Here is a 56798-nt window from a genome sequence, read left to right on the forward strand (position 1 = left end):
ACCGAAGCTGCGAAAGCCGCTTACGAAGAAGCCCTCGCAAATGCCAAGGAACTGTCTGGTCTGGTAAGCAAGTCCCAGGAAGAAGCTCTTGCTCTTCTGCAGACCCGCTTTACCGAATCTCTCGACGAGTTCAAGTCGGCGATCGAAAAGACCGCCACTGCGAAATAATCTAGCTGATAACTTCCCGTTATCAACTTACCGGCAGAGCCTTCTGGCTCTGCCGTTTTTATTTGTGCTTTTGCCCAAACTCCTGATCTGCCCAAACGCGTCGATAAGCCCTTAACGGCAAACTGTGATCCCGCTAATCTGGCTCAAATTCATCGGAGAAAGATTTATGAGCGAGATCAGTTTTGACGACTTCCTGAAAGTGGATATCCGTGTCGGGACCGTCGTCGATGCCCAGGAATTCCCCGAAGCCCGCCGCCCGGCCTTAAAGCTCTGGGTGGATTTCGGACCGGAAATCGGTACCCGGAAGACATCGGCTCAGATCACCAAATATTACACGCCCGAAAGCTTGATCGGGCGTCAGGTTGCCGGTGTGGTCAACTTCCCCCAAAAACAGGTCGGCCCTTTCATGTCCGAATTCCTCTGCCTCGGCTTCCCCGATGGCGAGGACGACAAAGGCATTGTCCTGATCGCGCCGGAGCGCAACGTTCCCAATGGCGGGCGTCTGTTCTAGTACACCGTCCTCACAGCAAACCCGGCACAAACTGAAAGGGCGCGGCCATCATCTGGCCACGCCCTTTTTTAATTCCGATTTATGTCAAATTACTTTTCGACGAACGCTTTCTCGATCACGAAATGACCGGGTTCGTTCATGTTGCCTTCCTTGCCGCCCCACTCGATCAGCATCTGGCGGGTTTCGGCAATCATTTCCGGGTTGCCACAAAGCATGAAACGATCATTTTCAAGGGTCGGTTTTTCAAGGCCAAGGTCATCATAAAGCTTGCCCGACTTCATCAGCTCGGTGATGCGACCCTGGTTTTTAAACTCTTCGCGGGTGACTGTCGGATAATACAGAAGCTTGTTCTGGACATCTTCGCCAAAGAATTCGTTGTTGGGCAGCTCACTGTGGATGAACTCCTGATAAGCCAGTTCACGAACTTCGCGGCAGCCATGAACAAGAATGACCTTGTCATAACGCTCGTAGGTTTCGTAATCGCGAATGACGCTCATGAACGGTGCCAGACCGGTACCGGTTGACAGCAGCCAAAGGTTTTTGCCCGGCAGCAGGTTATCATGGATCAGGGTTCCGGTCGGCTTGCGCCCGACCAGAATCTTGTCGCCAACCTTGATATGTTGCAAACGCGATGTCAGCGGACCGTTCGGCACCTTGATCGAGAAGAATTCAAGTTCTTCGTCGTAATTGGCACTCACCATCGAATAGGCGCGCAAAAGCGGCTTGCCTTCGACTTCGAGTCCGATCATGGCAAACTGACCGTTGATGAACCGGAAACCCGGATCACGGGTGGTTTTGAAGGTGAAGAGAGTGTCAGTCCAGTGATGGACGTAAGTGACTGTTTCTTCGTTTAAATTGCTGGCCATAACGCTGCATCAATCCGTTTCGTCTAGAGCTTTCTACTGGACCGTGGCGGGAACGACGGACACACTTTCCCGGCACTGTATCCATGCCAAGTTGACGCGATTTAACATCAATCAAACGTATATCGCAAGAAAACATTCACTCGTTGTGTGTTTTTATGTAGAACTACAAATAACCATAAAAATTAAGTGTAGAATATTGTCTGACAATAGTGCACGATAATCGCATCAGGCATATATCGCAACCGCGAAGTCCCTCTTAGATAGGACAAGATGTGCCCTGCAGCAATGATCCATCGCAATCCGGTGATAAATGACAGAAACCGACGCTTCCGCCAACGAGGCTCTAACCGTTCAGCACGTCTCCGATGCCATCACCAATGCAATTCGTGAAGGTCGCCTCGTACCTGGTCAACGCCTGACCGAAATCGACTTCGCAAAACGCCTTGGCGTCAGTCGTCCATCCGTTCGGGAAGCTTTTCGACAACTGACCGCGGATGGACTTTTGCACAGTCAGCCCTATCGCGGGGTTAGTGTCCGTCACATGACGCGGCGCGAAGTGGACGATCTGTTTATCGTGCGCGGCGCGCTTGAAGGTCTCGCCGTGCGGCTTGCAACCCCGATCCTGCAGGGCGACACGCTGCAATTACGATCCATTCAGGCCGAACTCGACAGTGCCGAGGCCCGCAATGACCTTGCGGCCATGTCGCGCCACAACCTTGCCTTCCATATGCTGTTTGCCGATGTCACCGGAAATGCGCTTCTGTCTGAACAACTCCGCCGCATTTCCAACAGCGTCTATTGGCTGCAATTCCGCGTTCTGGTCGCGGATGACAAGGTCCTGCAAACCAATCCCCAGCATCGCGACATTGTTGATGCCGTCCTTGCCGGTGACGCCGCAAAGGCCGAAGCCACCATGATCGATCATGTCGACCACTCGCGCCAACTGGTGCAATCGCTACCCGACACCCATTTTGCCGAAAGGCCGGAAGACTAACGGCCTTCCCAGCCCCCACCGATCACTCTTCAGACGGGCGAGCGGATACAACATCGCCGTCCACGCATCCGCTTATCCGAACCGGATTAATTACCTGCTCCCGGACAGGGAATGGAAGACAAAGCACATGAGACTTGCATCGCTGAACTCTCCCCATTAAGATTGTCTGACAATTTAAACAAACAAACATCAGAGAGCACCATGACAACCCGCCCCACGCCGATCGCCGATTTTTTACCGATCCCGTTGCCGGATTATCAGGAACGCCCGATTGAAGAGATGCGCCGCGGGGCCCTGGCGTTTTATGATGACATCCGCACGCGCCACACCGTGCGAGATTTTTCGGACCGGCCAGTGCCACGTGACATCATCGAAACCTGTATTCGTGCGGCGGGTACAGCCCCCAATGGGGCCAATCATCAGCCGTGGCATTTTTCCGTCATTGGCGATCCGGCAATGAAAAAGAAAATTCGCACCGCCGCTGAGGAAGAAGAACGCGCCTTTTATGCCGGTCGTGCCGGTGAAGAATGGATCGAGGCCCTACGCCCGCTGGGCACCGATGACAGCAAACCGTTTCTCGAAATCGCCCCATGGCTGATTTGCATTTTCGGCGAACGCAAAAGTGCGTCGGCCGACGGGAAGTTTCGCAAAAACTATTACGTGCCGGAATCCGTTTCCATCGCCGCCGGCTTTCTGATCGCCGCCCTGCATCGCGCAGGGCTTGCAACATTAACGCACACACCGAACCCGATGAGCTTCCTGACCGAGATATGCCATCGCCCGGACCACAACAAACCCTATATTCTTCTGGTCACTGGATATCCGGCAGCGAATGCGACGATCCCCAAACATGCGACCGAGAAAAAGGACCTCTCGGAAATCGCGACCTTCTTCTGAGGTTTGGCAGCTTTCCAAACAAAAGCCCCGCAATATGTGCGGGGCTTTTTCATTTGGCAGAACCAGATATTTAATGCCCGATCGGCAGAACAAGACGCACGCGAAGTCCGCCGCCCGGCGCATCTTCAAGAAAGACATCGCCGCCATGACCACGCGCGGAATCGCGCGCGATTGTCATGCCAAGGCCGACACCACCGGTCGCCTGATTGCGGGATTCCTCAAGACGATAGAATGGTTTGAAGACGTCTTCGCGTTTGTCGACCGGAATGCCCGGACCATCGTCGTCAAACACGATTTCATAATCCTGCCCGCGACGTCCGGCACGCACCGACAGATTATTGGCATAACGACCAGCATTGGACATGATATTGGCGAGGCAGCGCCGCACGGATTGCGGACGCAGATCCATTTCCAGACTATCGGCAATATGCAGATCAATCTGCTGGCCATCCCGAAGGGATTCGCCAACCTGATCGGTAATCAGCTTGCCGATATCGGTCGGCACGGCCTTTTCGCCCTCTTCACCGCGTGCAAAGGCAAGATAGGCATCGACCATGCGTTCCATGTCGACAACATCCTGCTTAAGCGCGTCAACACCGGGCAGCGACCCCTGCATCGCCAGTTCCAGCTTCATGCGCGTCAGCGGCGTGCGCAAGTCATGCGACACCCCTGCCAGCAAGGCGGTCCGTTGCGATAAATGGCGTGCAATACGGTCGCGCATCGAAATGAAGGACGATGCTGCCAATCGCACCTCGGCCGCCCCTTCGGGCTTAAAGGTATCGACTTCAACCCCCCGGCCAAACTGGTCGGCAGCCTTGGCAAGACGGCGGATCGGACGAACCTGGTTGCGCATGAACATCACGGCAACGCCGTACAGGATCAGTGCCGAACCGGCGATCCACATAAAGAAGATATAAGTGGTCGAGGAATAAAGACGCTTGCGCGGTGCAACCACCGACAGGACCCCGTCCTTCAACTGCACCCGGATTTCCAGTTTGCGGTCATCGACATCAAGATCGAAGAAGAACGGACGCTGCAAACGTTCATTCAGGGCGTTGAACAATTCCTGGGAGACAAGGCCAAAGGGCGGCTGGGTGATTTGCCGTTCAAGGATTTCATCTGGTTCGAACAGGATATCAAGTTGCAAGCGCGTGCGCGCCGAATGTTGCAACCATTCGAAATGATCCGCATCCGGGTATTCGCCAAGATAATCAATAACGAAAGCAATATCACCGGCAAGGCCCCGGCTCAGCTGGCGCGCAACCGTGTCCCAATGCCGCTCAAAGAAAATCAGCACGGTGACGATCTGCAACAGCAGCATCGGCGTCATCAGGATCAACAGCGACCGCCCCAGAAGACCTGACGGCATCAGCGATTTGATCCATCCTGTTTTTCCGCTGCCCAATACCCTTATCCTTATCCGTGTTCGTCGCGCCGACGGCTCGACGCTCTGTCTTTAATCCACATACAGCACATAGCCCCGTCCGCGTACAGTCTGCAAGTATCTTGGTTGTTTTGGGTCTTCCTCAAACTTGCGACGAAGGCGCGTCACCTGCACATCAATACTGCGCGATGCCCCCGGATCAACGGCGTTGCCCCCCATCATCTCATGAAGGTCTTCGCGGGTTGTCGCTTCGCCGCGCCGACGAACAAGGGCCGCGAGAAGCGCCTGCTCCGCACTTGTCAGATAGATATGTTCCGATCCGCGCTGCAAGGTCATCCGGCTGACATCAAAGGTAAAGCCACCAAACTGCGCCGTGGTCGATGCCTCACCACGCATCTCGTCGGTGACCGATACCGGCGCTTCGGCATAACGCCGTAAAATGGCTTCGATCCGTAGCACAAGCTCACGCGGCTCAAACGGCTTGGCAAGGTAGTCATCGGCCCCCGCCTCAAGCCCGGAAATGCGGTCTTCGGTTTCCGAAAGTGCCGTCAGCAGAAGGATTGGCACCTTGGACCCTTCGTCCCGTAGACTGCGCGCAAGATCAACCCCTTTTTCACCGGGCATCAGAACATCCAGCACCAGAAGGTCAAACTGCAACCCGGCAAGGCTCGACCTTGCTTCGGCGGCATTTCGCGCCGCCGAGACGACAAAACCGTTTTCGCCAAGATAGCGGGTCAACAGATCACGCAGACGATCATCATCATCGACCACAAGAATATGCGGCTGATCCTGATTTGTCATACGCGGCTCTCCTGAAAGCTGAACATTTGAAACGCTTTATCCTATGCGAGTTAGGCAAAAAAAAGTTTCAAAATTGTATCTGTCCAAAAGACAGCGGATCAGGCCATCATCCTGATCCGCTTGATGTCGCACGACTGAAATCAAGACCCGCTTTACACTAGCTGGCCCGGCGGCGCATACCGGGCGGGCTGTCGTCGGTGAAACGGGCACGGTCCGGTTCTTCGAGCATGCCCAGCATCACCTTGCGGAACCCTTCAACCGCCTCGGCCCCGGCTTCGCGATAGGCGGCCGCGATCAGACCGCGCTGGTTTTCGGTCAGTTCACGTTCGAGCGCATCACCCTTTTCCGTCAAGGTCAAAAGCCGCTGGCGGCGATCCTGCACACCGGTTTTCTGATCAATAAATCCTTCGCGCACGAGCTGGCCCAAAACACGCGACAGGGACTGCTTGGTGATTTTTAGAATCGACAGAAGCTCGCTCACCGTAATGCCGGGGTTGCGGCTGACGAAATAAATGACCCGGTGATGGGCGCGACCGAAATTATATTGCTCAAGAATCTGATCTGCCACTGCCGTGAAATCGCGATAGGCATAGAACAGCAGTTCAATACCTTGCCTAAGCTCTTCTTCCCGCAGAAAAAGCGGGTTTACCTTGCGTGTTGAGATATCAGCCATGCTTTTCCGTTATGTCAGTTATATTGACATATTAATCGATGAATGTTACTCCGGCCAGACAATTAAGGACATAAAGTTACGTCCAAGTGCCCTTTTGAATTGGAATCTGGCAAATGATCACTCCGACCTTCGACAACCGTGATGGTTTTATCTGGTATAATGGTGAACTTAAACCCTGGCGTGAAAGCACTCTCCATGTGTTGAGCCACGCAGTCCATTATGGCAGTGCCGTCTTCGAAGGGGAACGGGCTTATAACGGTAAAGTGTTCAAACTTGCCGAACATGGTCAGCGTCTGATCAAATCGGGCGAGCTTCTTGATATGAAAGTGCCTTATAGCGCGGCCGAACTTGATGATGCGGTCATTGAAACGCTTGCGGCCAACAATATCACCGATGGCTATATCCGCCGCATTGCATGGCGCGGTAGTGAAATGATGGGTGTTTCGGCCCAGACCACGCGCATCAATGTCGCGATTGCCACTTGGGAATGGCCAAGCTATTTCAAACCGGAAGAACGTCTGAAAGGCATCCGTCTCGCACTTTCGAAATGGGCCCGCCCGGCCCCGAATACCGCGCCGACTTCGGCCAAGGCAGCCGGTCTTTACATGATCTGCACCCTGTCGAAACATGAAGCGGAACGTAACGGTTTTGCCGATGCGCTGATGCTTGATTACCGTGGCCAGATTGCCGAGGCGACCGGGGCGAACGTGTTCTTTGTCAAGGATGGCAAAATCCATACGCCGACCCCGGATTGCTTCCTGGATGGCATCACGCGCCGTACCGTGATCGGGCTTGCCAAAGCCCGCGGTTTCGAGGTGATCGAGCGCGCGATCATGCCGGAAGAAATGGCCGAATTCGAGGAATGCTTCCTGACCGGAACGGCTGCAGAGGTCACCCCGGTGGCCTCCATCGCCGATTACACCTTTACCCCGGCGCATGTTTGCAAGACGCTGATGGAAGACTATATGGCTCTGGTACGCGGTGAAAAAAACGCGGTTGCCGCTGAGTAATAAAATTCAATAATCGACCAGATTATTCACTTTTAATGAAAAATAGCCCGGCACCCGTTTGCCGGGCTATTTTTTGATTTCAGGACAAAACGCATCATGACGGCACGATTTTCACAAAAGTCTGATGATATACAAAACACCGATCATACCCTGCTCTATCAGACCCATTCCCCGTTTGCGCGCAAGGCATTGGTCTTTGCGCTCGAATGCGGATTGGGCGACCGGATTGAGGTAATCCATCAGGAAACCAGCCCGACCAATCGCAATGACCGTGTTTTTGCAGCCAACCCGCTCGGCAAGGTGCCGGTTCTGATCCTACCTGATGGCATGGCTTTGTTTGATTCGGATGTAATCTGCGAGTATCTCGACAGCCTGCATACCGGCCGGAAACTGATCCCCGCTAAGGGAGCGGAACGCTGGAAAGCCCTGCGTTTGCAAGCATTGGCGCAGGGTATGTGCGATGCCGGCGTGCTGTATCGCTGGGAAACCAATCGCCGCCCTGAAAATCTGCGTTACCCGCCGTTGGCAGAAGGGCAGAAAACCAAGCTGGTCGAAGCCTTCGATTATCTCGAAAGCGAACTTGATCCCAAAGAGCCGATCAATGGCGGTCATATTTCGCTGGCGACCGGGCTTGACTGGATCGCATTTCGCGAACTGGCCGATTTCAGAACCGGCCGCCCAAGATTGAGCCAATGGTATGAGGATTTCTGTGACCGGCCATCAATGACGCAAACCGGCTTTAGCGGCCAGACTCACGACTAGCCCGAAACCTGAAATCCGACACAGATATGCAAAGGCCGCCCGGATACCAGGCGGCCTTTGCTATTCCTCATACAATTTATTTACGGCCAGTTGGCTTCCGGCGGCAGCGACATCAGGATCGCCTCGGTATTGCCACCGGTCATCAGGCCAAAGCGCGTGCCGCGATCATGGAGCAGGTTAAATTCGACATAACGCCCGCGCTTGATCAATTGGGCGCGACGTTCGTCGTCGGTCCATGGCTTGTTGTAATGGCGTTTGACCAGTTCGGGATAGATATCGCGAAAGGCACGACCGACATCCTGCGTGAAGGCAAAATCCGCATCCCAGTCGGCATCCAGATAATCATAGAAAATGCCGCCAACCCCGCGCGGCTCGTTCCGGTGTGGCAGGAAGAAATATTCATCGCACCATTTTTTGAACCGGTCGTAATAATCATCGCCATGCGCGTCACAGGCGGCCTTTAAGGCACCGTGAAAATCGGCCGTGTCGGCATCCTTGGGGAAAACCGGGGTGAGGTCGGCCCCACCGCCAAACCATGCCTTGGTGGTCACGATATGGCGGGTATTCATGTGAACAGCCGGGACATGGGGCGAACAGGGATGGGCCACCAGTGAAATGCCTGCGGCCCAGAAATTCGGGTTTTCGGCAGCACCGGGGATTTCAGCGCGGAATTTTTCAGAAAACTCGCCATACACGGTCGAGATATTGACCCCGACCTTTTCAAACACGCGGCCCTTCATGACCGACATTTCACCGCCGCCCTGCCCTTCGCCGCGTTCCCAGCTTTTGCGTTCAAACCGCCCGGCAGGTTGATCGGCAAGTGGTCCGGTATAGCTATCTTCGAGCGCCTCGAAACTGGCACAGATTTCATCGCGCAACTGGCGGAACCAGTTTCGCGCTGTTTCCTTGTGCTCTTCGATCTTTTGGGCGATCAGATCGTTATCAGTACTGGTCATCAGGCCTTCTCCGGAAAGCTGCTGGTTTGTCGAAGGGCCTCACCCAATGTCATGGCGGTTGCCATAGCAACGTTAAGTGACCGCATTCCGGGTTTTAACGGAATAACGACGCGGGCATCGACATAATCATGCACCTGATCGGGCACACCACTGCTTTCGGAGCCCAGCATCAGAATATCATCCGGTCGATAGTCAAAATCGCAATAGGGCACCGCCCCCTTGGTCGTCAGCAATACCAGACGCCCCGGAACGGTTCCATCACTACGCGCCTGCACAAAGCCGCGCCAATCGGCATGGCGTGTATAATCCGCCGCCCCCAGATAATCCATCCCCGCACGCTTGAGTGCCGCCGAGGTCAGAAGAAAACCACAGGGCTCGATAATATCAACGGGAACGCCAAGACATGCCGCCATGCGCAGGATTGTACCGGTGTTCTGGGGAATGTCGGGTTCGAATAGACAGATTCTCATAACGCCCTATAGACTCGTAATATTTTCGACCTGAAATCCGGGCGCAAAACCTTACAAAATTACGCCGATATATCGCCATTAGACTTATTTGGAATAAGGCGAGACAAGGATATAACCACTTGGTTGTGAATACGCCAGCCTGTTAGAAAACGCTACGTTCGCTTCCATTGTGCAGCGCAAAACCAAATAGGCAAATCGAATGCGAACAATTTGCAACTCCAAGTTCCCCTTAACAAACCTCTTTTTTGTTAGTATACGAACCCGGTTTCAGGCCTGAAGGCTTTGGGGCAAAAGCATTGTTTGATTTCCGTCAATGGAAATTAAAGGTGTTTGCCCTAAGTGTGCAGTTGGGCATTCCGCATGCCTGTTTTGGGGGCAGAAAGAGGAATACATTATGTCGCAAACGGTGCAATCATCCGGGGATCATAACCCGGACGAGAACCGCAGGGATTTCCTGACCCTGGCGACCACGGCAGTCGGTGTTGTTGGCACCGGCATGGCGCTGTGGCCGTTCGTGGACAGCATGAACCCGTCCAAGGACGTTCTTGCGCTGGCCTCGGTCGAAGTTAACCTGTCAAATATTCCGGTCGGTCAGGCCATCAAGGTCATGTGGCGCGGTAAACCCGTATTCATCCGCCACCGTACCGAGCGTGAAATCAACGAGGCCGAAGAGGTCGCACTGAACGAGCTGGTCGATCCGCAGGCCGATGACGCGCGCGTCGAGAAAAAGGAATGGCTGATCGTTGTCGGTGTCTGTACCCATCTGGGCTGCATTCCGATGGGCACCGCCACAGGCGAGGCCCGCGGTGATTATGACGGCTGGTACTGTCCTTGCCACGGCTCGCACTATGATACGTCTGGCCGTATTCGCCGGGGTCCTGCGCCGAAGAACCTAGAGGTGCCGACCTACACCTTCCTCACCGACACATCCGTCCGGATCGGCTAAGGAGCTGTATGATGAGTGCACCCGTCTGGAATAACAAAGTGGTGAAATGGGTCGATGATCGTCTTCCGATCATTTCCATGCTGCACCATTCCGCATATGAATATCCGACCCCGAAGAACCTGTCCTATATGTGGAACTTTGGTTCTTTGGCCGGTTTTGTTCTGGTGACGATGATCCTCTCCGGGATTTTCCTGGTGATGAATTATACGCCGCATACGAGTATGGCGTTTGAATCAGTCGAACGCATCATGCGCGATGTGAATTATGGCTGGCTGATCCGCTATATCCACATGAACGGCGCGTCGATGTTCTTCATTGCCGTGTTTATCCATATTTTCCGCGGCCTGTATTACGGGTCTTACAAAGCTCCGCGCGAAATGCTGTGGTGGATCGGTATCCTGATCCTTCTGGCGATGATGGCAACCGCCTTCATGGGCTATGTCCTGCCGTGGGGCCAGATGTCCTTCTGGGGGGCGACGGTTATTACCAACCTGTTCTCGGCCTTCCCGATCATCGGTGATCCGCTGGTGACCTGGCTGTGGGGCGGTTTCTCGGTCGATAACCCGACGCTAAACCGGTTCTTCTCGCTGCATTATCTGATGCCATTCGTCATTCTGGGCCTTGTCGTCCTGCATGTCTGGGCATTGCATTCCGTGCGGTCGAACAACCCGACCGGGGTTGAAATCAAAACCCCGCAGGACAGCATACCGTTCCATCCGTACTATACGATCAAGGACCTGTTCGGTCTGGGCGTGTTCCTGATCTTCTTTAGTGCGTTTGTGTTCTTTGCCCCGGATTTCCTTGGCCATCCGGATAACTACATCCCGGCCAATCCGCTGGTAACCCCGCCGCATATCGTACCGGAATGGTACTTCCTGCCGTTCTACGCGATCCTGCGGTCAATCGATTTCACGATCTTTGGCATTCCGGCAAAGCTGCTGGGCGTGCTGGCAATGTTTGCGTCGATCGTGATCCTGTTCGTTATTCCGTGGCTTGACACCTCGAAGGTTCGCAGCTCGAAATTCCGTCCGGTTTACAAATGGTTCTTCTGGCTATTTGTCATCGACACTTTCGTGCTCGGCTATTGCGGTGCAAAGGCACCCGATGATTACTTCATGGGGATCGAGGGCCTTAAGGTCATCGTCATGGGCCAGCTTTCAACGCTGTACTACTTTGTGCATTTCCTTGTGGTTATGCCGCTTGTGGGCAAACTGGAACGACCCAAACCGCTTCCGGCGAGTATCAGCGAATCCGTTCTCAAGGAGGGGGCAAATGCGTAAATTTGCACTTACCGCCATGGCAGCCGCATTTGCCCTGACTGCCCTTGCCGGCACGGGCGCAAAAGCCGCCGGTGACGCGCCGGTTCCGCCGTCGCAGGACTGGAGCTGGGACGGGTTGTTTGGCACTTATGACCGTGCCCAGTTGCAGCGTGGCTTCCAGGTTTACAAAAACGTCTGCGCAGGCTGTCACAGCCTTCGCTTCATTGCGTTCCGTAACCTTCAGGGCATCGGCTTCAATGAAGACCAGATCAAGGCAATTGCAGCGGACTATGAAATAGAAGACGGCCCGAACGATGATGGTGACATGTTCACCCGTCCGGGCAAGCCGTCCGATTATTTCCCGTCGCCCTTTGCCAATGAAAAGGCTGCGGCTGCTTCAAACGGCGGGGCAATTCCGCCGGATCTGTCGCTGATGAACAAAGCCCGCGTAGCAGGCCCGGATTATGTTTTCGGTCTGCTGACCGGTTACGAGGAAGAAGCCCCCGAAGGCTTCGACCTTTCGGAAGGGAAGCATTACAACCACTACTTCCCGGGTCATCAGATTTCAATGGCACCGCCGCTTTATGACGAGGCAGTTGAATATACCGATGGCACGCCAATGACGATGGAACAGCATGCGCGTGATGTTGTTGCGTTCCTGAACTGGACAGCACAGCCGGAACTTGAAGCCCGCAAATCCATGGGCCTGAAAGTTATCCTGTTCCTGATCGTTCTGACCGCGATGCTGTATGCGGTGAAACGCAAAATCTGGCGTGATGTCGAACATTAATCGTTCGAGTATCTGCTAAGACGTTAAAAGCCGCCGGTTCCCCCGGCGGCTTTTTTGCGTAGAGACAGCAGACCTAATACGCGAAATATTCCGTGACCAGCCGGTCGATTTCGCCGCTTTGCTTCATATCAAGCAATACACGGTCAAGGTCATTGGCGAACTTATCGCGATAGGGCCATTTGCCATCGGGATCCGGGCCGAATGCGACATAACCGAATTCGCGCGCAATGATCGCGACCTCGTTGAATTTGCGCGCAATGTCCGGGTCCGTGCGCAATTCACGCAGGCCCGCCAGGATGGCCATCCGTTCATTGACATAACAATCCACCCGCCCGGCCATCAGAAAGCGCAGATTGCTTTCGGTGGTGTTGCCTTCTTCAAGTTCGATATCGCCCTTCTCGACCATATCGAAAAAGGGGGTTCCGGCCATACGATAGCCGGCATTATTGGCAAATCTGGCACCTTTGAAATCGCGCGGGAAATGGTCGAGCCGATGGCTTCGGACATAGTCGTCATTGCAGATCGCAACCACCGTTTCCTGAAGGATCGGCACGGAATAACGTTCAATCCAGTCCCGGCTTTCACGATAATAGGGCGGGAAATATCCGAATATCTGCCCGGATTGCAACAAATCCATGCCCCGTTTGAACGGCATGGCGGCAAAGCTTACATGATAGTCGGGCAGTTTGCGGAATGCCTCGCGCAGGATGCGGACATAAATTCCGGCGGGCTGAACGCCATCTTCGAGATAGGCATAGGGGATATTGTTTTCCTCGCCAAACAGTTCGATCCGTATCGGTTCCTTCGCCGATGCAGTACCGCACAATAACAGCGATATCAGCGCAGCCCGAAGCCACGTTGCCCTTTTGCCAATCCCGTTATGCATTTTTTCTTGTTTTCCCAGCAAACGCCAAGACTGTTATTTCGCGATTGCAGCAACAAAGGTCAATCCCCGGAAGCGGCGCAATCTGATTTCCCGGCTGGATCATCGGCGCGTTTTTCGCATGTCAGCAGCTTGCCCTGATGGCTTTGATTGCCATCGGCCGGGCGCAGGGGTGGCACGGAAACCGGGATATGCACAAGGCGGCGCTTGCGCGCCGGAGTACCGGTGCTGGCGTAAAGCTGTTTGCCGGCTTCGACAATCGAGACACCTGCAAATGCCTTGAACAGACGCGATCCGACATTTTCAAATACCTGCGACCAGCGCAGCAGAAACCGTCGCTGGGTCGGGGGCAGGAACAATGCACGGCTGTGCTGCACGGGCAGAAACATATTTTCGCGCATCAGGTTTTGAAGCTGCGACACGCTATAGGGATGGCCAAAGCCAAAGGGTGTATTTTCAGACCAGGACCAAAGCGAGCTTCGGTTCGGTGTTACCACCACGATCCGGCCATTGGGGGTTAAAATCCGCCAGCATTCGCGCATTAGACGGCGCATGGAATCGGAATGTTCAACCAGATGCACCAGCAGGATGCGGTCGACCGAGCTGTCAGGCAGCGGCAACATGGTTTCTTCGGTCAGGGCGACATGGTTGGGATCATCGGCCGGCCAGTGCACGCACCCCTGCTGGGCAGGCATAAAAGCCAGTACGCGTTCCGCCTCGCCCATGAAGGGGCGCAGATAGGGCGTAGCATAACCAAAACCAAGCACGCGCATGCCGCGCACATCCGACCACATGACGCGCAAACGGCGCCGGATCAGACGGCGGGCAGCCTGCCCGAGGCTTCCGGCATAAAAGCGGTGAAGATCAACAACATCCTGACGCATGAAAATAGCCTAGCATCGAGTGATACGGGCGGGAACTTATTTACGTACCCGTAGCCTCATAGAAGCGTAAAAACTTTGCATGATGCGTGATTGTTTTAAGAAGCCGCAACCTGTTAGGCTAGCCGCAAACAGCATTCACAGATGTGAGGTCGGCCATGTCCGCAGGCGACGTTTTTGTCATTCCGTGTCTTTCCGATAACTACACCTATCTGGTGCGCTGCCATGAAACCGGCACAACGGCGATTGTCGATCCCGGCGAAGCAGGCCCGGTGATCAGCGCGCTTGAAGATCGCGGCTGGTCGCTTGATATCGTGATCAATACCCACCATCACAATGATCATATCGGCGGCAATGGCGAGCTGATCACCAAATACGATGCAAAGCTTGTTGGCCCCAGGGCAGAAACGGCACGCATTCCTGGCATGGATCAGAAAGTTGCCGAGGGTGATACGGTTATGATCGGTAAGCTTTCCGGGCAGGTGTTTGACGTGCCAGGCCATACCAGCGGCCATATCGCATTTTATTTCCCGGCGGTATCGGCCCTGTTTTCGGGCGACAGTTTATTTGCGCTGGGCTGCGGACGGTTGTTTGAAGGAACGCCTGATCAGATGTGGCAATCGCTGCAAAAGTTTCGCGATTTACCGGGCGAGACGCTGGTCTATTGCGGGCATGAATATACCCAGTCCAATGCCCGGTTTGCCGCAACGATTGAAACTGGCAATGTCGCGCTTAAGGCGCGCTGTGCCGAGATTGACGATCTGCGCGCACGCGGTATCCCGACCATTCCATCACGTCTCGACAAGGAACTGGCGACCAACCCGTTCCTGCGCGCCGATCATGCATCGGTCGCCAGCGACCTTGGTATGGAAGGGGCAACTGCCGCCGAGATTTTTGCCGAAATCCGGGGGCGGAAGGATCGGTTCTGATGATCTGGTCCTGATCAGGCCATCTGTTTGAACAGGACGTTCTGATCAAGCAAATATCGCGAAAACAATGGCAGGCTGGCCGCACCGATGGCGCGGGCGGCACTGCCGACCACACCCTGTTCGATATGCGGGGTGGCGATGCCCTGCAGGTCGAGTTTCAGCGTTGCCTTGCGCGTGGCATCGACAATTTTGGCGCAGACATCGGCTGGGAAGCCGCCATCGACAATCACGGCTTCGAAATCGATTACCGAGCAGACCGAGGTAATGGCAATCGCAAGGCCGCGCGCGGTGTGATCAATCCAGAGATCAAGGGTTGCGCCAAGCTGATGCCAGTAATCGGGATCTTTCCACAAACGGGCGGGATCGCGGCCTTCGCGGGTCAGCATTTCTTCGAGCACGAAGATGGATGCCTGATCGATCAACTGGCTGGGATGGCCGGAACGCGAGGGCACAGGCATCGAGCCAAAAGCTCCGGCATTGCCGGTTTTACCAGCATAAAGCGCCTGATTAAGCACCACACCACCGCCGATGAACGAACCGATAAAGAAATAGGCAAAGTCGGAATAATTCGGCCCCGCCCCAAAGACCAGTTCCGCCCCGCAGGCCGCCGTTGCATCGTTCTGCTGAAAGACCGGAAACGGTACGATTTCGCCAATGGTATCGATCAGATCGACTTCGCGCCAGGCGCTCATATCTTCGGGTGGTGCGCCGACTTCTTCGACCCAGTTCCATAATTCAAACGGCGCGGCAATGCCGATCCCGGCGATGCGTTGGCGCTGGGCGGGGGATAACCCGCCGGACAATTGTTCGACCGAGGCGCGGACGAATTTGCGGATGCCATCGGGGGTCGGGTATTTATAGGCTTCGTTCAGGCTGGCCCGCACCGTGCCGACAAAATCCATTAGGATCAGTTCGGCACTGCGTCGTCCGATTTTAAGGCCGAAGGAAAAAACACCATCCGGGTTAAGCGCCATCGGGATCGATGGTTTGCCAACCTTGCCGCGCACCGGATCGCCACGTTTAAGCAGGCCATCCTTTTCAAGGGCGCGCATGATCACGGAGACGGTTTGGGCGGACAGGCCGGAAAGACGGGCAATATCGGCCTTGGACAATCCGATATTGCGGCGGACCAGCGACAGCACCAGCCGTTCATTATAGGCGCGCACGCGCAACTGGTTCGCACCCCCGCCCGGATGAAGCGGACGCGCTCCCTGCCCCTCATCCCCGGTGATATCCGGGTTGGTATTCAGTGAAGCTGTCATTGGTATCCGTTGTCCTCCCACTCGGGTCCTTTATTGCCCGATTGCTAATAAGAGTGACAGGATTAATTAATAAATCAATCGGATTTATTAATTGACAGCTTCACGCATTTGGTGTGTCGTAGGCAACAGACAGGCGCAAAAGACGTGCGTAACGATACGTTCCACCTGTCGCAAAATGAACAAATCCGGCCAAAATGGCCGAACATCAGGTTATTCCTGGGAGGAAACAGATGAAGAAGACTCTTGTTGGCGCCACCCTTGGGGCGCTTGCGCTTGGCCTTGCCGTTGCACCCAACGGGGCCAAAGCCGATGAAATCGGTGCCTGCCTTATCACCAAAACCGACATCAACCCGTTCTTCGTGAAAATGAAAGAAGGCGCACAGGCGGCATCTGTTGCCAATGGTGTCAACCTTTCGACTTTTGCCGGTAAAATCGATGGTGACCATGAAACCCAGGTGCAGGCGATTAAATCCTGCATTGCATCGGGTGCAAAGGGCATCCTTCTGACCGCATCGGACACCAAGGCGATTGTGCCGGTTGTCAAAAAGGCGCGCGATGCAGGGTTGCTGGTAATTGCCCTTGATACACCGCTTGAACCGATTGACTCGGCCGATGCCACCTTTGCCACCGATAACTTCAAGGCCGGTGAGCTGATTGGTCAGTGGGCCGCGGCCAAACTTGGCGATGAGGCCTCGGATGCGAAAATCGCGTTTCTTGACCTGACGCCAAGTGCACCATCGGTTGATGTGCTGCGCGATCAGGGCTTCATGAAAGGTTTTGGCATCGACATCAAGGATCCGAACAAAATCGGTGATGAAGATGATCCCCGTATTGTCGGCCATGACATCACCAACGGTAACGAGGAAGGCGGCCGCAAGGCGATGGAAAACCTGTTGCAGCAGGATTCCGAAATCAATGTCGTCTATACCATCAACGAACCGGCCGCTGCCGGTGCCTATGAGGCGCTGAAATCGTTTGGCATGGAAGAAGGCGTTCTGATCGTGTCGGTCGATGGTGGTTGCCCGGGCGTTTTGAACGTCAAGGATGGCGTGATTGGCGCGACATCGCAGCAATATCCGCTTGATATGGCCTATAAGGGGATCGAGGCGATCAAGTCCTGGGCCGAAAGCGGTGAAAAACCGGCCAATTCCGAAGGTCTTAACTTCTATGATACCGGGGTTAACCTTGTGACCGGCGATCCGGCAGAAGGCGTTCCGTCGATTGATATCGAGGAAGGCATGAAACGCTGCTGGGGCTAGGCCCCTTAGCGTGACGATCTGATATTCGAGGAGGGCGGTCATAAACGCCGCCCTCTTGTCCCACAAAAAGGTTACACTTGGTCAGCCCCTACCCGATGCAAACCGTTCATCAGAACCGGCGGGGGCATGTGATGAGCCGTTGCGCATGCCTTTTCGCAACCGATATTCACGACCAGGCCGGGAGGAAGCGATGAGCGAAACTGCTCGCACATCTCGTACAAAACAGGAATACGAACAGACGCTTGACGCCAGCGACAAGGCGGTTGCGCAGTTCGAACATAAAAGCCGGAACTTTCTGGATGCCACGCAGCATTTCCTGCATGGCAATCCGACGATGGTGCCGGTCATTGTCCTTGTCATTTCGATTATCATTTTTGGGGCGCTGGCGGGATCGAAGTTCTTTTCGCCGTTCAACCTGTCGCTGATCGTGCAGCAGGTTTCGATCATCGGCATTCTGGCCGCCGCTCAAAGCCTTGTGATCCTGACTGCCGGGATTGATCTTTCGGTCGGTGCGATCATGGTGCTGATGTCGGTCATTATGGGGCAGCTCGCGATTACGCTTGGCGTTCCGGCACCGCTTGCGATCCTGATCGGGTTTGTCGGCGGGATTCTGGCCGGGATGTTGAACGGGTTTCTGGTCACCCGGATCAAATTGCCACCCTTTATCGTGACGCTGGGCACGTGGAATATTTTCTTTGCGCTGAACCTTTGGCTTTCGGGCGCGCAATCGATCCGCAGCCAGACCTTGGATGAAATCGCACCGCTTTTGAAATTCTTTGGCGAAAGCATCGCGATTGGCGGGGCACGGATCACCTATGGCTCGGTCCTGATGCTGGTGATTTTTGCAGTCCTTTGGTACATCCTGAACCATACAAGCTGGGGCCGGCATGTTTATGCGATTGGCGATGACAAGGAAGCCGCCGAACTTTCGGGCATTCGCACCAACCGCACGCTTATCATGGTTTATGGTCTGGCCGGGCTAGTATGTGGCATTGGTGCCTGGGCATCGATCGGGCGCGTTGGCTCGGTATCGCCGCAAAGTTTTCAGGAAGCAAACCTGCAGTCGATTACCGCAGTTGTGATTGGCGGCATTTCGCTGTTTGGCGGACGCGGGTCAATCATCGGCCCGTTGATCGGGGCGTTGATCGTTGGCGTGTTCAATTCGGGGCTTCGGCTTGTCGGGGTTGATGTTCTTTGGCAGGTGTTTGCGATTGGCTGGCTGACGATTATTGCCGTTGCCATCGACCAGTGGATCAGAAAGGTATCGTCATGAGCACGGATAAAAAGCCGGTCTTGAGCGCACGCGGTATCGTTAAACGCTATGGTCGTGTCACCGCACTGGATCAGGCGGATTTTGACCTTTATCCCGGTGAAGTCCTTGCGGTGATCGGCGATAACGGTGCGGGAAAATCATCCCTGATCAAGGCGCTTTCGGGCGCGATCACGGTTGATGAAGGCACCATCGAGCTTGATGGCAAACCGGTGCGTTTTTCATCACCGATGGAAGCCCGCGAAGCCGGGATCGAGACGGTTTATCAGAACCTTGCGCTTTCCCCTGCCCTTTCGATTGCGGACAATATGTTCATGGGCCGCGAGCTTCGCAAACCGGGTTTCATGGGCAAGTATTTCGGCGCACTGGACCATAAGGGCATGCAGCGGATTGCGCGTGAAAAGCTTTCCGAGCTTGGCCTGATGACCATCCAGAACATCAATCAGGCGGTCGAAACGCTTTCGGGTGGGCAGCGCCAGGGGGTTGCAGTTGCCCGTGCGGCGGCCTTTGGATCGCGCGTCGTGATCATGGATGAACCGACCGCGGCATTGGGCGTCAAGGAAAGCCGCCGGGTGCTGGAACTTATTGCCGATGTCAAATCGCGCGGCATGCCGATTGTGCTGATTTCTCACAATATGCCGCATGTGTTCGAGGTGGCGGATCGCATCCATGTTCATCGTTTGGGTAAACGTCTGTGTACAATCAATCCAGATGATTACAGCATGTCGGACGCGGTTGCCTTCATGACCGGCGCCAAGGAACCACCCGAAATATCGGCGGCGGCATGACGGGATGACACCGAATATCGAGACCCTGACCGCGATGATCAGGGACAAACGGATTGGCGATCGTCGCCTCCTTGTCGCGATCGCCGGGGCACCAGCCTCGGGCAAGTCAACCTTGTCCGAACGGCTTCATCACCATCTGGGGGGTGATGAGGCCGGGGCTGTTGTCGTGCCGATGGATGGATATCATTTCGATGATGCCATCCTTTCCGCACGCGGCCTCCTTCCGCGTAAGGGATCGCCGGAAACCTTCGATACCGGCGGCTTCAAGCGCACCCTTGATGCCATTCGCGACGACATTGACGATGTTTATGTGCCGGTGTTTGACCGCAATCTGGAACTGTCACGCGGATCGGCGCGATGCGTTTCACGCGGCCATCGGATCGTGATTGTCGAAGGCAATTATCTGTTGCTCAACCAGTCGCCATGGAACCAGTTGGCAGGCCTGTTCGACCTGACCCTGTTCATCGACATACCGCTTCCGATTCTGGAAAAGCGTCTTGTGCAACGGTGGCTTGATCATGGCCATGACGAACCAGCAGCACGGCAAAAAGCATCGGATAATGACATCCCCAACGCACATACCGTTCAGAAAGGCAGCATTCTGGCCGATATCACGATTACCGCGGTGTAATCATCGTTCCATCAACAGGAATTACCGTTCTTTTCGCAACACCAGCGTATAGCACATCGGGATCTGGGCTTTCCTGTCTTCATAGATATCAAATTCAGTTTCCCGATTTGAATGCGGATACTCTTTAAGACATTCCAGCTTTAATCCGGCCGCGACAGCCGCAGACACGATTTCGCCCATCGTGTAGGAAAACCACCATGAAACCGGCCCCTGCCCGCCATCAGATCCGTCATAGGTGATGGTATCTTCGTTCGCGTGTGGTCCACGGTCAAAATAAGACTGGGAGGGTGAAAACGGATCAGCAGCAGACGGATCAAACATTTCAAGAAACGGGTGAATTTCATAGATAACGAGCATCCCATCCCGGGCCAGCAGCCCTGAGACAGCATCGAAGAAACGTTTCAGGTCCGGCATCCAGTTCAGAACGCCGATGGTAATCAAACCAAGGTCAAAATCGCCCGGTATGTCTTCCGGCAATTCGTAGATGTCCGCACAGAGGAAATCACATTTCCGTCCCGACAGATGCGCCAGCTTCCGGGCTTGCGCGAGAAATGCATCGGATTGATCAATCCCAAGCACAGTTTTTGCGCCCATGGCCGACAAGGACAACACTTCGCGACCGTTATTGCAGCACACCTGCACGACGCGTTTTCCCGCGACACCGACATCCGCCAGCGTTTCCCACAAGGTTTCGTCGAATGTCGAAAAATCGGCTTTCGCAACCTCGGCCAAAAGTCTTTGCCAGGTTTCACCGACTTCATGCAACGGTGCGGAGACATCCCATGCAGCACGGTTGGCCGATGTGTATTTTTTGTGCTCGTCCATGGCCTGCCCCTGCTCGCCGCATAAGTTGTAGTATTTCAACAATCACAACCAATACATCGCACTGTCAAACAAACAGTGCAGGATCACACGGATTTAATTGCCGCACTGCCAGTCAGCACATCAGACACCCATTCGGCGACAACCCGCACACGCGGCACATGGCGCATGTCCTGATGGATCAGGAGCCAGATTTCGCGTCCCTCCGGCTCGATATCGGGTTTGCGCGTAAGCCCCGGGACGCGATCCCCCAGGCATCGTGGCAGCAGGGCAAAGGCATTGGCCGAACACGCCATCGTCGCCATGATGGACCCGCTATTGGAACGGCTGATGGTTTGGCGGTTAGGGAAATGGCGGTTGAGCCATATCTGTTCGGGCTTGTCGGCAAACGCGTCGTCAAGATCGACCCACGGTGCATCGGTCGGGTCATTGATCCCATCGGGACCATAAATACCGTATTCCATCACACCGATTTTCCGGATGTGAAATGCCCCGGTTTGAGGCCGGGCAAGGCGTAGCGCAATATCGGTTTCGCGTTGCGGCAGACTTAGATTGCGGTTGCCGCCAATCAGTTCGACGCAAAGGGATGGATGGTTTGATGTCAGTTCCCCCAGACGCGGGGCGATACAGTTTTCAAAAATCACATCCACCCCGGCAACACGAACAACACCCGATATTTCCGGACGGGCTACCTTTTCCGACAAAGTGCCATTTGCTTCGAGCAAGGTACTGACTTCGGCCTCCATCGCCCTTGCGGTTTTCAGAAGGCTTTGTGCGCGCAATGTCGGGCGCATCAGGCCATCCCGACGCAGCAGAACGGGAAAGCCGGTGGCTTCTTCAAGGCGGGCAATACGGCGCGCAATCGTCGTCTGGTTGACGCCAAGTTCACGCGCGGCCGCACTCATGGTATTTGCGCGGCAAACGACGGCGAATGTCCGCAAGGCTTCCCAATCCATGGATCATCATCCGGTTATGATTTCTGCATATACGCAGATCATATCTGCAAACTGACGGATTTAAACTGCAAACATGCAGATGCATGATCAGGCCATCCAAATGACTTTGAAAGGACAGCCACCATGAGTGCACAATCCATCTTTGAAATTCTTGGCGTTGAACTGCCGACCGGATCGGTTCGTGATGCGGCATTGATCGTGATTGATGCCCAGGAAGAATATCGCAGCGGGCGGTTGAAGCTATCAGAGCTTGAACCGGCACTGGACAATATTGCCCGCCTGGTCGCCCATTGGCGTGCGCAGAACGGCACCCTGATCCATATCCAGCATCACGGACAGGGATTGTTTGATCCCGAAGGTCCGTATGCCGCGATCATGAACGAAGTTGCCCCTCATGAGGGCGAGCCGGTTCTGACAAAGAATGTGCCCAATGCCTTTGGCGGTACCAATCTGCGCGACCTGATTGATCAGGCCGGTTTGAAACATGTGGTGCTGGCCGGTTTCATGACACATGTCTGCGTGTCGACCACCGCACGTTCCGCCAACGAACAGGGATTACAGGTTACCATCGCCGGGGATGCGGTCACCACACGCGACCTGCCTGCAACAGCGAATCACGCCACCATCCCGGCCGCGGAATTGCACCGTGCCGAACTGACCATTCTGGCCGATGCATTTGCCAAGATTGTAACGACCGACGACGTTCTGAAAGCGTGATCATAAATGCAAAACACCCCGCAGCAATCTGCGGGGTGTTTTGATGAGTTTGAACGCAAGCAGTGCGATCAGAACATATGCTGTCCGCCATTCAGCGACAGACAGGAACCGGTGATGAAGCCGGAATTCGGACCACAAAGGAACAGGACGGCCTGTGCGATTTCCTCGGCCTCGCCCAGACGGCCGACCGGGATTTTGGCGATGATGCTTTCAAGGACCTTTTCGGGAACCGCGGCAACCATGTCGGTATTGATGTAACCCGGCGCGATGGTATTGACCGTAATACCTTTCCGCGCGACTTCCTGTGCCAATGCCTTGGTAAAGCCGTGCACCCCGGCCTTGGCCGCGGAATAGTTGGTCTGGCCAAGCTGACCGGCCTGACCATTGATCGATGAGATATTGACCACCCGGCCAAAGCCGCGTTCACGCATGCCATCCAGAACCGGCTTGGTCATATAGAACAGCGAACTCAGGTTGGTTTCGATCACTGCCTGCCAATGATCGACGGACATCTTGTGCATGAAGCCATCACGGGTGATACCGGCATTATTGATCAGGAAATCGACAGGGCCGACTTCGGATTCGACTTGCCGGATGCCATCGGCACAGGCATCCGCGTCCGCGACACTCCATTTAAAGGTCGCAATGCCGGTTTCGTCGGTGAAGGCGCGTGCGGCTTCGTCATTGCCGGCATAGTTTGCCGCAACCGTATAGCCCGCTTCCTTAAGCGCCAGGCTGATTGCCCTGCCAATTCCGCGTGTACCACCGGTTACCAGTGCTGTTTTTGTCATGGTCGCCTCCCTAAACTTCAGTCATCGAATTCATGTATCGGTATCCCGTAGTTTGCCCTTCTACGACATGCGAAACTTTAGTCCATAAAAAGAACTATAAACGTAACTTTATTTCTTCTCCATCATCCATGTCACGTGAAATGCGTGAACTTTGGTCGAATTTCATCTGCGTCCTCGGGTAAACAAACAGGGCAGCCCCCAAAGGAGGCCGCCCTGCACGTTTCATCCAATCAGATGGTTCGAAGCGATCAGCGTTCGACGCACAGTGCGACCCCCATGCCGCCGCCAATGCACAATGTCGCAAGGCCTTTTTTGGCATCGCGTTTCTGCATTTCGTAAAGCAGGGTGGTAAAGACACGTGCGCCTGATGCGCCGATCGGATGGCCAAGGGCGATCGCCCCGCCATTGACATTGACCTTATCGGTATCCCAGCCCATGTCGCGGTTGACCGCAATTGCCTGTGCGGCAAAGGCTTCGTTGGCTTCGATCAGGTCAAGATCACCAACCGACCAGCCAGCCTTTTCAAGAGCCTTGCGCGATGCCGGGATCGGGCCGGAACCCATGACGGCAGGATCAACACCGGCAGTCGCCCAGCTTTTGATCGTCGCAAGCGGCGTCAGGCCGCGTTTGGCGGCTTCATCGGCCGACATGACAATCAGGGCGGCGGCCCCATCATTGATGCCCGATGCGTTACCCGCGGTTACCGTGCCTTCCTTGTCAAACGCCGGGCGGAGCTTTGCCATGCCTTCGATAGAAGCACCGTGGCGCGGATATTCATCGGCATCGAAGATCACATCGCCCTTGCGTGAGGAAAGGGTGACGGGGGCGATTTCATCATTGAAGCGACCGGATTTCTGGGCGGCTTCGGCCTTGTTCTGGGACGCGGTCGCGAAGGCATCCTGATCTTCGCGGGTGATCTGCCATTTATTGGCGATGTTTTCCGCGGTATTGCCCATGTGATAGCCGTTGAAAGCACACCACAGGCCATCCTTGATCATGCTGTCGATGAATTTGACATCGCCCATCTTGTGACCGGCGCGCAGATTGGCGACATGCGGTGACATGGACATGTTTTCCTGACCACCAGCGACAACGATTTTGGCGTCACCCGCCATGATCTGCTGGGCGGCAAGGGCAACGGTGCGAAGGCCCGAACCACAAACCTGGTTGATGACAAAGGCGGTTGCGCTATCGGGGATACCCGCCGCGATGGCCGCCTGGCGTGCCGGGTTCTGTCCGGCCCCACCGGTCAGGACCTGACCGAAAATGACTTCGTTTACGGCATCCGCCTCGACACCGGAACGTTCCAGAGCCGCCTTGATGGCAACAGCGCCAAGCTCGTGTGCTGGGGTATTGGCCAGCGAACCGCTAAAAGCGCCGATCGGTGTGCGTGCTGCACCCACAATTACGACGTCTGTCATGAAACCCTCCGATTATATCTTGAATACGTTTTTCCCCGGACCCTGACGATCCTGCTGATCGGACCTGCAATCCGCCTACGATCTTATCGCGACGCAACAAAAAGCCAAGCATTGATACGCACCACTTTCGGACAGTTTTGTTTCCGGGTGTATGGGCCGGGCAAATCGGCGCAGATCCGTTATCCTCATAGTTTGCCTGAAACGGCTATAACGCAACCCCGACTTCATCCTTTAATATCTCGGTCGCGATATAGGTGCGGTACCAGACGATGTTGTCGTCCGCGTCAAACAGGGTTTCGCAAAGGGCGGTATATTCCGCCATGTCGCGCATATGCAGGACCAGAACACCGGTGACCTCGCCGGTGACAAGGTAACATTGCCGAACGGCTTCAAGGGTGCGGACTTTTTTGATAAAGTCCTGCCGGTAGCGGTTGCCATGGCGATGAAATTCCAGATTGATCACCGCGGTCAGTGGCCGCCCGACCAGTGCCGGGTCAATCACGACGACAGTTTTGCGAATAACGCCAGATTCGCGCAGTTTGGCAACACGGCGCAAACAGGCCGAGGGCGACAGGCCAACATGATCGGCAAGGGTTGCATTCGCGATATCCGCATTTTCCTGCAATATTCGAAGGATTTTGGTATCGATACGGTCAAGGTCGGCCAATATCTGCAACTCCGAAGCGCCAAGTGAAAAAATACGCCGTATTATTGCACAAAAGCACGTAATTTCGCCGCGTAATAATATGGTGGTTATGCGAGGATGCGCATCGTTAAACGAATGCCCCAAATATGACCCGCGTACCACCCAAGAAGCCCGGAACCTCGCGCCCCATGCATCGCTATTTCCTGAATTTGCTAAACCGCAGCCAGCGTTTGTTCATCACCCTGATCAAGGTCATGTTGCCGGTGATGATCATTGTGCGCATCGCCGATGAATTCGGCGCGGTTGCCTTTACATCCGATCTGTTATCCCCTGTCATGAGCCTGATCGGGTTGCCGCCCGAGGCAGGCCTGATCTGGGCGACCTGCGCACTGGTCAGTATATATGGCGCGGTCGGGGCGTTTATCGGGTTATCCGCCCATCTTGATATGACAGCGGCGCAGCTCAGTGCGCTTTGCGCCATGATGCTGTTTGCCCATGGGCTTCCGGTCGAGCAGGCAATTGTCAAAAGGGCCGGGGCCAGCTTTGTCGCGACGACTGCACTTCGGCTTGGCACGGCGGTGTTTTACGCCGCACTGGTCACATGGATCAGCGACACCACCGGATGGCTCTCCGAACCGGTTGATTTTTCATGGATGGCCGGCGGTGAAACGGTTATAGCCGCCACTGGCCTTGAAGGCTGGATCGACTGGACCATCCAGACAGTCAAATCACTTGTTGTCAGCTTTGCAGTAATTGTCGGATTGCTTGTGCTACTTGATATTCTTGAAAAAACCGGCATTACCGACCGCATTACACGCGGCATGATGCCGATCCTGCGGGTGTCGGGCCTGTCACGCGATGTGGCACCGGTCACGACCATTGGGGTGTTGCTGGGCCTGACCTATGGCGGGGCGCTGATCATTGACGAGGCCCGCAAAAAGAACTTCCCGCCGCGCACCCTTTTTCTGTCGCTAAGCTGGCTGTCGCTGTCGCATTCGCTGATAGAGGATACGGCGATCATGCTGGCCCTTGGTGCAGATATCTGGGTTGTTCTGGTCGGGCGGGTGATCCTGACATTGCTGATCATTGCCGCCCTTGCACGTCTGACGCTGCGCTGGCAGCGTGAACCGGAACAACTGGCGACGGATTCTGCCAGTTCCTGAAGAAACCCGGGTTTGATATCACTGACTTACTCAGTAAGCCGCGAATATCTGAAATGTCACAGTGACAGGGCTTGCCCGCGACTATGGCGCGTGTAGAGTGAGCAGAATTAAAATTTCTGTCAGGATCAAAACGGGGTCAAGGTCGGGTTTAATGTGTCAGGACATGTATATCCGTGCCATTTTACCTGTGACGAATGGCCAGAAGACCGGAATCATCCAGATGGCGGTCCCCGGATACGATGTTGATGAAAGCGGTAATCTGGCGATGGACTTTGGCCGTTGTCAGGCAGCCCTGGCAGAGCTGAAACGGCTTCATGTGCGTCATTATGTGTGTCTGACGACGCTGTCCGAGATCGGGCCGGAGGAAACCGGCGATATTCGCAATCTGGTCACGCGGCAGGGCATCACAAGCCATCACCTTCCGATAGAAGATTATGCAAAGCCGGACGGGAATTTTTTGAGCGCATGGCGAAAAGTGTCGCCACAATTGCAGGCATGCCTTGATGCCGGGGACGGGGTTGCGTTGCAATGCCTTGCGGGCTATGGCCGAAGCGGCACCGTTGCCGCCCTTTTGCTGATAGAGCGGGGAATGGCGCCAGACATTGCGATAGAGACCGTAAAGAGGATAAGCGGTGAATCGATAGAAAGCAGCGTACAGTTGGACTTTCTGCTATCCCGGTCTGCCCTGTAAAAATTGACCGTTCAGCTTTCCGCCGCGTCAAGCAACGCACAGTAGCTTAACAAGGTTTCTGCGCGCAGGCGGAAATATGTCTGAAAGTCGCCCTTCTCGATCGGACCGATCAGTTTTTCAAATTCGGTCCGGATCAGGTTGGTCGCAAGATCAGGGAAGCGTGCCGACTGATGCACAAGCCCCGGAACGGTGCGATAAAACAGCATATCATCGGTACGTTTCAGAACATCATCCGCAATCAGCCCTGCTGTCAGAAGATGGACATCTCGGAGCACGCTCCAGAATTTTTCACGCTCTGCATCCGCCGAAAGACGCGATACCCGATAATAAAGCGGGGCAATCGACGCCTCGATATCCTGGGGCGTTGCGGTGATGCCAAGATCATCAATGATGCGATAGATGCCCGAACGGATCTGCAGCCCCTGGCGTTGGGTTTCCAATGGCTGATCCTGCACCGTGGTACCGACACCGACCTTGACCACCGCGAGTTTTTCGTAAGCAAGCCGCTGTAGCACCTGGCGGATCGGCGTGCGGCTGACCTCGAACTCCTTGCCAAGTTCCCCCTCATACAGCACAGCGCCGCTTTCATAGACACCCAGACAAATGCGTTCACGGATGGCTTCGTAAATAATATCGACGCTGGATTTCTGTGTGGCTGTCATGCGCTCTGTTCTTTTGTTCGGACCAGAGTCGCATTGAGAAAACGTCAAATTCGCAACCGATCATGGCCTATTCAATGAAGAATGGTGTACATGTATGCACCCATAATAGCAATGGCAAGATTTCATATTTCGGCCTGAAATCCGCTGATAACTGCGACTCAACAGATATCACTCGCGCCTACCCACCATTATTTATTCCTTTGTCATATAAATATCATTTACTGTATAGCTGTATACAAGCATACTAGCTGCAATGCACAAGACACTCAAATCAGGGAATGGGTGATACGCATGCGTCTTCCAAGGTCACAGTTCTTCTGGCAATTGCTTGTTGTCGGTATCCTCGTCTGGCTGGGATATGTACTGGCCAGTAATATCGAAGCGAACCTGGCGAAATCGAACATCGTTCTGTCGTTCGACTTCCTGTCGGGGCAGGCCGGTTTCGATATCAGCGAGAGCCTTTTGCCGGTTTCATCGACCAGCAGCTATGGCAGCGTAATCCTAGCTGGCGTTCTCAATACATTGACCCTTGCATTCTGCTGCATAATCGGCGCGACCGTGATCGGCGTGCTGATGGGGATTTTACGAACAAGCGGCCATTATCTGGGAGAACGGGTTGCCGGATTTTACATCGAGATCACGCGCAACCTGCCCAAACTTCTGATCCTCCTTGCGCTTTATCTGGCGATGGTGACCGCACTTCCGGTGGTCCGCGAAAGCTGGTCATTTTTCGGTCTTGTCCAGATTTCGAACCGGGCGGTTTATTTCCCGGTCATTGAACAGGGCATCGGGCTTTATTGGGTGATCGCCATGCTGGTGATCTGGCCGGCCGCCCTTTTGATACTTGGCCGCGTTGCCCACCGGATACAGGAACGCACCGGCATCCGGTATCCGGTTGTCTGGCCGGTTTCGATTTTCATTCTGGCGATGATCGCAGTACCTGCGACGACGGGCCTGATTGAATATCCCCTGTCGTGGCCGGTTCTCAGGGGGTTCGATTTCGCCGGGGGCGGACGGATTTCGGTCCAGTTCCTTGTGCTGGTGCTGGCACTTTCGATCTATCACGGCGGGCAGGTCGCGGAACTTGTACGTGGTGCCATTCAGTCGGTTCCGATCGGGCAATTCGAAGCAGCACGCGCATCCGGGCTGAGCTTTGCACAGATGACGCGACTGGTCATTCTGCCGCAGGCCGTCCGGGCGGCCGTGCCATCGATGGGCAACCAGTATCTGAACATCACCAAGAACACCTCGATCGCGCTCGCGGTTGGTTATTCCGATCTGGTGTCGGTGATGACGACATCGATCAACCAGACATTCCGTCCAATCGAACTGATGACAGTGTCCATGGGTGTTTACCTTGGCATCTGCCTGATCGTTTCGTGGCTGGTCAATATCTATAACGCGCGAGTCCAGATGGTGAGGGCCTGATCATGGAACAAACTCTCCGGACCGGAAATGTCACGGCCCCCACCATCAGCCCTGTCACCATATGGCGCAAAAGACTGTTTGGAACCGTGCGCGACAGCGTACTGACTCTGATCCTGATGGCGGTGATTATCGCCTTTGTCCGGGTCGCGGTTGACTGGCTGTTTCTTGATGCGGTTACCCCGTGGCGGGATCGGGCCGCCTGTGCGGCAGCCACCGGGGCGTGCTGGCCATTTCTTGTCGAAAAGCACCGGCTTATCTTGTTTGGCACCTATCCATGGGAACACCAATGGCGCCCGCTGGTTGCCAGCTTGCTGCTGATTGCAGGGGTTGTCGTTTCGATGGTGCCGCGCTGGCAGGACAAGCGTCTGGCATGGCTTTGGATCTGCCTTGCCGTCGGGTTTACCGTTTTGATGCGTGGTGGCGTGCCAGGCCTTGAATATGTTCAGCCAGAACGCTGGAACGGCCTGCCGGTATTGTTGATGCTGGCGATTTTCGGACTGGTCTTTGCCTTCCCGCTTGGCATTGCATTGGCACTTGCGAGACATCAGGACCAATTGCCGGCCATTCGCGCAATTGCCGTTCTGTGGATCGAACTGGTCCGCGGCGTTCCGATGATCATGGTGCTGTTTCTCGGGCTGTTTGTTCTGCCACTTATGATGCCCGACGACATCACGCTCAATCCGCTGATCACGACCATGATCGCATTGGTGATTTTCCATTCCGCCTATTTTGCCGAGTCCGTCCGCGGTGGTTTGCAGACCGTGCCATGCGGGCAGTATGAAGCCGCCGACAGTCAGGGTTTGACCTGGCTGCAAAAGACCCGACTGATCATTCTTCCGCAGGCTCTCAAGATAGCGATGCCCGGAATTCTGAACACGGTCCTTGGCGCTTACAAGGACACGTCGCTCGTCGTCATCATCGGCATTCACGACATCATGGCCACAGCGAAAATGTCATTCAGCGACCCTGTCTGGCAGCGCTACGGGCTGGAAGCGTATTTGTTTGTAGGAGCCTGGTTCCTGGCAACCTGCTGGTGCCTTTCTTCCTATAGCAGATGGTTGGAGAGAAGAACTTCGTAACGGCATTTTAACAGGGAGCCAAATGATGAAAGTACGTTTTGCCTTGCCTGCTGCGTTTGCAGTACTCGCCAGTCTAACCACTCAGGTTCAGGCCGGCCCCGTCATGGATCAGATCAAGGCGGATGACAGCCTTGTCTGTCTGGTCAATACCAACTCGCCGGGCTTTTCAGTTCCGGACAGCCAGGGTGTTTATCAGGGTTTCAATACCGATTTCTGTCGCATGGCGGCGGCCGCGATTTTGGGCGATGCCAAGAAAGCCGATATTCGTGGCATCGGTTTTTCCGACAGCATGAAAACGATCGTCGCCGAAGGTGCCCACATGGCATCGCGTAGTATTACGCGCACCGGCACCCGCGATGCCAACCCGGGCATGCGGTTTGTGGCAACGACCTTCTATGACGGCCAGGGCTTTATGGTGCCCAAAAAGCTGGGCGTTACCAGCGCATCCGAGCTGAGCGGTGCGACGGTCTGTGCCGAGGAAGGCTCCACCACACTTCTGAACATTGCCGACTGGTTTGGCGATCGCAATATCGAATACCGCGTTGAAAACATCGCCGATAAAACGGCACGCCTGCAGGCATTCTTCTCGGGAAAATGCGATGTTCTGGCCAGTGATCGCACGGCATTGAGCTCGGACCGGTTGCTTGCAGAAAATCCCGATGATTTCGCCATCCTGCCCGACGTGATTTCCAATGAACCACTGACCATTCTGACACGCCCCGACGCGACACTTGAAACCGCTGTTTACTGGGCTTTTCAGGTCATGCTGAATGCCGAGGAAATGGACATCACGTCTGAGAATGTGGATGCGATCATGGCGGACCTTGCAAACCAGCCCCAGGGGGTTGTTCGCCTTCTTGCTGCGGATTCCGCAGTCGGCGAGATGGCCCAGCAGATCGGTCTTCCGGCTGACTGGAGCTATCAGGTGATCAAACAGGTTGGCAATTACGGCGAAGTATATGAACGCCACCTTGGCACCAAAACCACCTTTGGCATGGAACGGGCCGGAACGGTGAATGCGCTTAGCCGGGATGGTGGTCTGCTTTACCCCGATCCAATCCGCTAGATACCCCGGGGCGGGGCCGACCAATGAAGACAGCCTGCACGCACCTGTGGTCTGTTAGCAAGTCGGCCCCATTCTGCAGAAACTCGAAACCGCCCCGGAATACCGGGTGGCGGGGCGACATCCGCCCCGAAGAACAGGGATGGAAACCGTGAGCTTAGCAACAACAAGCCCGAACCCGCACCGTACCAGCATGATCCACATCCGGAACATGAACAAATGGTTCGGGGATTTTCAGGTACTTAAAGATATTTCACTCGACATTGCCGAAGGCGAACGACTGGTGATTTGCGGACCGTCAGGGTCGGGAAAATCAACCCTGATCCGCTGCATGAACGGGCTGGAGAGACATCATGCCGGCAAGATCGAAATTGCCGGAAACCCGATTTCGACCGATGGCAAGTCGCTTGCAAAAATTCGCAAATCGACGGGCATGGTTTTCCAGCAATTCAATCTGTATCCGCACCTGACCATTCTGGAAAACTGCGTTCTGGCACCGATGTGGGTGCATAAAACGACCCGTAAGCAGGCCGAAGAAACAGCCTTTCGCTATCTTGAACGGGTCAATATCACGGCCCAGGCACACAAATACCCCCATCAGCTTTCGGGCGGGCAACAACAGCGCGCGGCAATTGCACGCACTTTATGCATCAGCCCGAAAATCATGCTGTTTGACGAACCGACATCCGCCCTTGATCCGGAAATGATCAAGGAAGTCCTTGATGTCATGGTCGACCTTGCGCGCGAAAATATTACGATGATTTGCGTCACCCATGAAATGGGTTTCGCACGCCGGGTCGCCGACCGGATGGTGTTCATGGACCAGGGCGAGATTGTTGAAACCGCCACACCCGATGCGTTCTTTGATGCGCCACAGTCCGAACGCAGCAAGGCCTTTCTGGCCAAGGTATTCAGTCACTAGAAAGTCTCTTTATATGAAGACAATCTTATTCGTCTGCACCGGTAACACATGCCGGTCCCCGATGGCGGCCGCCATTACACGCCAGTATGCCCTGCAGCATAAATTGCCAATTACCCTTCGTTCTGCCGGCCTTCACGCCCGTGAAGGCGATACCATCACCCCTGAAGCAGAATTTGCGTTGCGCCAGATCGGCATCACCGAAAATCACACGAGCCGGGGTCTTTCACGCGAAATCCTTGAAAGCAGCCATGTGATTTTTGTCATGGAAGCCTGGCAGGCAGAAGCAATAGAAGCCAGCATGGAAAGCTATGCATTTCCATGCCCGCCCCCGGTTCGAATGCTTGATCATGGGGCAGATATTGTTGATCCGCTGGGCCGCGGGCAGGCCGTATATGACGAACTGGTTTGTCGTTTCCGTGAACTGATCCCTGCCCGGCTATCCGAACTTGAAATCAGCGCCACTGCCGAAAGCCGCCGCCGCAACCCCTAGCATCACCTCAAAAGAGATTGCACTCAGTCTTCCCGAGCAAGCCAATCAAGCATCGGCACCCAGGTTGATTTTTCCGCGCGCGATCCTACCATCATGCCGATATGACCGGCCGATGGGTGCAATTCGGTTCGCATATCTTCCGGCAGGGCCGCGAAAAGAGCCTGCGCGCTTTCGGGCGGGACGATCCGGTCATTTTCCGGGATGACGGCAAGTGTCGGGCAGCTGATATCTGTCGGGTTGATATCAATGCCGTCGATCTGCCATTCGCCCTTGGCCGGTTTGTTTTCCACATACCAGCCGATCAGACAGTCAATCGCCACCCGGCGGGTCAGTGGCACACCGTCATTCAGCCAGTCTTCAAGGGCGACAAAATCATCGGCCTTGGCCGAACTGGCCGGGATGGATGCAAAGCGGCGAAATTTTTCACCAATCATGAACGGGTCAAGGCTTGCAAACAGGCTTTGCAGCACATCGACCGGCAGGCTGTCATGGATCGACAGCATATGGGGCAAGGACGGCGCGAAGGCCGCGGCAATGCGCCCCTGTGTCGGACCGGCCGCCATGAAATCCCAAGGGGTCGCCAACAGCACCAGACGCGATACCTGCGCGGGATCCAGCAGGGTCGCGGCCAGCGCCAGCACGCCCCCCATGCAATAGCCGATCATCGGCACCGGCCCGCCATTCATATCGGCGATATCCTGAAGGGCGGTGACCAGACGACCGGCGATGTAATCATCAAGGCCGTAATTGACTTCTTCTTCGCCGGGATAGCCCCAATCGACCAGAAGCGGCCGGTATCCGGCCTTGGCCAGAAAGCGGGCGAAGCTGCGTTTTTTGTTCAGATCAAGGATATAGCCGCGGTTCACCAGCGACGGCACCAGCACGACAATGCCAAGCGGGCTTTTGGGCTTGGCATCTTCGACCGCACCGTAATCAAGAATGCGGGTTGCACCATCTTCCCAGATCACCGGCGCATCATCGGCACCGCGTTTATAGCCATGTTTCTGGTAGGCGCGCACACCGTCATGAAAGGCCGACTGGCTGGCAAAGGCGACACGATCAAGTGCCTGCGCGATATCGTCAGGATGATGGTTTTCCATCTCGCTCAGGAGTTTCTTCGCCTGCTCCTGCAGTTCCGGCCTCCAGGGCAGAAATTGTTTCCTGAAGATCGGCAATGCGGCGCGCGAGCTGAGCCAGCTCGTCATCTCGACCGCCAGATGCATCGCCAGCGGCCTTGGCCCCGCGCGACGATTGCTTGCCCTTTTCGGCGGGTTTGTCTGCTGTCGGTTTTGCGCGCTCATTTTTTCCCTGCCCCGTTTTCTTGCTTTGGCCTGTCTTGTCTATCCTGCCTGCGGCGGCCTTGGCCGTATCGGCATCTTTGGTGGCTGCGTCCGGATGGGACGTTTCATCGGCGCTGGTTGCGCCCGTCATTCCGGCCATCGTCGCCATATTTGGCGGGAAAGGCCCACCGGGTGGAAAACCGGGTATTGCCATTTTTGACATCTGATTGAACATGGCCGCCATCGGATTGACCGCCGGGTCCATCGGCGTGCCCTTCATCATTTCCGGGATCGCTTCGGGCATCAAACCCGCTGTCATACTCGGAAAACCGCCCGGAACAGCGCCGGGAAAAGCCCCGGGTTTCTGGCCGGTTGCCAGTTGCCCGATCAGCTTGCCCCATGCCTCGAATCCTTCGCCGATCCGCGATGTATCAGCCCCGAGCGATGCATAAAGCCGCCCGATGGCGCTCGCCGCGTCGGCACCATCGGCCGTTGCGGCAACCTGTTCGCGCCAAAGGTCCATGAACTGCTGGGCCAGATGATCAAGATGATCGTCAAGTTCATCCTCAAGGTTGTCATTGGGCAGATCGTCGGGATCCTGATCCTTTTTCGCCCCTGTGTCGGACAATGTTGCTTCCCCCGGTTCTGATACGGATCACGCAGATGACATGCGCCTTGTGACTGGCAAATACTATAGGGGGTTCGGGCCTGCACGAAAACCAAATCCATTGCTGCGTGGCAGCAACCGGGACCAGAGGTTGTTTTTCGCAGCGCACATCGCGTTGAACACTGGACACATTGGAATTTACACGGCACTCTTATGCACGCTTGAGCAGGCGCAAAATTCAAAATGCTGCGCAACATTCAAATTTGTGCAAACGCAAACAAGGTATTTCATACCGCACTGCCCAAGCCAAACGTCCGGGAAACAGGGAAGCAGGGAATAACGTCATGACCACGAAAAAATCAGATGATCAGGATCGCGTCGTTATCAAGAAATACGCGAACCGCCGCCTCTACAACACTGCGACCAGTTCGTATGTGACGCTTGACCACCTGTCGCAGATGGTCAAGGACAATACCGATTTCGTCGTTTATGACGCCAAGACCGGCGAGGATATCACCCGTCCGGTCCTGACACAGATTATTGTCGAGGAAGAAAACAAGGGGCAGAACCTGCTGCCGATCAGCTTCCTGCGCCAATTGATCGGGTTCTATGGCGACAGCCTTCAGGGTCTGGTACCGAGCTATCTGGAACAGGCGATGCGTTCGTTTGCGCATAATCAGGAACAGATGCGCGAATATATGCAGGGCACGATGCAGGGCATTTTCCCGTTCGGCCAGTTCGAGGAAATGAACAAGCAGAACATGGCGCTGTTTGAGCAAACCATGAAGATGTTTTCCCCCTTCCTTCAGGAAGAGGCCGACAAGGCCAACGGGAAAGCCGATGCAGCCCAGACCGGCAAACCGGCAAAAAATGACGCATCCCTTGATGACCTGAAAAGCCAGCTTGAAGCGATGCAGGCGCAGCTTAACAGTCTGGTCAACAACAAAGCCAGCAAGTAAACGGCCCCAAACCCGTTCATTTCAAAGCATCACGCAGAAAGCTCCGGATTTTCCGGAGCTTTTTTGTTTTTGCCTGCGTGTGTCGCGGCATCATTCCTGCATAAACTTTTCATTAACGTTTTTCACCGCCCGGCACCTGTCGCAAGGCGGCAATTTTTGCCGGGTTTACGCCCCCTTGAATGGAGTCCCTTGCATAAGACCAGTTAAATACCCCGGTTAAACGCACAAAACCGCAAAATGACATGACAGCGATCACACCGATCCCCTTGCACCCGGCCCGCAGGCCCGACGCTGCAAGTAGTGGAACAGACGGCCCTGCCGGGATCGGGATGGATATCACTGCACTGGTTTCGCCTGTACGGGAAATCGCGCAGAACGGTGGCGCATGGCTTGAACCCCATGATCCTGGGGGCAGTGCAGCATTTTGGGCGCAGCTTTTGGGCCAGCTCCTACCTCAGGAAAACCTTTTGCAACCTGCGGTCATTCAGGAATTGCATGCCAGCTATGCACGTCATTTCACACCTTACGGCTCAGAAAGCCATGTCTTTTTTTCGCCTAACGCACTAGACAACGACAGGCGAATTGACCTATATAGCTAGCTTCTGGCGGATCGCTGAGACTCCTATCTGACCAAAGTTCAGATATTTCTTGCAAGCAGAAGGCCTTCAAACCGGGTCAACCTGATTGTGATTAATAGGCGAAATTAACAAGCCTGACAGCGTCCCGAGTGGGAATAAATAACTGGCGGTTGATAACGGAAAAATATGCAATGACTGAGATTGTATCAAACGAAGAACCGAAACGCGCTAATCGCGCAACAGATACGGACCGTTATGTCGGTCAGCGTATTCGCGAACGTCGCATCATGCTGGGTCTGTCCCAGCAGCAGATGGCCGACCTGATCGGTGTTACCTACCAGCAGGCTCACAAATACGAGCGCGGCATCAACCGCATTTCTGCCGGTCGTCTTTACGAAATCTCCCAGGTCCTGGGCGTTCCTGTCAGCTACTTCTATGAAGGTCTCGACGGCAACCAGGAAACCGAACTTAATGCGCGTCAGCGCATGTGCCTTGAACTGGCGCGCAACTTTGCGAGCATCAAGCACGAAAAACATCAGGAAGCGCTGAGCCAGATGGCACGCGCACTGGCCGATCAGGCTGCCTAAGCCTGATCACTGCGATCTTCAGCATTGCTGCAAAAATCAGGCTGCCTTCCATGGCAGCCTTTTTTTGTGGCTGATCACAGGCACGATTTTTGTGATAGCGTCACGGCAAGACCAAGACAGGGGTAAACCGCATGACAGGCGATATCACGCAATCCGGCCTGATCGATCTGATCGACGAGCAACGCAGCAAACTTGGCTATCTGTCGATATCGGCCCTGATGGCGCTGACAAAGGCCGGCAATGTCATCCTTGATCCGTTTTCAACCCTGATAAGCATCCATGCCGATATCGGGCGCGACAATATTTTCCATCCTGCCGTCCGGCTTGATGCCACCTCCCCCGCAACGCTTGAAATTGGCAGCCGAAATACGTTTTACGGCGACACGATGATTGATGCCCAGACAGGGCCGATCACGATCGGCAATGACAATCTGTTTGGCGAAGGTTGCGTTCATGTCGCCACCAGCCAGCCCGGTGCGGCGATCACTATCGGATCAGACGGTCGTTATCGCGGGTCAATCCAGATTTCAGGCTTATCCGTTCTGGGTGATGGCAGCCAGATCCTTGGCAATATTATTGTCCGCGATGTGCAGCTTGGCGCAGGCGGATCATTTCGCCACCCGAATGCCGATGAACGTGGTGCGGTTTTAAAGGGGGTTGGACAGGGAAGCGGGATTATCCTTCAGACCGGTCAGGTAATTGCCGGAAACGGCACCCTCGCCCCGGAAAACGTCCGGATGCAGTCCTTCTATCACCCAGACGCAAAATAGGGGCAGCCGATGGCTACCCCTTTGTCGCAAATCCTGTAACCGAACTCTATTGATCGGCAATCACCAGATCGTCGGAATGAATAACCGCGTTGCCACGGCTATATCCCAAGGCGGTTTCGATTTCCTGCGAGGAATGGCCCTTGATCAACCGGGTTTCCTCGGCCGAATAGGATGTAATGCCACGCGCGATTTCAGTGCCCTCGGCATCAAGTATGCGCACCGCATCCCCATGCTTGAAGCTGCCATCAACACCGGCAATCCCCGCCGCCAGCAGGTTTTTGCCTGCCCGCAATGCCTTTGCCGCACCGCCATCAACAATGATGGCCCCGCGTGCCGAAAGCGACGTTGCGATCCAGTGGCGACGTGCCGCAAGCGGGCTTTCACTTGGCAGAAACAGGGTATGCGGCCCGCCTTCGAGCTGCGCCTTTAGCGGATGATAGATGGTGCCGCGCGCGATCATCATGCGGCATCCGGCCTTCATCGCGATTTCGGCGGCCTGCAATTTGGTCACCATGCCGCCGGAGCTATACATCGTCGGGGCGGCACCGGCCATGTCCATGATTTCGGGTGTCAGTTCACGCACCGTCGGGATCAGGGTCGCATCCGGGTTCTTGCGCGGATCGGCGGTATACAGCCCATCGATATCGGACAGCAATACCAGCGTATCGGCCGAAATCATGTGTGCGACCTTGGCGCCAAGGCGATCATTATCGCCAAAGCGGATTTCTTCGGTGGCAACCGTATCGTTTTCATTGATTAGCGGCACCGCCCCACGTGCCAACAGGGCATTTAACGTCCCGCGCGCATTCAGGTAACGGCGGCGGCTTTCCATATCCTCAAGCGTCACAAGAACCTGCGCCATGATCAGGCCGTTACGACCCAATGCTTCCTGCCAGACCTGCGACAGGCTGATCTGGCCGGTGGCGGCAGCGGCCTGTTTATCGGCAAGGCTGATGGTGCGGTGATCAAGCCCCAGCAAACGCCGCCCCATGGCGATCGCGCCACTTGAAACCACGATGACCTCGACCCCGCGTTCGCGCAGAAGTGCGACATCATCGGCAAGCGCCTCGAGCCAGGCACGGCGAAGCTTGCCGGTATTTTCATCGACCAGAAGGGCTGAACCGACCTTGATGATCAGGCGTTTTGCGTCCGCAAGGCTCACGGTTGGAAGCCCTCATCTTCGCGGCCCTCCATCGCACGGTGCTCGCGCTCTTCGACAATGTGGCGGCGCAGTTCGCGATGAACTTCCTTGACCCCCTGCTGGGTGGCGCCAGACACGATAAAGACTTTCTTGCCGATCCCTTTTTCAAGGATTTCACGCTGTTCCTCGACCATTTCCGGCAGAAGCTGATCGGCCTTGGAAAGGGCGACGATTTCGGGCTTGTCTATGAGGACGTCGGCATAGCTTTCAAGTTCTTCGCGCACCGTGCGATAGGTCGCGACCGGGTCCTCGTCCGCGCAATCGATCAGATGCAGCAGAACTTCGCAGCGTTCGATATGGCCCAGGAACCGGGTCCCGATGCCCTTGCCCTCGGATGCGCCTTCGATCAGGCCCGGAATATCGGCCAGAACGAATTCATGATCATCGATTTCAACCACGCCCAACTGCGGATGCAAGGTGGTGAAGGGATAATCGGCGATTTTCGGACGCGCGCTGGATGACGCGGCAAGGAAGGTGGATTTGCCCGCATTGGGCAGACCGACCAGACCGGCATCGGCAATCAGCTTCAGACGCAGCCAGACCGACATTTCCTCGTTCGGCCAGCCTTCTTCAGCACGGCGCGGTGCCTGGTTGGTGGAGGATTTGAAATGGGTGTTGCCCCGGCCGCCATCGCCGCCCCGGCACAGCACAAAGGTCTGACCCGGCTCAAGCATATCGACAATCAGGGTTTCGCGGTCTTCTTCAAGGATCTGGGTTCCGACCGGGACCTTGATCGTGATCGAGTTGCCCGAACGGCCGGTGCGGTTGCGCCCCATGCCGTGCATGCCGATTTCGGCCTTGAAATGCTGCTGATAACGGAAATCGATCAGGGTGTTGAGGTTTTCAACCGCCTCGACGATCACGTCACCGCCGCGCCCGCCATCGCCACCATCCGGGCCCCCATATTCGATGAATTTTTCGCGCCGGAAGCTGACCGCACCGGCACCGCCGCGGCCACTGCGTACGTGGATTTTTGCTTCGTCGAGAAACTTCATAACCGGTCCTTTGGGCGATGCCCGTCAATCATTCCGCCCGGCCGGATTGCGATTTCGAAACAGATCGCCTCGCATCGACGGCACGGGAAATTTTCATATAACACATAAAACAAGGGAGGAATGATTGCTCATTCCTCCCTCGAAATCTTTGCTACGGATGAGCGCAGCCGACGGGAGGCTTACGCCTCGGCCGGAACGACACATACATAGGTACGCCCCTTGAAGCCCGACTTGAACTGGACGTTGCCGCCAGCCGTCGCAAACAGGGTGTGGTCTTTGGCCAGGCCAACATTGTCGCCGGCATGGAACTTGGTGCCACGCTGACGAACGAGAATGTTACCTGCAACAACCGTCTGGCCGCCGAATTTCTTGACGCCGAGGCGCCGACCTTCGGAGTCGCGACCGTTACGGGAGCTACCACCAGCTTTCTTATGAGCCATGAAACTCTCCTAAAACTGCATCCCGGCCGATTAGGCCGTGATGTCCGTGATGCGCAGAACAGTCAGGTTCTGGCGATGACCATTTTTGCGACGGTAGTTGTGCCGGCGCTTTTTCTTGAAAACGATCACCTTGTCGCCCTTGGTCTGTTCGAGAACTTCTGCATTCACAAAAGCCCCTTTGACCAACGGAGCACCAACCTTCGGCGCACCGTCGCCAGCAACCATGAGAACTTCTTCAAGTTTCACGGTGTCACCGGCCTGGGCAGCGATCTTTTCGACTTTGATAACGTCGTTGGCAGCAACTTTATACTGTTTGCCGCCAGTTTTGATGATTGCATACATCGATATAGTTCCTGAAAAATCATTCTGGAAACGCACACGCGCGCTTCGGTGTCGCTGCTAACTGAAACCGAACCGCTGCGAGAGACGGGTGAAATACCTTTTTCGCCCGCCAGAGTCAACCGCAAACCGCACCGTTTCCGGGCTTTGGCCATGGCAGGGACGCATGGCAGACCTTTGGCGCAGACCGGATCGGCAACAAGGCGCATCCCAAATTGACAAAGCCAGATCGCGTCCCTCGCAAACCAGGGCCGCCAACAGAACCGGGAACATTGATAAAAGAGTTCGGGGAAAATACGTTTTCCCTCTTGCATTCTGGCTTAAGGATCGTTAAACAGCGCCTCGAACGCCAGACCACACATGCGGAGAGGTGCCGGAGTGGTCGAACGGGGCGGTCTCGAAAACCGTTGTACTAGCAATAGTACCGTGGGTTCGAATCCCACCCTCTCCGCCATTTTCTTAACGCGCAGAAGATTTATAGCAGGCAGAACAACTGAGATTCAAATCTCCTTACGATCGCCCTTTTCAAATCGTATGGCCGCAAGATAATCGCTAACAGAGCTCGGCGAATAGTCGCACTTGGAATACGCAGCACAATATCAAGCCCGAAAACGAAGCCCGGGAGATGTGGCTTAACTGCGTCAATGACAACTCCGACATCCATCGGTTGAGGCTGCATTACTTGGCGCTCAATAAAGCTGTATATCCAACGTTTGGTAAAACGTCTAATGTAGCCTTTCTGAAGAACACCATCTTCAAGATCATTTAAGCGAGTAATTGCTTGCCCCAACACACGGTTGGAGATTTCCACATCTTTGAACGTAATTGCAGAGATGGAAGTGCTGACAAAACGTCGCCACACGGCCAAGGGCTCGCCAATAAAGCAACTTCCATACTTCAGAGAAACAAGCATCGACAGAAACCTATCGGTAAGCCCATAGAGCTCTGCGTCATATCCACCACACTCAACTGCTGCTTTTCGACGAAAGATCGTTGTAGTCCCCCAAAACCAGCTGTCATCCCGGTATAGCGAGCGAGCCGCAGCTTCTGGAGATACATATCCTGTATGATCCATTTCAGGCGTAGGAGACGGAGCAAAAACAGGATCCATCTCACCTTCATCCAGCATATAACAAAGCGACGTACATAATCCGGCTTTAGGATGTTGTTCTAGCTTAGCCAATGTCCGCTCAAAAAGGTCCGGCATAACGAAATCATCGGCCGCGGCGAAATAAACGTAATCTTCTGTTCGCTCGTACAACCATTCTTGCGCGTTTGCGATGTAACCGCGATTTTGGGTATTCAACACAGGCACGATATGCGGATACGTATCCGCGTAATCCTGTATTATCTCTCGACTGTTATCCCATGACGCATCATCAACCACATAGATAACGTCGGCCTGTCGTGTTTGAGAAAGCAATGCGTCAAGAGCAGCAGACAAGTATTTCGCATGATTGAAGTTTGCGAGGAAAACCGCAAGCGTCGGAGCTTTGGTCAAAGGGGTATTCTCTTTGGACATCGTCAGCAGTCTTTTGTCATTTCTCATAATGACCGAAGGCACATCGGTCATTATGGGATATCACTGTGTATTTACAAAGAATGCGATTTCTTCAAACCGGCTTCAAGAGAGGTATAGGTGAAATCGGGGAATGCTTTGTAAGTATTCGCCGGATCAAACGGCCTGTAACCGTTATGAGGCATTGGCCCAACACGTTCAGAACCCACTACCTCACTGCTGGAATCAAACAAACGAACAGCAATTTCCGCGCATTCACGAAATGACGTAACTGTACCCGTAGCGGCGTTCAAAATACCTGTACTTCTATGCATAATCATACGCGCTGCAAGTTCGGCAACATCTTCGACAAATACGTGATCCCGGCGTTCCTCGCCTTCCCCAAAAAGAACAATCTTTTCTCGTGCCTGCGCCTGACGGCAAAAGCGATTGGGGCCATAGCCATTATGAGGATCGGCCGCACCGAAAATAAGTGTTGGGCGCAGTATGGCCAACGGCCCGCTGTAAGAATGTTTCAAGCCTGTTTCACGTGCCAAATGCATAACACCATGAAGAGTACTTGGTTCAGCTGAACTCGCCTCTGAGAGAGGCTTCATGCTATCTGCATAAACAGCATCAGAACTTACATACAGAATATGCTTTGGCGAGACTGCCTCAACGGCTTTTGCTACGGCATCAAGCATTTTGATGTTTGCCCCAAGCATCTCAACATTCTTGACTGGGGCTTTCGCGGAAATAAATACTAACGTATCGTTCTCCGTCACAATTTCAGAAAGCAATGCACCGGCATCCTGACTCTCCAAGTCAATGACTTGGCGCAGTACGCGCAACACATCAACTCCCCGCCCCTCTAGTTTAGCTGTCAAAGCAGAGCCGACAAAACCTCCCGCGCCAAGAACCACGACCCTTGATGGCTTAATCTCTTTTCCAGAAAAATGCTTTAACATGGCTTTCCTATTTCTCAACACTGTTTTTTTCTAGGTAGTCAAGGGCTCTTGAATAGTATTCCGCTAACGTTCCGTATTGCGCAACATATGTCGAACTACTAAAGCGCTCCTCGAAATAGCGCACCCTTTCCCAACCCTGCCCAACGGCTGAATACACGGATACAAACATCAGAACTCCTGATAAACAGCAATATATGAATTGGCGGTCTGCACCCAGTTTCACGACCAACCACGACACCGCAAAATGCGCTACGAATACCACCAAGGTCACTTCCGCCAATAGTAACATCCTAGTAGTGAGCTGAATAAATAAAGAAAACTCCCCCCAAATCATATCACCACGGAATAATATATATACCACAAAACATAATATAGCTGAAGATATACATATTGCTGAAAAAATCATCGCGTCCACAGTATACTCTCTAGATTTAAAAATAAATCTATTAGAAACAACCAACACTGCCATCAACCCAATCAGTACTATCGTGTAAGTAATATGCCAAAACGCACCACTCAGACAAATAATCATAGCCAAACGATTATTCCCCTTCCAGCGAACCGACAATGCCACCATAAACAACAATAAAACGGTAGACTTCGGCTGCGTACTTAATGGAGAAAATGCCGGACCAGGATCTAAAAGGAGAACGCCCAAGTTGAGAAAATCCCTAACATCGCCATAATAAAGCAAGTGGTCGGTTGCCATGGGCCCTGGCATTAAAGACGTCAACGCGAAATAAGCGGATGCAACCATAAGCACCTCACTTACACCAGCTTTAATTGCGTAAATTGCGGCTACAATCACTCCAAGCACAGCCGGAATACCCAAACCAAGACCTAGAGCTAATGGACGGTTACCCTCAGCAATCAACACCCCGACCCAACCACTGACTATGTGCATGGGATAATTAAAACGCATAGCTTCGCGACGTAACAATTCCAAAGCTTCATAGCTTCCCGACTGCCACTGATCCAGACCTAATAATTTAACTCTATCTGGAGCAAAAAACTGATATGATATAAAATGCAGCCAAAGACTATCTGTTTTCGGCTCTATTTCAACAAACAAAAAGAACATTACGGTTGAAATAGATAAGATTATAAATATTGAATTATAAATTGGATCTTTCAATAAATATCTTTTTCCCATTATTCACTATCACCCTCTTTTTGGACTGACAACCCATCAGAAAGCAAGGGGCGCATCTCTTCGATATATGGCCGTAGAGATACAGAAATACCATGTAACGCGTTTAATATCTCTGATTTTGCTTCAGGTGTAATGTTTTGAAGCGCTTGATCTAATGAAATTACAACGCGGCGAGCATGAGAAAAAACGCTGTTACCGTTTGGACCACCGCTCACCGTGGTAGTAACGACTTCTCTCATCAGATCAAAAGATGATAGTGCAATTAAAAAACAAAGTAACATTGGAATGAGAAAAAACAGCTTAGACCCAATGTTTAACTTCGGAAGTTTGTTAGGTTCTCCGCTAATCTGTTTCCCATTCTCTTTCTTGGAGCTATCGAAAATGGAAATCTCTTCGGTAACTCGAGCAATAACTTCATCTAATTTTTTCCCCACGTGCACAATACCTGAATAATCGTCAGCCACCCTGTACATCCCATTTTCAAGGATTGTAACCTTCAACTCAGCGAGTTCGAAATCTTTACCTCTCATTTACTCACACCTACACCGCTACTTTACATTGTCACATATTTGAAAAAGAACTGGCGATCAAAATCAAGCATCTGCCTAGAATGCTATGCTATTAAAACCAGCCCGCCTCACGCGTACTTTGTCCACATCAAGACCGCCCGATTTCTCAGAAGGTTATGTGGCTTTTTTAAATTTAGTCAAATCAATGACGTTCAATCTGCTGCTTTATCCAGCCCAATGATAGCCCAGTTTGCCCCATTGGTTTTTGCGTCGATCGCTATTATGCGATGATCAGGCCAACCCCCATCTTTCGGCTCCATAGCCAATTGCGTGATTACTTCTCGCGCGCACCCAACGGCCAAATAGTCACTATGTTTTTGTTGCACCGCGCGCTTCATACGCAACGAAAGGCTTTCATATGTTTGGCACACATACAAATCCGGGCTCAAATACTCCTTATTCTCGGTACGATCAGCAAACCATAGGTATGTATCATCGATTTTGTATTGCTTGCTCATCCCATCACCTAGAATACGCGCCCGTCCGAACTGCCCATCCATGAAAGCCCATCCCCCCGTCATCACGTGATAGGGCGTTGCATAGTTGTTCGAAACAACTGTTGCGCCCGGCATTTGCGCTAATGTGCTGTATAAACCCACCACGCCGTTCGCAGGAACTAGCTTGACTAGCGTTAATTGAGCATATACCCACACACCGCCGACTAGGATTACAAGCCCTGCCCCTAAAAAGCGACATGCTTGAACCTGAAAGTTCCAAGCCAACGAAGCAAAGCCTCTGACTGGCAGCGCGGCACATACTTTACCCAACCACACCAGACCGGTAGAGCTCGTCAAGGCTATAAAAATTACAAGGAATGAACAGTTTCGCACCAAATACCCAGAGTATAGGTATCCTGGCAAAAGAAAAACGACCATGAGGATGCCGGTGAATGCGCACATCAAAAGTATTGCCACATTCCTTATCTCTGCTTTCAGACACCTGATCTCCTTCAAATGAGGGAAATCAAGCATTATGAAGACCGAAGCCAACACCGCTGAAACACAAATAATTGCCCGATACAAATATTGGTACACATAGATACCACCAAATGCATCCGACCAGAATGCATCAGCACTCACCTCAATACTAGAATTTGAAAATGCCAAAAGGACAATCATCCCCAAGACAAGAAGATACCCCTTTCCTATCCTTTCGTGAATGATACCGTGCACATATTTGGCTATCTTAAATTCTACGAACCAAAATACACTTATTGATAGAATTGAAGTGATTGATAACAGTTTCAATATTTGTAATAAACTAAAATCAATTTTCAATAAGTCCTTATCTATAAATAAGACCCCAAAAAACAGGAACCACAAAAATAACCCATTTCCGCTCTGGTTTATTTCACGATTTTTTATCGGCAAACATAGAGTCACGGCAAAGCCAATAGTTAAGATGACTATGCCATAACCACTTGGGGACAAGATTAACGGCAAAGTGGCCAACGCCAAAAGAGCTGAACGCACGTAAATTTTTTGAAGAAAATCACCAGCAATAGGGCTAGCCCATAATATGGCGGAAAAAGCAATCGCCATCAAAGCAATACCTAATCCAGGGGAATACGTGAAGGTTCCCCAACGACCAAAGATATCAAAGACGAAGCTCGCAGAGCGAAAGGCCCCACTATCGACCGCATTTTGGAAAAAGACTATGTGATTTGCATCCATAAACTGCTTCACAAGTTCCACAGAAATTCGGTCTTCAACTGCCTCATTTCGGGTAGCATAAGTCAGGCTCAAATCTTTTAAGAAGCCATCCCAACCCAAATACAAAATCAGCTGAAAAACGACTGTTAGGGCACCAGCTAGGCTCCCAACAAACTGCGTACAGATTATCTTAACTGCAACGCGTAACTCCGATCGAAACAGCCATATGGACCACATCCCAATAGTGACGGCAGTGAAAATTGCAAACGTGAGTTCGTAGTAAAAAAGAAAGTACCACAGGCCGAAGAAGGCAAAGAAAATATTCTTATTCCTACTCGACATATATGAAGACACTGACCACAAACATGCAGCAATAAAAAATGTATGCCACACGCGATATGTCACCACTTGCCACTGCAAAAATAGAATATAGTCAGTTAAGAGCATAGAAATAGATACAAATGCTATGCTCTTATTCAAATGCCTTTTAAATACAATATAAATCAGTGCGATTGAAGGAACGCCGACAAGAAGAGTCGTCACAAGTATTTGCATCTCCGGTGTTGTTATTCCCACCAGATAGATTAATGCTGCAAAAATTCGTGGAAAATTTCCTTGATGGGTATGAACAAAAGAGTGAGCAGCGACACTGTCATTCGCCGTTTCATCAGCAAGACCTTTTGCAAAAGACCAATCGTAATTCAACAGGTTTTTTGCGTGCAAAATTGACGAAAATGTTTCGTTCCCATCCAAAACATATGGAATGCCGTCTGCATATATATACAGCGCCAAGTAAACACTTGCAGATAGGAGTAAAACAGCATATACGTCAATATTGCGCAAAATTTTCAATATAAATATACCTTTTATATTTTCAAACAGGACACGCAGTCAAAAATCATCTTCTAAAATACACGTTCAATTCTTTAAGTAGGTTGAAAAATGTAGCACCTACACTCCATATACTTTTAATTTTTAAAGCAGAAGATTTGTTGGTATTCTCTGCTCCCAAGATCGGCACTTGCACATAACTATTGCCAGTTCGAATTAGCTTAATAAGTATCTCCCCTTGAAAACCAAAGCCGTCACTGGATATCTCAATCTCTCGAAGCCGTTTCAGGCGATGGATGGGCAATCCATTGTAATACTTAATATCCAAACGGAATATTAAATTGAGAATCCCGGTATAAGTCCTTGAAATAAAATAACGAAACGGAGTTTTGATCCGCTTAAGGTTTGTCATATAGGGAACGATTATGTCGGCATTACCGAGCTGCGAAAATAGTTTGGGTAAACTCTCCGCTGGCAGGCCACCATCACCACACAGCAACATGTAATAATCAAACTTCGCTAGTTTAATTCCCTTTTTATAGGCTGCTCCGATATTCTCATTTTTGACATTATGGATCACCCGAACCTCTGGGAATTCGGAGGCAACCTCATCCATAATTTCACCTGTTCGGTCAGCACTACCATCATTAACAGCAATCACTTCAAATTCACGCAGGTACTCACGGCACGTACCTACGATATCTTCCAATACGGGTCGGATAACTTTTTCTTCATTTAGAGCCGGAATAACGAATGAAACCGTTAAATCACTTTTCTGCTGCAAAATTCCCTCGCCTTAAATCAAACTTAGAAAGATAAATACATCCAAAGCTCAAGGTTACTGAAGACACTTACGAACAGGCCTGCGATGTAACGCTGAGCTCACACATACTAGTATGGCTTTTCATAAAAATGCGAAAACATAGGTCATATTTAGCCCCAAGCCTGCATTTATCTCAGATCCACAATTACGTAGCCGATACCGACATCATCTCTCTCCACGGTCGGGTAAGAACTCCGCTCTATATCGGTCAAACTAAGTTGCGGAGCGGCTTCACTTGGTAACGGGAAGCCATAAATACAGCTATTGCCGGAAGGTGTGACATCGACGGTGACGAACTGAGAAGTCATCCAGTCACGCCACGTACAACGTGGTACTCTTGCATCAAAATCTACTAACCGCTCAATAGGTTGATATATCAAAAAATCATAGCCTTTTAATTGCTCGGGATCTGAGAGGATATTGCTCACACTATCGGGGTTTATGTAGTCAACGCTAAATCCATCTGTCATCGGCAACTCTCGAGATATCGTGACGTTATAGCTAGCAGCTAAAAATCTTTCGCTCGGATGCTGCTGAACGAAATTAGTCCAGCCGAAATTATTGTATTGCCCATTCGCCGTTGTATGCAGGTGATTCATCACACTGTCCAACAAGATAAAACTCGCACCAGCTAATATTCCCGCCCGCCACCGAGCCGAAGATATCTTTTTAAGGCTAATGAGAAGCTCAGAAAGTATCAGTCCCTTCGCAAATACGACAAAGAATGCGAACAAGGGAAATTCGTGCTTAAAATAAACATGAAGAGAGAATGGAGAAAAAACAAAAACTCCTATAGATACTCCTACAATCCCCGGAACAAAAAACAACTTTGCTACGTGCGACATACGTGTCTGATTAAATTTCGGAATAACCGCACATACCAAAACAGACATCACTAGCATTATCGAGACCCATCCCCACCTCGGAATGGTAACTTCCGTGAGCATATGAGAGAATGTATACAAGATCTGAGACAAACTATTTGTTGCACTTGCCGGAGCACGCAGCACCCCTTGATCCAAATACCATTGATCCACTTCTGAAAGTGGCGGAAGGTCAATTATTGTACTTGCGTACGGAATTTTGATTGCAAGAGAATAAAGAAAATCTTGGACCCAGAAATCAAGCCCCAGCACCGACGCAACGTGCAGTTGCCTTAGAAGAAATGGTATTGAAAATGCCACAGCAACGACGAGAATACGTGTAACGACCTCTCGTGCGTTCATGGTCAACTTAAAGATCAAGCTTGCAGATAAGAACCCGCAAATAACCCAAAAATCATACCCGCACCCGAAAGCAATGAGTGCCCCCAGCACCAGACCGAGGACATTTGCGCTAAACCTACGTTGATTTAACTCACCGGAGAGGTTTAGGCTGAAATAGGCAACAATAAAGAATGCTGGCAAATGCCATGCACGAAGAGCATTCATTGAAAATGCTCCCAAGCCCCAATAAGTCGTGCAAAACAGAATTAGAGTAATAAAACCCGATAAATGAGAATCCGTAACCTTAAGCGCTGTTAAGTAAGCAAAATAAAGACCAATTGCATATGCTATCAGGGGAAGAAATATGTAATATTCCATTCCTTCCAACCCCATCGCCCTTAGACCAACAAAGCTTAGACTTCCTATATTAACACTATGTGTATATATTAAGGGCTGCTCTTCTGTTCCAAGAACCTCGAGCAATCCGAACCTTGGGCCAAACTGAACGAACTGATCAATAGCCTTGATAGAAAGTAATGTTTCTCCACATTCCATATCGCACACTATGAAATCATGTGTTTTTGCATAATTCCAAGTAATGACTGTAGTGACAGCTACAATCAGGAATGCGGCCAAAGACCAAAATTTCGAAGACTTATAAGCACCCATACCCCACCTTACATGATGAGTATTTATAATAAAAATTATTAAATTACTAATTCATGATTGGAAGATCTAAGTATTTTTCCTCTGAGACAGCTATAAGGTTCCGAAGTCCACTCACGTACTGTACACTGTCTTCATCTGAGAAATCAGAAAAACAATCATTTTTCACCGAGTAAGACAAGATTCGATAGCCGTAGTCTTTTAACAATCGAGTTGCCTCATCAATAGTGCTGTGACATGCTTCAAAAATAATTGATGGAGAATATTTTTTTAACGTATTCTCTCCTCCTCTAAATATACGATGCTCAAGGCCTTCCGCATCTATCTTTATTACTTCAGGATATATATTTAATTCGTCTAATTTACGTATTCGACACTGCGTCGGAATAATATTGATCTTGTCTCTAATCTTTGGCTTATATGTCAAATTTACAGCTGATCTCACATTTTCTTCATCGAATGACGAAAATGTGTGAAGTGCTATTTTTCCATACCATGGCGTATACAAGGTGAACTCGCCGTCTTCATCACCAAGACCTATCAAATGGTATTCAAAGTTTTCAATTCTGCTTTCGACTTGCCTGAGATTTTCCGCCAAAGATAGATTGGGCTCAAAAGAAATTATCTTATGGTCAGGACACATTTTTCTGAATGACAATGCAGATATGCCCTGATTAGCACCAATATCGAGAATAGCTCCTTCAGACGTTTGAACAAGGTGTTTCAAAGCATGGTAGGTAGGATCATGAGGCAGCAACAAATCTGTTTTATGCATAAGTCTCCATGCTGCACTCCACAACCATGGGGACTGCTCTACGTACGACTTAACTGAAGAAAGATATGAAAGAATATGCACCATTTGATACCTTCAAAACCAAATATTATAGAGCAAAAGAAATACGAAGATATAGAATTAAAACTTAACACTAACTATTTAGAGAAATGCTACGTTCATTCAATTCGTCGATAAAAATTCATTTTGACTGGTAGATTTCCGAGGGCTATTCCAAACATTCAGAAATAGAAATATGGCTTGGAACTCTGTATTGGGTTCCAAGCCATATCTATTAATATGGCCCTTTGAAGTTATCCTCGACATCAATCAAGCCCAAATCGCTTTTGGCAACACCGAGTGTTGCCAACGCGGCCTTCGCAATGGTTGATGCTTTTGGATAAAACGCTTGCTCTAGTTCGAACGAGACAGGCGCCGGACAGTTAGCTAAGGCAATTCTTTTTACTGGAGCCTTAAGCGATTTAAAGCCCTTTTCGGCCACAAGCGCAGCGATTTCAGATGAAACGCCACAGAGTTCCCAGCTGGTATCAGCAACAATCAAATGTCCCGTCTTTGCCACTGACTTCAAGATCGTTTCTTCATCAAGCGGACGTATTGACCTTAAATCAACAACCTCAACTGAAACGCCCTGACGCTCGAGTTCTTCCGACGCACGCATTGCTTCCAATGTCATCAGCGAAGTACCCACCACTGTGATGTCCGTTCCTTCTCTTACAACTCTTGCTTTACCAATAGGAGCCGGCACGAAATCTTCTGATACCTCGCCTTCGGTACCGTACAAGGTGCGATGTTCGAGAATAATTACTGGCCCATCATGTTGTAATGCCGCAATTGTTAGAGCTTTTGCGTCTTCGGGCAGCGTTGGCATAAGAACAGTCAGGCCAGGGAAATGCGCCAAAACAGACTGAAGACTCTGAGAGTGAGTGGCCCCCTGCCCCCATCCTTTGCCGATAACCGCCCTGGAGACAAATGGCACAGTTCCCGCGTTTCCGTTGAACATGTACTTCCATTTTGCTGCCATATTGATCAGTTGATCAAACGCCAGAAACATGAAGTCATTTCTTGGGTGAGCCAACACAGGCCGCTTGCCCATTGCGGCCGCACCGATGGCAATCCCCGTCAGAGCGTTCTCCATTGCTGGCGACTCAAAAACCCGCGCCCGACCGAACCGCTTGTATGCCTCAGTAGTCGTACCAAAAATTCCTGACGGATAGTCAACGGCGATCCCCGTGACGAAAATGCTGGGATCTCGTTCCATTGATTGCACAAGCCCCTCTGAAAGAGCTTCAGCATATGTAATTTTACGCATATCGATGTCCGTCAGATGTGTTCAAAAAGAGTAGAAACGGCAGGCCAAGGAGCTATTGCAGCACGTGCAATATCATCCTTGATATTTGCATCTGTCGTTGCCTGCCACATTTCAAGCTGTTCTTGCGTAGCTATTCCTTTTGCGAGAAGCTTGGCTGCACTCCGCTTAACCGGGCACTTATCCATCCAAAATTCGACTTCATGCTGAGTACGATAAGTCCGGTTAAGTTCGTGATCGAACATTGGCCCAACGTGTTCACGCCAGCGATAAGTCATACATTCCAGAAAGACTGGACCATTCCCAGCGCGCAGATACTCGACAATAGAAGTTGTAGCGGCATGGACCTCTGCAACATCATTTCCATCAATACAGAAGGACGGGATCTTGAAGGCTGCTGCGCGTTCGCACAGTTCAGTTCCTTGCGGTTGACGCACCCATAACGGACTTTCCGTTGCATATAAATTATTCTCACAAACGAACAGAATTGGCAGCCCTTTGAGCGATGCGAAGTTGAAGACTTCATAGATAGCCCCTTCGTCCATAGCACCTTCACCAAAGAACGTAACAGATACGTTGCGCAACCCGTCCATCTGGAACGAGAGAGCGGCCCCTGCGGCGACTGCGGGCGTTTCACCGAGAATCGCACTGGTGGCAACGATGCCCTTTTCTCGATCTGTCAGGTGTACGGAACCGCCTCGACCTCCTGAACAACCGTCAGCACGACCATAAAGCTCCGCGGCTAACTCATACACTTTACCGCCTTTAGCAAGGTAATGGTTGTGGCAACGATGATGACTAAAAATCACGTCATCGTCGTTGAGCGCGGCACATACACCTACTGCTACAGCTTCCTGACCGGTACCAAAGTGGGTAGGGGTTCTCATTTGCTGTTCGCGATATCGTGAAGCCAAGTTTTCTTCCGCATGACGCACCTTCAGCAGTAACTTATGAAGTTCTATCAGGTGTCCATCATCGATCTCGCTGGAGTCAAATTCGATTTTCACTTTGAGTTCTTCCCTTCTAAATTTATTAATTTTTGGCAACGAATGAAATTTCCTCGTTCGCCTATCGGGCTACAATCAACCCTGCGCTTAAAGTTGGTAGCCAGCACTCTTGCATGATCGATTACCCCGCACTAACTTCCTGTATGTCCTCACCAAATCATCTAGATATATGATGAGGTCAACTTGCCCCGTGACTGTTTTTGACAGGGACTAACCAGCAACAGAAGTCACATCCTTCTTCTTTCCAGAATTCAAATCGCTTTTCGAAAACAGCAACAAACTTCCGGGCAACGACACGAGAAGCAACGTCATACCATACGCTACAGAGACCAATATAGTCTGACTAACAGGAACTCCGACTACAGTGAACGCAGCAGCCATAGCACTTTCACGAACCCCCCAGCCAGCAATTGATATTGGCATCATCGACAAGAAAAAGACAGAGGGCGTGAGTACCAGTATCTCCCAATAGGAAATCCCAATACCAATCGCCTGGCTAAACGTATAAATTACTGTCACGTTCATAAGGACGATCACAGAGGAAAGAAAAAGAACCTGAACACTCAATCTCTTATTATTCAGTAGATAAAACACATTGTCTGACATCTTTCCCACCGCACGGATCAATCTGTATTTACTTGCAACAACGGCAGGAATTCTTCTGAAGAACGCCAGACAAACAAGGCCGACGATTCCTGCCAAGCATAAGAGTAGGAGAACCACTTTTTTGGAAATGTCCTCTACCCAAAATAACATGACAGGAAGAGATAGAATCATGAAAGTCAGCTGCACCACCATCCCTGAGATTCTGTCCATCAACACAACCTCTGCAGCTACTTTGAAAGGTAACTGTCTCCTAGTGAACTGCCAAATGCGCATACTATCGCCGCCAACAAACGAAATCATTGTTTGCGCGTAGAAAAATCCGACCCATGTAATACGAAAGACGGTCAACCATCTCTTCGCATAATCAAAGAAGACAAGTATCCGACTACAACGCAATGCATTTACGGAGACTTGACCGAAAAGCACGGCAAACGCTGCCACCACTGACCAAAGTGGAAACTCTGCAACGCCCTTAACGATCTCTTCGAAGTCGAAATAGGTCGCGAGGTAAACTACTAACCCCACCGACAAGCTTAACTTCACCCCCAAAACAAGGTAATGCATACCTCTTTTAGGCGATTGTTCTACCTCATCAATGATTTCATGTTGCATAACAATCTCTTCAGCCGTGTCGCTTCAGCTTTTTTTACCGCAAGATAGGGCAAACAAATAATGTGCCATCTTGTGATATCCCGTATGTACGACCTCGTCGTTCATCGAGAACATGAACACATTGTGAAAGTATTTTTCCATCAGCGCCTTGAAGTCCGGAAGAGTCTTACAATTTACATGGCCTTCTTTACTTAAAGGAGATGCGTAGTCTTGAGATTCTAAGGACGGCATACCCAGCACACAAACACCATGCTCGTCGAGAGGCGCAATCATGTTCGAGATAAATTGATCTTCTGTCTCTGGCATAATATGTTCAAGTACGTCCAGTGCATAAACGCCATCGAACTTGCCTGGCATCGGCCCACTTAGCATGTCATGCAGAACACAATCGAACTGCCACTTTCCAACGCTACGTTTTTTTGCGTCCTCAATGAAGATTGGATCAAAATCAGTTGCTGTGAGCTTTTCTGTCTCTTGCAAAACAATACGTGTCGCAAATGCATCTGCACATCCGACTTCAAGAACATGCTTACGTCCAGCCAGCATTTTCGCTGCAAATTTGTACCTTGATAACGTAAAAGTCAGGCGCTTTGGATCATCATACCATGCCTGGCTACTCATAAGACCAAAGGTTTCAAGTCCTCGCTCTTCATAGTAATCAAGACACAGACCGTATTGGGACTCTTTTGTGGTTTCGCTTGACATTGTTGTATCTTCTTCACGCTATTGGGTAATTTTGACTTTTCTCAGACTGTTGTACCGAACTGTAATATTGTCCAGAAGTAATCTCCTTTAAAATTGGCTTCCGAAAAGAGTTTTTCCCATTCTTCAGGACGACAATACGTTTTAGCTGTCAACATCCACGCCTCAAAAAGTGCAAGTTCTTCATCATTACGGTAAGCATCAACCTGAACAAATGCGGCTTCCGGTCGTTTTACAACGCGATTTATCTCCCTGATCGCACGAACACATTCTTCCCGATCAAGATTATGTAGCGTATTGATTGCGAAAACTGCGTCAAATGAATTGTCAGGGAAAGGTAATTTTAAAGCGTTACCTATATGCAATCTGCCTATGACGTCTGGGTGACAGTTTTTAACGGCATACTCTGAGACATCAACACCATAGGCATCGACTTGGGTCTTTCCATAGACTAAATCGTTAACAAAAAAACCCTTGGCGCAACCGATATCCAGAACACGGTCGCCAATCTTCAGATCGTACCGGGAAATGGCCTTGTCAGCAATTTTTGTCCAGCGACCATCATAATAGTAACCACCGTACCCTTGTTCACGAGGTCCGTCGAAATATGCCTCGCCAAATTTCATGGCTTCAACCCGATTTTCTTCCTTGTTGATTAATCGGGACGAAACATCACGGGTTATTTCGCCGACTGATTCCAGCAAGTTAAATACAGGCATTCAGATCGGTTCCTGTTCAAGAATTAGGTTCAAAGCATCAGGAAGCTGCATAAATGTAAAACCCGGGAATGCCTTGTTCGTTGCCGTCGTGTCAAAGCTCCGGTGTGTAATCTGAGTTGTCCTTTCTGAGGTTTTGACCGTTACTGGTTTCCTTGCACGTTCTGAAACCAGATTTGCAACCTCATGGAAACTATATGACTTGCCGGTAACCGCATTTAGCAATCCAGAACTGCGGCGCTGTATAATTTCGATTACCAACGCGGCAACATCTTCGCTATAGATATGATCGCGGGTTTCCTCGCCTTTGCCGCCAAGCTGAATGAAACCTTGCTCCTTTGCCTGACGTCGAAAACGATTGGGACCGTATGAATTATGTGTATCCCCCACACCGGCGACCATAGTTGAACGTAAAATAGCAAGTGGGGCCGCACCTACCTGCTTGAACATCAGTTCGCGGGTTCTATGCATCAGACCGTACAAGTCATCTGGTGCAGCTGGCGTTTGTTCGGAAATTCGCGTCGTGGCCATCGAATATACAGCATCAGAGCTCATGTAAATCACATGCGCAACAGGTTGACGCCGCAAAGCCTCACAGACACTTTCCGCGATCACCAAGTTTGCCTGAAAAGTAGCGATGTCCCGACCACGGTCCGGCGTCAGAGCAGCAAGCATTATTACGCAATCTTGCTCA

61 protein-coding genes and 1 tRNA gene (2 of these 62 only partly in view) are annotated in these 56798 nt (G+C 52.2%); 27 read left to right on the forward strand and 35 right to left on the reverse strand.

Annotated elements, in window-relative coordinates; all coding sequences use genetic code 11:
* Both R1T41_RS04090 and R1T41_RS04095 read left to right on the forward strand, forming a co-directional pair.
* Positions 1-168, forward strand: partial view of a phasin family protein gene (locus R1T41_RS04090; protein WP_062948051.1) — the end only. Its footprint begins 285 nt before the window's first position; 168 of the gene's 453 nt are visible here — the last part of the coding sequence; its start codon lies off the left edge, out of view; its stop codon occupies positions 166-168.
* 166 nt (positions 169-334) lie between these two features.
* Entirely contained in the window at positions 335-679 is a 345-nt protein-coding gene (locus tag R1T41_RS04095; RefSeq protein ID WP_317340144.1) for a tRNA-binding protein, read from the forward strand.
* Between the two features lie 89 nt (positions 680-768).
* On the opposite strand, the gene R1T41_RS04100 is transcribed toward R1T41_RS04095, so the two are convergent.
* Complete coding sequence (locus tag R1T41_RS04100) at positions 769-1545, reverse strand: ferredoxin--NADP reductase (RefSeq protein WP_062948056.1); 777 nt, start codon at positions 1543-1545, stop codon at positions 769-771.
* A 310-nt stretch (positions 1546-1855) separates the two neighbouring features.
* On the opposite strand from R1T41_RS04100, the gene R1T41_RS04105 reads away from it, so the two are divergent.
* Positions 1856-2539, forward strand: coding sequence for a GntR family transcriptional regulator (locus R1T41_RS04105; protein WP_317340146.1), 684 nt, complete (start codon positions 1856-1858; stop codon positions 2537-2539).
* Positions 2540-2740: 201 nt separating this feature from the next.
* Positions 2741-3436 carry a nitroreductase family protein gene (locus R1T41_RS04110; protein WP_317340147.1) on the forward strand — a complete coding sequence of 232 codons (696 nt, stop codon included), beginning with the start codon at positions 2741-2743 and terminating at the stop codon, positions 3434-3436.
* A 70-nt stretch (positions 3437-3506) separates the two neighbouring features.
* On the opposite strand, the gene R1T41_RS04115 is transcribed toward R1T41_RS04110, so the two are convergent.
* From R1T41_RS04115 to R1T41_RS04125, 3 genes are all read right to left on the reverse strand, one after another.
* Positions 3507-4841: an ATP-binding protein gene (locus R1T41_RS04115; protein WP_258547173.1), complete on the reverse strand. Its 1335-nt coding sequence runs from the start codon at positions 4839-4841 to the stop codon at positions 3507-3509.
* A gap of 51 nt (positions 4842-4892) precedes the next feature.
* A complete protein-coding gene (locus R1T41_RS04120; RefSeq protein ID WP_209220358.1) occupies positions 4893-5621 on the reverse strand; it encodes a response regulator in 729 nt (242 codons plus the stop codon).
* A gap of 157 nt (positions 5622-5778) precedes the next feature.
* Entirely contained in the window at positions 5779-6294 is a 516-nt protein-coding gene (locus R1T41_RS04125; RefSeq protein ID WP_062948064.1) for a MarR family winged helix-turn-helix transcriptional regulator, read from the reverse strand.
* A 113-nt stretch (positions 6295-6407) separates the two neighbouring features.
* Between R1T41_RS04125 and R1T41_RS04130 the strand changes: the two genes are divergently transcribed.
* Both R1T41_RS04130 and R1T41_RS04135 read left to right on the forward strand, forming a co-directional pair.
* Positions 6408-7304: a branched-chain amino acid aminotransferase gene (locus tag R1T41_RS04130; RefSeq protein ID WP_114109659.1), complete on the forward strand. Its 897-nt coding sequence runs from the start codon at positions 6408-6410 to the stop codon at positions 7302-7304.
* Positions 7305-7400: 96 nt separating this feature from the next.
* Positions 7401-8066 (forward strand): glutathione S-transferase family protein, encoded by a 666-nt coding sequence (locus R1T41_RS04135; protein WP_317340150.1) that lies wholly within the window; start codon positions 7401-7403, stop codon positions 8064-8066.
* Between the two features lie 80 nt (positions 8067-8146).
* On the opposite strand, the gene hemF is transcribed toward R1T41_RS04135, so the two are convergent.
* Both hemF and R1T41_RS04145 read right to left on the reverse strand, forming a co-directional pair.
* Positions 8147-9022 (reverse strand): oxygen-dependent coproporphyrinogen oxidase, encoded by an 876-nt coding sequence (gene hemF / locus R1T41_RS04140; protein WP_114109657.1) that lies wholly within the window; start codon positions 9020-9022, stop codon positions 8147-8149.
* Positions 9022-9492: a tRNA (cytidine(34)-2'-O)-methyltransferase gene (locus tag R1T41_RS04145; protein WP_114109656.1), complete on the reverse strand. Its 471-nt coding sequence runs from the start codon at positions 9490-9492 to the stop codon at positions 9022-9024. Before R1T41_RS04145 ends, hemF begins: the two co-directional genes overlap by 1 nt.
* A 394-nt stretch (positions 9493-9886) precedes the next feature.
* Here R1T41_RS04145 and petA point away from each other — a divergent pair, with 394 nt between their 5' ends.
* From petA to R1T41_RS04160, 3 genes are read left to right on the forward strand one after another with little or no spacing between them, the layout of a single operon-like run.
* Entirely contained in the window at positions 9887-10438 is a 552-nt protein-coding gene (petA, locus tag R1T41_RS04150) for a ubiquinol-cytochrome c reductase iron-sulfur subunit (RefSeq protein ID WP_114120624.1), read from the forward strand.
* 8 nt (positions 10439-10446) lie between these two features.
* The gene (locus tag R1T41_RS04155; RefSeq protein ID WP_209220363.1) at positions 10447-11718 is read left to right on the forward strand and encodes a cytochrome b; all 1272 of its coding nucleotides are present in this window, start codon (positions 10447-10449) and stop codon (positions 11716-11718) included.
* Complete coding sequence (locus R1T41_RS04160) at positions 11711-12487, forward strand: cytochrome c1 (RefSeq protein WP_114120622.1); 777 nt, start codon at positions 11711-11713, stop codon at positions 12485-12487. The genes R1T41_RS04155 and R1T41_RS04160 overlap by 8 nt, the downstream gene beginning before the upstream one ends.
* Before the next feature lie 73 nt (positions 12488-12560).
* Here the strand turns inward: R1T41_RS04160 and R1T41_RS04165 are convergent, their stop codons facing one another.
* Both R1T41_RS04165 and R1T41_RS04170 read right to left on the reverse strand, forming a co-directional pair.
* A complete protein-coding gene (locus R1T41_RS04165) occupies positions 12561-13373 on the reverse strand; it encodes an ABC transporter substrate-binding protein (RefSeq protein ID WP_317340155.1) in 813 nt (270 codons plus the stop codon).
* Positions 13374-13432: 59 nt separating this feature from the next.
* Positions 13433-14254 (reverse strand): methyltransferase domain-containing protein, encoded by an 822-nt coding sequence (locus R1T41_RS04170; RefSeq protein WP_231858115.1) that lies wholly within the window; start codon positions 14252-14254, stop codon positions 13433-13435.
* Positions 14255-14409: 155 nt separating this feature from the next.
* Between R1T41_RS04170 and gloB the strand changes: the two genes are divergently transcribed.
* Positions 14410-15180 carry a hydroxyacylglutathione hydrolase gene (gene gloB, locus R1T41_RS04175; protein ID WP_317340158.1) on the forward strand — a complete coding sequence of 257 codons (771 nt, stop codon included), beginning with the start codon at positions 14410-14412 and terminating at the stop codon, positions 15178-15180.
* A gap of 14 nt (positions 15181-15194) precedes the next feature.
* On the opposite strand, the gene R1T41_RS04180 is transcribed toward gloB, so the two are convergent.
* The gene (locus tag R1T41_RS04180) at positions 15195-16442 is read right to left on the reverse strand and encodes an ROK family transcriptional regulator (protein ID WP_317340159.1); all 1248 of its coding nucleotides are present in this window, start codon (positions 16440-16442) and stop codon (positions 15195-15197) included.
* Between the two features lie 230 nt (positions 16443-16672).
* Here R1T41_RS04180 and R1T41_RS04185 point away from each other — a divergent pair, with 230 nt between their 5' ends.
* The 4 genes from R1T41_RS04185 to R1T41_RS04200 all read left to right on the forward strand — a co-directional run bounded on the left by R1T41_RS04185 (position 16673) and on the right by R1T41_RS04200 (position 20390).
* Entirely contained in the window at positions 16673-17701 is a 1029-nt protein-coding gene (locus tag R1T41_RS04185; protein WP_317340161.1) for a sugar ABC transporter substrate-binding protein, read from the forward strand.
* A 190-nt stretch (positions 17702-17891) separates the two neighbouring features.
* On the forward strand, positions 17892-18974 hold the full coding sequence (locus R1T41_RS04190) for an ABC transporter permease (protein ID WP_097052039.1): 1083 nt from the start codon (positions 17892-17894) through the stop codon (positions 18972-18974).
* The gene (locus tag R1T41_RS04195; RefSeq protein ID WP_062948091.1) at positions 18971-19759 is read left to right on the forward strand and encodes an ATP-binding cassette domain-containing protein; all 789 of its coding nucleotides are present in this window, start codon (positions 18971-18973) and stop codon (positions 19757-19759) included. Before R1T41_RS04190 ends, R1T41_RS04195 begins: the two co-directional genes overlap by 4 nt.
* A gap of 4 nt (positions 19760-19763) precedes the next feature.
* Positions 19764-20390, forward strand: a complete 627-nt coding sequence (locus R1T41_RS04200; protein ID WP_317340162.1) for a nucleoside triphosphate hydrolase — start codon at positions 19764-19766, stop codon at positions 20388-20390.
* A 21-nt stretch (positions 20391-20411) separates the two neighbouring features.
* Here R1T41_RS04200 and R1T41_RS04205 read toward each other — a convergent pair whose 3' ends face one another.
* Together R1T41_RS04205 and R1T41_RS04210 are read right to left on the reverse strand one after the other, a co-directional pair.
* Positions 20412-21215 (reverse strand): class I SAM-dependent methyltransferase, encoded by an 804-nt coding sequence (locus R1T41_RS04205; protein ID WP_317340164.1) that lies wholly within the window; start codon positions 21213-21215, stop codon positions 20412-20414.
* 83 nt (positions 21216-21298) lie between these two features.
* Positions 21299-22168, reverse strand: coding sequence for a LysR family transcriptional regulator (locus tag R1T41_RS04210; RefSeq protein WP_317340166.1), 870 nt, complete (start codon positions 22166-22168; stop codon positions 21299-21301).
* A 123-nt stretch (positions 22169-22291) separates the two neighbouring features.
* Between R1T41_RS04210 and R1T41_RS04215 the strand changes: the two genes are divergently transcribed.
* Positions 22292-22885 (forward strand): cysteine hydrolase family protein, encoded by a 594-nt coding sequence (locus R1T41_RS04215; RefSeq protein ID WP_317340168.1) that lies wholly within the window; start codon positions 22292-22294, stop codon positions 22883-22885.
* 68 nt (positions 22886-22953) lie between these two features.
* On the opposite strand, the gene phbB is transcribed toward R1T41_RS04215, so the two are convergent.
* The 3 genes from phbB to R1T41_RS04230 all read right to left on the reverse strand — a co-directional run bounded on the left by phbB (position 22954) and on the right by R1T41_RS04230 (position 25764).
* The gene (gene phbB, locus R1T41_RS04220; protein ID WP_062948099.1) at positions 22954-23676 is read right to left on the reverse strand and encodes an acetoacetyl-CoA reductase; all 723 of its coding nucleotides are present in this window, start codon (positions 23674-23676) and stop codon (positions 22954-22956) included.
* A 248-nt stretch (positions 23677-23924) separates the two neighbouring features.
* Entirely contained in the window at positions 23925-25097 is a 1173-nt protein-coding gene (locus tag R1T41_RS04225; RefSeq protein ID WP_062960838.1) for an acetyl-CoA C-acetyltransferase, read from the reverse strand.
* A gap of 205 nt (positions 25098-25302) precedes the next feature.
* A complete protein-coding gene (locus tag R1T41_RS04230) occupies positions 25303-25764 on the reverse strand; it encodes an Lrp/AsnC family transcriptional regulator (protein ID WP_114109642.1) in 462 nt (153 codons plus the stop codon).
* 125 nt (positions 25765-25889) lie between these two features.
* Between R1T41_RS04230 and R1T41_RS04235 the strand changes: the two genes are divergently transcribed.
* Both R1T41_RS04235 and R1T41_RS04240 read left to right on the forward strand, forming a co-directional pair.
* The gene (locus R1T41_RS04235) at positions 25890-26906 is read left to right on the forward strand and encodes a nucleoside recognition domain-containing protein (protein ID WP_317340172.1); all 1017 of its coding nucleotides are present in this window, start codon (positions 25890-25892) and stop codon (positions 26904-26906) included.
* 220 nt (positions 26907-27126) lie between these two features.
* Positions 27127-27597 carry a hypothetical protein gene (locus R1T41_RS04240; protein WP_317340174.1) on the forward strand — a complete coding sequence of 157 codons (471 nt, stop codon included), beginning with the start codon at positions 27127-27129 and terminating at the stop codon, positions 27595-27597.
* An 11-nt stretch (positions 27598-27608) separates the two neighbouring features.
* Here the strand turns inward: R1T41_RS04240 and R1T41_RS04245 are convergent, their stop codons facing one another.
* Positions 27609-28259, reverse strand: a complete 651-nt coding sequence (locus tag R1T41_RS04245) for a GntR family transcriptional regulator (protein ID WP_062948109.1) — start codon at positions 28257-28259, stop codon at positions 27609-27611.
* Between the two features lie 291 nt (positions 28260-28550).
* Here R1T41_RS04245 and R1T41_RS04250 point away from each other — a divergent pair, with 291 nt between their 5' ends.
* The 5 genes from R1T41_RS04250 (at position 28551) to R1T41_RS04270 (ending at position 33241) form a co-directional block, all read left to right on the forward strand.
* Positions 28551-29687: an amino acid ABC transporter permease gene (locus R1T41_RS04250; RefSeq protein WP_317340177.1), complete on the forward strand. Its 1137-nt coding sequence runs from the start codon at positions 28551-28553 to the stop codon at positions 29685-29687.
* A 2-nt stretch (positions 29688-29689) separates the two neighbouring features.
* Entirely contained in the window at positions 29690-30766 is a 1077-nt protein-coding gene (locus tag R1T41_RS04255) for an amino acid ABC transporter permease (protein ID WP_317340178.1), read from the forward strand.
* Positions 30767-30788: 22 nt separating this feature from the next.
* Positions 30789-31832 carry a transporter substrate-binding domain-containing protein gene (locus tag R1T41_RS04260; protein ID WP_317340181.1) on the forward strand — a complete coding sequence of 348 codons (1044 nt, stop codon included), beginning with the start codon at positions 30789-30791 and terminating at the stop codon, positions 31830-31832.
* Positions 31833-31971: 139 nt separating this feature from the next.
* Complete coding sequence (locus R1T41_RS04265; RefSeq protein WP_411045501.1) at positions 31972-32751, forward strand: amino acid ABC transporter ATP-binding protein; 780 nt, start codon at positions 31972-31974, stop codon at positions 32749-32751.
* A gap of 13 nt (positions 32752-32764) precedes the next feature.
* Positions 32765-33241: a hypothetical protein gene (locus tag R1T41_RS04270; protein WP_317340183.1), complete on the forward strand. Its 477-nt coding sequence runs from the start codon at positions 32765-32767 to the stop codon at positions 33239-33241.
* Positions 33242-33264: 23 nt separating this feature from the next.
* Here R1T41_RS04270 and R1T41_RS04275 read toward each other — a convergent pair whose 3' ends face one another.
* A complete protein-coding gene (locus tag R1T41_RS04275; protein ID WP_317340185.1) occupies positions 33265-34341 on the reverse strand; it encodes an alpha/beta fold hydrolase in 1077 nt (358 codons plus the stop codon).
* A complete protein-coding gene (locus R1T41_RS04280) occupies positions 34322-35149 on the reverse strand; it encodes a hypothetical protein (RefSeq protein ID WP_317340187.1) in 828 nt (275 codons plus the stop codon). The genes R1T41_RS04275 and R1T41_RS04280 overlap by 20 nt, the downstream gene beginning before the upstream one ends.
* Before the next feature lie 323 nt (positions 35150-35472).
* On the opposite strand from R1T41_RS04280, the gene phaR reads away from it, so the two are divergent.
* The 4 genes from phaR (at position 35473) to R1T41_RS04300 (ending at position 38022) form a co-directional block, all read left to right on the forward strand.
* The gene (phaR, locus tag R1T41_RS04285) at positions 35473-36087 is read left to right on the forward strand and encodes a polyhydroxyalkanoate synthesis repressor PhaR (protein ID WP_062948121.1); all 615 of its coding nucleotides are present in this window, start codon (positions 35473-35475) and stop codon (positions 36085-36087) included.
* 242 nt (positions 36088-36329) lie between these two features.
* A complete protein-coding gene (locus R1T41_RS04290; protein ID WP_062960843.1) occupies positions 36330-36686 on the forward strand; it encodes a hypothetical protein in 357 nt (118 codons plus the stop codon).
* A gap of 170 nt (positions 36687-36856) precedes the next feature.
* Positions 36857-37252 (forward strand): helix-turn-helix domain-containing protein, encoded by a 396-nt coding sequence (locus tag R1T41_RS04295; protein ID WP_007090137.1) that lies wholly within the window; start codon positions 36857-36859, stop codon positions 37250-37252.
* A 131-nt stretch (positions 37253-37383) separates the two neighbouring features.
* Positions 37384-38022, forward strand: a complete 639-nt coding sequence (locus R1T41_RS04300) for a hypothetical protein (RefSeq protein ID WP_317340191.1) — start codon at positions 37384-37386, stop codon at positions 38020-38022.
* 46 nt (positions 38023-38068) lie between these two features.
* Here the strand turns inward: R1T41_RS04300 and proB are convergent, their stop codons facing one another.
* The 4 genes from proB to rplU form a co-directional block, all read right to left on the reverse strand.
* The gene (gene proB / locus R1T41_RS04305) at positions 38069-39184 is read right to left on the reverse strand and encodes a glutamate 5-kinase (RefSeq protein WP_097052049.1); all 1116 of its coding nucleotides are present in this window, start codon (positions 39182-39184) and stop codon (positions 38069-38071) included.
* The gene (gene obgE / locus R1T41_RS04310) at positions 39181-40218 is read right to left on the reverse strand and encodes a GTPase ObgE (RefSeq protein ID WP_062948129.1); all 1038 of its coding nucleotides are present in this window, start codon (positions 40216-40218) and stop codon (positions 39181-39183) included. The genes proB and obgE overlap by 4 nt, the downstream gene beginning before the upstream one ends.
* Positions 40219-40397: 179 nt before the next feature.
* Positions 40398-40658: a 50S ribosomal protein L27 gene (gene rpmA / locus R1T41_RS04315; RefSeq protein WP_007090141.1), complete on the reverse strand. Its 261-nt coding sequence runs from the start codon at positions 40656-40658 to the stop codon at positions 40398-40400.
* Between the two features lie 30 nt (positions 40659-40688).
* A complete protein-coding gene (gene rplU, locus R1T41_RS04320; RefSeq protein WP_007090142.1) occupies positions 40689-41000 on the reverse strand; it encodes a 50S ribosomal protein L21 in 312 nt (103 codons plus the stop codon).
* Positions 41001-41361: 361 nt separating this feature from the next.
* Here rplU and R1T41_RS04325 point away from each other — a divergent pair.
* Positions 41362-41451: transfer RNA gene (locus R1T41_RS04325), tRNA-Ser, on the forward strand.
* Positions 41452-41472: 21 nt separating this feature from the next.
* On the opposite strand, the gene R1T41_RS04330 is transcribed toward R1T41_RS04325, so the two are convergent.
* From R1T41_RS04330 to R1T41_RS04395, 14 genes are all read right to left on the reverse strand, one after another.
* The gene (locus R1T41_RS04330; protein ID WP_317340195.1) at positions 41473-42570 is read right to left on the reverse strand and encodes a glycosyltransferase; all 1098 of its coding nucleotides are present in this window, start codon (positions 42568-42570) and stop codon (positions 41473-41475) included.
* Positions 42571-42590: 20 nt separating this feature from the next.
* Positions 42591-43463, reverse strand: a complete 873-nt coding sequence (locus R1T41_RS04335; RefSeq protein WP_317340197.1) for an SDR family oxidoreductase — start codon at positions 43461-43463, stop codon at positions 42591-42593.
* 7 nt (positions 43464-43470) lie between these two features.
* Positions 43471-44616 carry a hypothetical protein gene (locus R1T41_RS04340; protein WP_317340199.1) on the reverse strand — a complete coding sequence of 382 codons (1146 nt, stop codon included), beginning with the start codon at positions 44614-44616 and terminating at the stop codon, positions 43471-43473.
* A complete protein-coding gene (locus tag R1T41_RS04345) occupies positions 44616-45146 on the reverse strand; it encodes a hypothetical protein (protein ID WP_317340201.1) in 531 nt (176 codons plus the stop codon). The genes R1T41_RS04340 and R1T41_RS04345 overlap by 1 nt, the downstream gene beginning before the upstream one ends.
* A 191-nt stretch (positions 45147-45337) precedes the next feature.
* Entirely contained in the window at positions 45338-47689 is a 2352-nt protein-coding gene (locus R1T41_RS04350; RefSeq protein ID WP_317340203.1) for a hypothetical protein, read from the reverse strand.
* 46 nt (positions 47690-47735) lie between these two features.
* Complete coding sequence (locus tag R1T41_RS04355) at positions 47736-48452, reverse strand: glycosyltransferase family 2 protein (protein ID WP_317340205.1); 717 nt, start codon at positions 48450-48452, stop codon at positions 47736-47738.
* A gap of 167 nt (positions 48453-48619) precedes the next feature.
* Positions 48620-50365 (reverse strand): hypothetical protein, encoded by a 1746-nt coding sequence (locus R1T41_RS04360; protein ID WP_317340207.1) that lies wholly within the window; start codon positions 50363-50365, stop codon positions 48620-48622.
* Positions 50366-50411: 46 nt separating this feature from the next.
* Entirely contained in the window at positions 50412-51137 is a 726-nt protein-coding gene (locus R1T41_RS04365; protein WP_317340209.1) for an FkbM family methyltransferase, read from the reverse strand.
* Positions 51138-51429: 292 nt separating this feature from the next.
* Positions 51430-52464, reverse strand: a complete 1035-nt coding sequence (locus tag R1T41_RS04370; RefSeq protein WP_317340211.1) for an alpha-ketoacid dehydrogenase subunit beta — start codon at positions 52462-52464, stop codon at positions 51430-51432.
* 11 nt (positions 52465-52475) lie between these two features.
* Positions 52476-53507 carry a thiamine pyrophosphate-dependent dehydrogenase E1 component subunit alpha gene (locus R1T41_RS04375; RefSeq protein ID WP_317340212.1) on the reverse strand — a complete coding sequence of 344 codons (1032 nt, stop codon included), beginning with the start codon at positions 53505-53507 and terminating at the stop codon, positions 52476-52478.
* Between the two features lie 171 nt (positions 53508-53678).
* Positions 53679-54686 carry a lysylphosphatidylglycerol synthase transmembrane domain-containing protein gene (locus R1T41_RS04380; protein WP_317340214.1) on the reverse strand — a complete coding sequence of 336 codons (1008 nt, stop codon included), beginning with the start codon at positions 54684-54686 and terminating at the stop codon, positions 53679-53681.
* A gap of 24 nt (positions 54687-54710) precedes the next feature.
* Entirely contained in the window at positions 54711-55391 is a 681-nt protein-coding gene (locus R1T41_RS04385) for a class I SAM-dependent methyltransferase (protein WP_317340215.1), read from the reverse strand.
* Positions 55392-55432: 41 nt separating this feature from the next.
* On the reverse strand, positions 55433-56107 hold the full coding sequence (locus R1T41_RS04390) for a class I SAM-dependent methyltransferase (RefSeq protein WP_317340217.1): 675 nt from the start codon (positions 56105-56107) through the stop codon (positions 55433-55435).
* Positions 56108-56798, reverse strand: partial view of an NAD(P)-dependent oxidoreductase gene (locus R1T41_RS04395; protein WP_317340219.1) — the 3' portion only. It continues 188 nt past the right edge of the window; only the last 691 of its 879 coding nucleotides appear in the window; its start codon lies beyond the right edge, outside the window; it ends in the stop codon at positions 56108-56110.

The sequence above is a fragment of the Thalassospira lucentensis genome (genome assembly GCF_032921865.1).
In the GTDB taxonomy this organism is placed as follows: Bacteria; Pseudomonadota; Alphaproteobacteria; order Rhodospirillales; family Thalassospiraceae; genus Thalassospira; species Thalassospira lucentensis_A.

Bases quoted from the DNA above. Each gene is read 5' to 3' on its own strand.
- R1T41_RS04095 (WP_317340144.1), top strand. From the start codon at position 335: ATGAGCGAGATCAGTTTTGACGACTTCCTGAAAGTGGATATCCGTGTC.
- R1T41_RS04100 (WP_062948056.1), bottom strand. From the start codon at position 1,545: ATGGCCAGCAATTTAAACGAAGAAACAGTCACTTACGTCCATCACTGG.
- R1T41_RS04105 (WP_317340146.1), top strand. From the start codon at position 1,856: ATGACAGAAACCGACGCTTCCGCCAACGAGGCTCTAACCGTTCAGCAC.
- R1T41_RS04110 (WP_317340147.1), top strand. From the start codon at position 2,741: ATGACAACCCGCCCCACGCCGATCGCCGATTTTTTACCGATCCCGTTG.
- R1T41_RS04120 (WP_209220358.1), bottom strand. From the start codon at position 5,621: ATGACAAATCAGGATCAGCCGCATATTCTTGTGGTCGATGATGATGAT.
- R1T41_RS04125 (WP_062948064.1), bottom strand. From the start codon at position 6,294: ATGGCTGATATCTCAACACGCAAGGTAAACCCGCTTTTTCTGCGGGAA.
- R1T41_RS04130 (WP_114109659.1), top strand. From the start codon at position 6,408: ATGATCACTCCGACCTTCGACAACCGTGATGGTTTTATCTGGTATAAT.
- R1T41_RS04135 (WP_317340150.1), top strand. From the start codon at position 7,401: ATGACGGCACGATTTTCACAAAAGTCTGATGATATACAAAACACCGAT.
- hemF (WP_114109657.1), bottom strand. From the start codon at position 9,022: ATGACCAGTACTGATAACGATCTGATCGCCCAAAAGATCGAAGAGCAC.
- R1T41_RS04145 (WP_114109656.1), bottom strand. From the start codon at position 9,492: ATGAGAATCTGTCTATTCGAACCCGACATTCCCCAGAACACCGGTACA.
- petA (WP_114120624.1), top strand. From the start codon at position 9,887: ATGTCGCAAACGGTGCAATCATCCGGGGATCATAACCCGGACGAGAAC.
- R1T41_RS04155 (WP_209220363.1), top strand. From the start codon at position 10,447: ATGATGAGTGCACCCGTCTGGAATAACAAAGTGGTGAAATGGGTCGAT.
- R1T41_RS04160 (WP_114120622.1), top strand. From the start codon at position 11,711: ATGCGTAAATTTGCACTTACCGCCATGGCAGCCGCATTTGCCCTGACT.
- R1T41_RS04165 (WP_317340155.1), bottom strand. From the start codon at position 13,373: ATGCATAACGGGATTGGCAAAAGGGCAACGTGGCTTCGGGCTGCGCTG.
- R1T41_RS04170 (WP_231858115.1), bottom strand. From the start codon at position 14,254: ATGCGTCAGGATGTTGTTGATCTTCACCGCTTTTATGCCGGAAGCCTC.
- gloB (WP_317340158.1), top strand. From the start codon at position 14,410: ATGTCCGCAGGCGACGTTTTTGTCATTCCGTGTCTTTCCGATAACTAC.
- R1T41_RS04180 (WP_317340159.1), bottom strand. From the start codon at position 16,442: ATGACAGCTTCACTGAATACCAACCCGGATATCACCGGGGATGAGGGG.
- R1T41_RS04185 (WP_317340161.1), top strand. From the start codon at position 16,673: ATGAAGAAGACTCTTGTTGGCGCCACCCTTGGGGCGCTTGCGCTTGGC.
- R1T41_RS04190 (WP_097052039.1), top strand. From the start codon at position 17,892: ATGAGCGAAACTGCTCGCACATCTCGTACAAAACAGGAATACGAACAG.
- R1T41_RS04195 (WP_062948091.1), top strand. From the start codon at position 18,971: ATGAGCACGGATAAAAAGCCGGTCTTGAGCGCACGCGGTATCGTTAAA.
- R1T41_RS04200 (WP_317340162.1), top strand. From the start codon at position 19,764: ATGACACCGAATATCGAGACCCTGACCGCGATGATCAGGGACAAACGG.
- R1T41_RS04205 (WP_317340164.1), bottom strand. From the start codon at position 21,215: ATGGACGAGCACAAAAAATACACATCGGCCAACCGTGCTGCATGGGAT.
- R1T41_RS04210 (WP_317340166.1), bottom strand. From the start codon at position 22,168: ATGGATTGGGAAGCCTTGCGGACATTCGCCGTCGTTTGCCGCGCAAAT.
- R1T41_RS04215 (WP_317340168.1), top strand. From the start codon at position 22,292: ATGAGTGCACAATCCATCTTTGAAATTCTTGGCGTTGAACTGCCGACC.
- phbB (WP_062948099.1), bottom strand. From the start codon at position 23,676: ATGACAAAAACAGCACTGGTAACCGGTGGTACACGCGGAATTGGCAGG.
- R1T41_RS04225 (WP_062960838.1), bottom strand. From the start codon at position 25,097: ATGACAGACGTCGTAATTGTGGGTGCAGCACGCACACCGATCGGCGCT.
- R1T41_RS04235 (WP_317340172.1), top strand. From the start codon at position 25,890: ATGACCCGCGTACCACCCAAGAAGCCCGGAACCTCGCGCCCCATGCAT.
- R1T41_RS04240 (WP_317340174.1), top strand. From the start codon at position 27,127: ATGGCGGTCCCCGGATACGATGTTGATGAAAGCGGTAATCTGGCGATG.
- R1T41_RS04245 (WP_062948109.1), bottom strand. From the start codon at position 28,259: ATGACAGCCACACAGAAATCCAGCGTCGATATTATTTACGAAGCCATC.
- R1T41_RS04250 (WP_317340177.1), top strand. From the start codon at position 28,551: ATGCGTCTTCCAAGGTCACAGTTCTTCTGGCAATTGCTTGTTGTCGGT.
- R1T41_RS04255 (WP_317340178.1), top strand. From the start codon at position 29,690: ATGGAACAAACTCTCCGGACCGGAAATGTCACGGCCCCCACCATCAGC.
- R1T41_RS04260 (WP_317340181.1), top strand. From the start codon at position 30,789: ATGATGAAAGTACGTTTTGCCTTGCCTGCTGCGTTTGCAGTACTCGCC.
- R1T41_RS04265 (WP_411045501.1), top strand. From the start codon at position 31,972: ATGGAAACCGTGAGCTTAGCAACAACAAGCCCGAACCCGCACCGTACC.
- R1T41_RS04270 (WP_317340183.1), top strand. From the start codon at position 32,765: ATGAAGACAATCTTATTCGTCTGCACCGGTAACACATGCCGGTCCCCG.
- R1T41_RS04275 (WP_317340185.1), bottom strand. From the start codon at position 34,341: ATGGAAAACCATCATCCTGACGATATCGCGCAGGCACTTGATCGTGTC.
- phaR (WP_062948121.1), top strand. From the start codon at position 35,473: ATGACCACGAAAAAATCAGATGATCAGGATCGCGTCGTTATCAAGAAA.
- R1T41_RS04290 (WP_062960843.1), top strand. From the start codon at position 36,330: ATGACAGCGATCACACCGATCCCCTTGCACCCGGCCCGCAGGCCCGAC.
- R1T41_RS04295 (WP_007090137.1), top strand. From the start codon at position 36,857: ATGACTGAGATTGTATCAAACGAAGAACCGAAACGCGCTAATCGCGCA.
- R1T41_RS04300 (WP_317340191.1), top strand. From the start codon at position 37,384: ATGACAGGCGATATCACGCAATCCGGCCTGATCGATCTGATCGACGAG.
- obgE (WP_062948129.1), bottom strand. From the start codon at position 40,218: ATGAAGTTTCTCGACGAAGCAAAAATCCACGTACGCAGTGGCCGCGGC.
- rpmA (WP_007090141.1), bottom strand. From the start codon at position 40,658: ATGGCTCATAAGAAAGCTGGTGGTAGCTCCCGTAACGGTCGCGACTCC.
- rplU (WP_007090142.1), bottom strand. From the start codon at position 41,000: ATGTATGCAATCATCAAAACTGGCGGCAAACAGTATAAAGTTGCTGCC.
- R1T41_RS04330 (WP_317340195.1), bottom strand. From the start codon at position 42,570: ATGACCGATGTGCCTTCGGTCATTATGAGAAATGACAAAAGACTGCTG.
- R1T41_RS04335 (WP_317340197.1), bottom strand. From the start codon at position 43,463: ATGTTAAAGCATTTTTCTGGAAAAGAGATTAAGCCATCAAGGGTCGTG.
- R1T41_RS04340 (WP_317340199.1), bottom strand. From the start codon at position 44,616: ATGGGAAAAAGATATTTATTGAAAGATCCAATTTATAATTCAATATTT.
- R1T41_RS04345 (WP_317340201.1), bottom strand. From the start codon at position 45,146: ATGAGAGGTAAAGATTTCGAACTCGCTGAGTTGAAGGTTACAATCCTT.
- R1T41_RS04360 (WP_317340207.1), bottom strand. From the start codon at position 50,365: ATGGGTGCTTATAAGTCTTCGAAATTTTGGTCTTTGGCCGCATTCCTG.
- R1T41_RS04365 (WP_317340209.1), bottom strand. From the start codon at position 51,137: ATGCATAAAACAGATTTGTTGCTGCCTCATGATCCTACCTACCATGCT.
- R1T41_RS04370 (WP_317340211.1), bottom strand. From the start codon at position 52,464: ATGCGTAAAATTACATATGCTGAAGCTCTTTCAGAGGGGCTTGTGCAA.
- R1T41_RS04380 (WP_317340214.1), bottom strand. From the start codon at position 54,686: ATGCAACATGAAATCATTGATGAGGTAGAACAATCGCCTAAAAGAGGT.
- R1T41_RS04385 (WP_317340215.1), bottom strand. From the start codon at position 55,391: ATGTCAAGCGAAACCACAAAAGAGTCCCAATACGGTCTGTGTCTTGAT.
- R1T41_RS04390 (WP_317340217.1), bottom strand. From the start codon at position 56,107: ATGCCTGTATTTAACTTGCTGGAATCAGTCGGCGAAATAACCCGTGAT.